Here is a 57,671-nt window from a genome sequence, read left to right as displayed (position 1 = left end):
AGCAAGCAGCGGGCGATAAATCTCTACCCGATCGCCATCCTGCAGCGTATCGCTCAGCTTGACCGGACGGCTGAAAATGCCGACTTTGTTGCTGCTCAGGTCGATATCTTTGCGCAGCGTCAGCAGTCCGGATGCCTGAATCGCCTGCTCAACCGTCGCGCCCTCTTCCAGGCTAACCTCACGCAGATACTGTTTATCCGGTAGCGCATACACCACTTCAACGCTGATATCAGCCACGGTAAACCTCTTTGGCGCGCTGGGTAAACGCCTGAACCATGCTGTTGGCCAGCTCTTTGAAGATGCGGCCAAACGCCATCTCGACCAGCATGTTGGTGAATTCAAAGTCGAGGCTAAGCTCAACCTTGCAGGCATCGTCGCCGAGCGAGATAAATTTCCAGCCACCGGTCAGCTTGCGGAACGGCCCATCGACCAGCTGCATATGAATGCTCTGGTTATCGGTCAGGGTGTTACGCGTGGTAAAGGTTTTACTGATGCCGGCTTTGGAGACATCCACCGCGGCGGTCATCTGGTTACCGCTGTTATCCAGCACGCGGCTGCCGGTACAGCCCGGAAGAAATTCAGGATAAGCATCCACATCATTCACGAGCCGGTACATCTGCTCAGCGCTATACGGGACCAGCGCTGAACGGCTAATCTGGGCCATAATGGTTCCTGTTGGTCACAAAACCGTTGAATTATACCATTTTAAGCTACTAAACAAAAATTCACGCCTTTGCCAGCTGTGCTAAAATAGTGTGTTTTTTACCGCCCCGCAGGACAGGGGATGCGCCCACAGACTGAGTGATGTAGACTACGCCGCACTATGACAAAGAAAAAAGCTCACAAACCCGGTTCAGCCACTATTGCCCTCAACAAACGCGCTCGCCATGAATACTTCATTGAAGAAGAGTTCGAGGCCGGCATGGCGTTGCAAGGATGGGAAGTCAAATCACTGCGCGCCGGTAAAGCCAACATCAGCGACAGCTATATTTTGCTGCGCGATGGCGAAGCCTATCTGTTCGGTTCCACTTTTCAGCCGCTGGCGGTGGCATCAAGCCACGTGGTGTGCGATCCCACGCGCAACCGCAAGCTGCTGTTGAACCAGCGTGAACTGGATTCCCTGTACGGCCGTGTTAATCGCGAAGGTTACACCGTGGTCGCGCTGTCGCTGTACTGGAAAAACGCCTGGGCCAAGCTGAAGATTGGCGTGGCACGCGGTAAGAAAGAACACGACAAGCGCGCGGACATCAAAGATCGCGAGTGGAAGATGGATAAAGCACGAATTATGAAGAATGCCAGCCGTTAACCACTGGAATCTTTTATAATTTTTTGCTAGAGTAAGAAGTCTTGGGGCTGATTCTGGATTCGACGGGATTCGCGAAACCCAAGGTGCATGCCGAGGTGCGGTAGGCCTCGCTAAAAAACCGCAAAAAATAGTCGCAAACGACGAAAACTACGCTTTAGCAGCTTAATAACCTGCTTAGAGCCCTCTCTCCCTAGCCTCCGCTCTTAGGACGGGGATCAAGAGAGGTCAAACCTAAAAGAGATCGCGTGGATGCCCTGCCTGGGGTTGAAGCGTTAAAACTAATCAGGCTAGTTTGTTAGTGGCGTGTCTGTCCGCAGCTGGCAAGCGAATGTAAAGACCAGACTAAGCATGTAGTACCGAGGATGTAGGAATTTCGGACGCGGGTTCAACTCCCGCCAGCTCCACCAAAATTCTCCATCGGTGATTACCAGAGTCATCCGATGAAGTCCTAAGAGCCCGCACGGCGCAAGCCCTGCGGGCTTTTTTGTGCCCTCAATTTGTCCCGCGAAGTCCGAAGAGAACTAATTAAATCCGAACCTTTTAGGCCCATTGATAGGCCCAACGAAAAGCTCTATTGTTTTCGTTGGGCCTAAAAGCATGGAGACTCCCCATGGCAAGAAAAACTAAGCCGTTAACCGATACGGAAATCAAAGCCGCCAAACCTAAAGATGCCGATTACCAGCTATATGACGGCGACGGGCTTACTCTGCTAATCAAGGCCAGCGGTAGTAAGCTCTGGCAGTTCCGTTACTATCGCCCTCTGACCAAGCAGCGAACCAAACAGAGCTTCGGTGCCTACCCTGCCGTCTCACTTTCTGATGCGCGTAAACTCAGAGCTGAATCTCGAGTTTTACTGGCGAAAGACATTGATCCGCAGGAACATCAGAAAGAACAGGTAAGAAATTCTCAAGAGGCCATAACCAACACTTTCCTGTTAGTTGCCGAGCGTTAGTGGAATGTGAAGAAAGCCAGCGTAACAGAGGACTATGCTGACGATATCTGGCGCTCACTTGAGAGAGATGTTTTTCCAGCAATCGGTGATATCAGTGTCACTGAGATTAAGGCTCATACTCTGGTTAAAGCAGTTCAGCCGGTTCAGGCCAGAGGCGCATTAGAGACAGTCCGACGCCTTTGTCAGCGTATTAACGAAGTCATGATTTATGCGCAGAACACAGGTCTGATTGATGCGGTTCCCAGCGTAAACATCGGGAAAGCATTCGAGAAACCGCAAAAGAAAAACATGCCAAGTATCCGCCCGGATCAGCTACCACAATTAATGCAAACGATGCGTACAGCAAGTATAAGTTTGCCCACGCGATGCCTGTTTATGTGGCAGCTTCTAACCATCACTCGCCCTGCAGAAGCCGCTGAAGCTCGATGGGATGAGATCGATTTTGATGCCAACGAATGGAGAATTCCTGCGGCTCGAATGAAAATGAACCGAGATCATACGGTTCCATTATCTGATGGGGCTCTAGCTATTCTGGAAATGATGAAGTCTCTTAGCGGTGGTCGAGAATTTATCTTTCCCAGTCGCATCAAACCAACCCAGCCAATGAACAGCCAAACAGTGAATGCAGCACTCAAGCGTGCTGGCTTAGGAGGCGTACTCGTATCACACGGTTTACGTTCTATCGCTAGTACGGCACTCAATGAGGAAGGATTTCCGCCTGATGTCATTGAAGCAGCACTGGCTCATGTAGACAAGAATGAGGTACGTCGTGCTTATAACCGCAGTGATTACCTTGAGCAACGTCGTCCTATGATGCAGTGGTGGGCAGATTTCGTGATGGCGGCAGAACGTGGAAGTATGATTGACGGCGGGATGAAAGAAATGCGGTTAGTTGGTTGATGTGAATTTCCTAAGACCTAACACGCCCACTAAAACCTATGAAACCTTACTTAATTATGGGGATAGTCCAAAAACTGACATCTCCCTTCTTAGCACATAGATAACACATTAACATAAACAATTAAACTAAGGACTCAATATGAACGTAGCATCTACTTACGATGATGAACTCCGAACTTTTTCAAAGACATTTGATACAACGAGTGAGGACAAAGCGCTAAGTGCTCGTGGACATTTTTTACTGTCTTACCCACTAAAAGAACTTCAAAATATCACTATCGATGAATATGTTATTGGTAAAGGTACTGCTTCATTTTGTGCGTGTGTCGAAGCAAAGACAAAAGCTTGGGCAAATATACAAGGTGCGACAGCGAATAAGTTTGGTATTTACTACGGTAAAACTAAATCTGATCCAACGACCAGATATCGTTATACTAAAAAATTTGGAAATACGAAAAAAGAAGCTTTTGATGGAGTAAAGAGTGCTCTCTTAAAACTCATTCAGGCAGGAAAATCCAAAAAATATCGCGATATAGATGAAAATCCTCTATCTCAAATGTTCAAGGCTAAAATATTAAGTCTCTATTTTCCATCCAGTTACTTAAACATATGTAGCGCCGAACACCTTAAGCAAATTGCATTAGGAATGGGGATTCAGGGGCAACTCTATATTAGCGAGTATCAGCACTTGTTAATCGAGAAAAAAATGGAGAATAAAATCACAAAGAACTGGACCAATCCTAAGTTCATGTCATTTCTTTATAGTAAGTTCATACGTGGAAACCTATCTACAAATTCTTTATGCACCATACAAAAACCTCGAAAAAAATCTAGACGCCCTGTTAATTTTGAGGACATCAATATAAACAGAGATATAATTGGAAAGTTAAGCGAAGAGTATGCCATCGAATGGGAAAGAAAAAGATTGGTTGGTATTGGATATGAAGAACTGGTAAAAAAGATAGAGGATCGCCGTGATATTCCATCTTATGGATATGACTACCTTTCGTTCAATGCACCGGGACATGAGAGGTACATAGAGGTTAAATCAGTTGGCCGAGAAAAAAAAGAAGAATACTATCGATTCTTTCTTTCCGAAAATGAACGTGCTATTTCCATTAAAAAAGAATACAGCAAGGATTATTACTTTTACCTTGTTATCTATGGTAAGAATGGAATGCCGTGCGATATTTTAGTTAAGCATGCCAAAGAACTCTATTCAAACAGTGAGATTACCCCATGTGCTTATGTAGTAAGATTTAATTTAGAAGATCATGAATAATTACACCATTAATTTTAATTTGTATTTTAAATATACAGCCAATTAATAACCACTAAAACTTATCACTCGGGTAATTCAGTGCCAAAACCATCTCATAAAGACAAAAACATACACCAGCACACATTACAAGATATTATTAGGTATAAACCACCCTAAGATCTTAAATATATTACCACTGATAACACTGAATCCGATAATAGAGCTAATGTGCATTTCTTATCAAGACTCAATAGCTTAATTATAAAGTAAAACCTTAAGATATCTTATTGGTGACACTAAGAAATCGCAGCAAAAAACACATCCGTTCGGGTAGAAAAATGATATCGCTAGATAAATATAATCATTTGTAGGATTATGCTAGACATCATAGTCATACTAGAAATCAGCTTATAAGTTGTGCGAGCATGAAGCAATAAGTAGTTATGGTTCTCAACTATGTAGAAAATTCTATAACATTCAAGTATAATGCAATAAACACAACTATAAACTGTCAGGTGCTAACAGAAAAATGATTTCAAATACACAGGCAGTACAACGTTGGTTAAAGCAATTTTCTAAGCCGCATAGAAATATTGCCAAATCGCTATTAGATAGCCTCATTTATATAAAAACATCCACTGTAATTAATGATTTGAAAGAGGAACTTGCTCAAAATATAGGCGTAAATGTGGTTTCAATTTTGCCGATTAGAGAGCTTTCCCCCAATGAAAATGTGTATGATTTGTTAAATAAATCAATACCACCAGTAGTACAAGTTTCATTGGAGCCACTTGGAAGCGAAGCATTTATTAGTAATCTCTACACGCAGCTCAATAGGAGAAATAATCAATACTTCCCTTTACCCCAAACAAATATATCTGGCAGAAGGGTGTCAGCATCCATCTCACTAGATGAAATGCGCATTTTAAATGTTAGAAAATTGATATTAATAGATGATCTAATTGGTTCTGGGGATAGAACTAAAGAATTTATTGAAAGAGTTTATAATCACCCTACAATTAAGAGTCGATTATCGTTTGGAACACTTGAGATAGAAATATTAGCATATATGGCAACACATACTGGCCAATCTGTAATTGAGAAATATATTTCAAATAAAAAGGGGCTAAGCCTAAATGTGCTGTATTCCGCCCCAATAATAGATGAACTTGCTAATCACAAAGAAATAACTACCCTTTGTCATGCATATGCCCATAATAAAGAAAAACACCCTCTAGGGTATAAAGGTAGTGCCGTACGAGTTATATTTACCCATTCAGCCCCCAATAACATCCCATCTATACTCCACCGTACTGTTATTAAGTATAAACCAAAAACCAATGGTATTACTCCAGCCAGTAGATGGGATGCATTATTTCCGAGACGATACATTCCTACGGATTTCACACACGAAATTGAAGAAAAAATCAAAATACAACCTAAGCTCTTAAAAATAAAATCAATTCTTAAGCTTTTGGAAGTAGAATCGTTAAGCCTAAAACAACTAAGTAAAATTTCTGGTTTTCCACAATATGAATTAAAACTTATTTTAAAGAATCTAAATACTGCTGGCTGGGTTCATTACCGGAATCATGAATATGAAATTACTGGTATAGGCCGTGTAGAAGTAGAAATAGGTTCAAAAACAAAAGGCTTTAAAATCATTGCAATAAACCCAGATTTTTATTATCCTCGTAAAAGGTGAACGGACTCTGGTCTATGCGCTAGTGTTAGTCGGTTGGTTTACAATCGACCCTCGTTTACGAGGATCAGACGGTGATGTTTTAACCGTGAGGGTTATGCCCTCAGTTGATGTAATTTGCATCAATTGTGGAAAATGATTCGCTTACATGCGCAATTGACCCCTTCAGCAACCCCGGCTCGTAACCTCGTCCGTCTTTGCTGAAGGGGTAAATCCGCGAACATTTAAGGTAGCCATATGACCATTGTTCCGTCTCACCTATATTACTTAGGAGGAATCAAAGCCAAAAGAATCCCCGCTGTGCTAAGCGCTACAATGGCAAAAGCAGCTAAGTTTCTTATCAATGATGTTGTATATATTCATAACTTGCAACATCTGGTTAAACTTTCTTCAGTCGATAAAGTTTATTTAGACGATATTATTCTTAGAAGAAAAAATGAATATGAACATTATACAGTTGAGAAAAAATCAGGTGGAAGTCGCTTCATTAGCGCTCCCAAAGAAGATTTAAAACAGTTACAAAGATGGATCAATTATTATATTTTGAGAAATCTTAAACCACATCCTTGCTGTTATTCTTATCATAAAAATTCATCTATTTATAGTTGTGCTATGGTTCATTGCTCATCTCAGTGGCTTGTAAAATTAGACGTTGAAAATTTTTTTGACATGACCTCTGAACGGAGTGTATATGAACAATTTATATTAATAGGGTATTCTCCCATTGTTTCTTTTGCTTTAGCTCGAATTTGTACTTATCAACCTACATTCCTGACTAAAAACCATAGTAAGTGGGTATTGTACAAGCGAAAAAACAGAGAGCTTGCTTATTCTAGGGATAATATAAAATATATTGGGAGATTGCCTCAAGGTGCTCCAACAAGCCCTATGCTTTCTAATATGGTTTTTTTCGAGCTGGATAAAATAATTTTTAAGCTAGTACAAAGTCATGGTGGCCTATATACACGCTATGCTGATGATCTATTCATATCTTTTCCAAAAAAAGACATGAATAGATCTGATATTAGTAAAATCATTGGCCGTGTCGTTGATTACTTACGAAAAAAAGGATACTCCTTAAATAAAACAAAAATCAAAGTATCCCCACCAGGTGCAAAAAAAATCGTTTTGGGATTGAATGTAGATAAGCATATTCCTCATTTATCAAAAGAATTTAAGAAGTCGATTGATTCACACTTATATGCTTTAAGCGAGTTTGGACCAGTTGCCCATGCAAGATTTCGAGGTTTTAATAGTGTTTATGGAATGTTAGAACATATAAAAGGAAAGATCTTCTTTGCTAAAACAATATCTCAGGACTACGGTTTAAAATGTATTCAGGAATTCTATGCAGCTCTAGAAAAGCATGGTTTTAATTAGCTATATCACAGCATTCCTATTTCAGTATGTTTTCAGCTATTTTTTCAGTCTTGTTGTTTAAGTTCAGATAAATTTTTTAACCGAAACTCATTTTGTTATGTTCTTCTAACCTATTTATTGAGCCCCTTGGAATAGTTTACCATGAACAATCTAGTTACTTACGCAACATTGGGCTTAAGAATTTTTTAAGATAAAGTTTCCCGCTTTTCATATGCAATTACGGTACAGTTCTAATTCCTAACATATAGATAATGGTTTCTGCTGCTAGTAAAAAAACACAATATCTTTCAAGTGATTTCAAATTACTTCACCCCTCCAATTTAATATCTCTAACTGTTAAGTCAATTAGGATCACTTCAATTGCAGAAACACCAGAGAAATTATAGGCAATAGAATCCCAATAGGACTTAAGTGCATCAATCAGACAAGGAAGAACTACACGTTGCCCCTCAATTTGCCAATGTGCTTGATTAGATCTACCCCGCCAAACCAAAAGCATTATCCCACAGCCTGCTGTTTCCTCTCGTAAATAATCACCTGCAAGTTGATTGCGCAATCGCTCACATAATTCTGGGCCAGACCAGTTTTCGAGTAACTTTAGTTCAATTGGCACAGGTGAGGAGATAAGTGGATTTTGAGTCCAAATATCTGGCCTTTGTCTATTTGGAAGCTCGTTTTCCTGAGCACAACTATAATGGCCTGAAGAATTGTGATTCAACCATCCCGCCACAAGGTTTCGCATTTCGGTTTCACCTTCAACTCTTTGCCAGGTCCTGTATGGGCTATCATTTCCGCCTTCGATCCATGATTTAAGATCAATCAACCGGTTGACTGTAAGATCAAAGAGCTGTCGATGTGTTGTTGGCGTGCTCATTTGGTACCTAGCAAATTCTCGCATTTGCTGTGCCGACCATGGTTCTAAATCTGCATCTTCTTCAGCTCGTTTATAAGCTAACTTACTCATCCAAGCTCGAGATTCAATAACTGGATGTTCTCCTGATAGTTCTATAAGGGCAAAATAGGTCTCTTTACCTGGAATTGCAGCCAACCTATTAAAAAGAGCATTACGACCATCTTGCGCATCATCTCTCAGCCCCGGAGAATACACTCCCATACCAGCCCGTTCTATATCATCCTCTGCTCTGATATACCGATGCATGAGAATATATAACGCTTTAAGCTGTTTGACACTAAAGGAATCACCATTACCATACGCTGTATTGCTAGAAAAACGAGTCCCCATTAATTTTGTTATAAACAACTGTGCTTCTTTTGAAGCCTCTTCTGGCTGAAGGCCTGACAACCAACTATCGACTGCAGGAATCGCTTCTTCCGCATTAAGATCAACCCAAACTGCATACCAAGTTGATAGCTGCTCTTTTACAGAACTTTGCGAAACCTTAAATTTAACTAGTTTTAATATAACGTTAGAATCAACACATTCGTTTAGTACAATACAAATACAGTAACGAAGCATGTCAGAGTTATATATTTCGTTTTGCTCTATCCAGTCAATTAATGCTGGAGCCAAGTAGGGATGCATCCATGGTGCATAAGTCGCAAGTTTATACAAAATATAATGCATAGACTCGTCGACTGCAGTATGCGTCAATTCCCAGTTCAATTCTGTGAGGATTGCTTCCAATACCAATTCAGGAAAAGCATGATGCAATTGTTCCAGCCATTTTGGTAGCCCATTCAACTCCCAGATAGCATACCGAAGTACATGGCGAACTTCAGCTTCAGTCAAACACGCAGGAAAAGCATCATTTTCACTTGCTTCAATTTCCAGGCCAGCTATAGCAAATAATAATTTATAGGAAACGGTGGTTGTGTCACTACCCTCGGATCTAATAGAAGGAACGTATTTCCTCCAATGTGAGATTGCAGCATCCCGATATGCTCTTGCGACATCTTCACCAAATTCAGGGATCAACCGTTTCCAATTTGAACCATCAGAACGATCACCGTTACCTTCAATCTCACATAATAACCAATACTGGTCATTACTGAAATCCCCTGTTTTAAGTCCAGGGGGATTTCTAATAACATCCGGTGTAGCTCTTAAGCGATTAATCCACGCTATCCGGTTGCGATTGCGATCTTCTTTTTCTTTTTCCCGCTCTTCCCGGTGCTGTGCTTCTTGTTCTTCCCTTTCAATAGTTTTTTGAGATCTCTGCGGGTTTAAAAATGTATCTAGGTACTCTTTAACTTCGGCTCGATCTTCTGTTACGCATTTGAGTTTACGTAACAAGCCTTCAGGTTTATCAGCCAAATTATAAAGCCTGAAGGCGAGAGAAACCGCTACAAGTTTGTCATCAAGAAAATCATGCATCGTGATAAAACTCAGCACATCATCGAATCGGTCTAGCCCGAATTTCCAAAAATGCCCGAGCCACTGCACAGAGTAATCATCGATCAGCCGTTCAGATTCCTTTGTTTCAATTCTGCCACGTGCTTCGTCGATACTTTTCCAGAATAGGGCATCGTTCAGTTCCTTCCAAGCTGGAACGATTTCGTGAAGTATATTTTTATACTCATCGAAATCCTCACTTCGCCAGAATCGCACCGCCGGAACTTTTAACATAATCGCAAGTGCATCCAATGAAAGTGCTGCTTCAGAGCGCATAGAAACCAGTCGTTCAACTGCATGTGTTGCCGCACCTAAAAGCCATACGAACTCTTTAGAGACATGGCACTCCCCTCGCTCAATATAAGGTTTTCTTTCAAGAAAACCGTTCAAGCCAATAATTATTGTTTTCAAGGGTTTGAGCGCGGCTGCATCATTTGGGAAGCGATCAATGAAAACATGCAAAGCTTGCTTTAGTCCAGATGTTTCATACTGTTTATAATCTTCAACTTTTTCTAACGACGCTAACAAGAAATTAGCTGAGGTAGTATCAGGGCTGGCATTCCCCAGTACTTCAGCCAGCAATTTTCGAGGTATAATGTCTGGTAAACGGATTAGCTCATTCAATACATGGTTTATTTGCGTTTTCTTTCCACATGTCATTACAGCACGTGTAGCCGCGATATGCGCATAAATACCTCGTCCTGAATCAATTGCAATGCCTGAAAGAACTGGTACACACTCCGTCATACAACCTTGCCAAACTAATCTTCCCAAGAAGAAGATTGCATCATCATTATTTCGATATTTCCCGATCAAATTGAGGGTGTCATTCATTAAATCCGGCTGGGCTATACGGGCAATAGCATTATTATCACGTGCCGAATGATCATCCTTCCCTTCCGCAATACGGTTAACAACATCTGTGAGTATCATTTTCCGTTCAGTTAAAGGTAAGCGAGCTGCATCTCCTCCCTCAAAAACGATCTCAGGTGATATTTTCAATACTTTTTGACGTAATTCATTATCAAATAAAATTAACCAAGGTAATATCGGTCGCAAACGAGGAGTTATAACTAATTGTCCATATTGTTCACGAATAAATAGGGATTCTATTGCTCTACGAGAATGACCATCATTAAGTTGACGACTAAACCATTCTGCTGCGAGGAGCTCTCGCACTTCTCGGTGCCGAAATCGTACCATGCCATATATGACATCATTGAAGATACCACGTTCAAGTAGTGCTCTCACCTCTGGTGGGTTCCAATCACCTAAAACAAGTTCCGCATCAATGCCTTCATCTGGATTCGTGGCATCTGGAATTCGAATTCCAGGTTCACCAGTCATAATAACCGCGGCTGCAAGTAAACGTACACCTGACAATGCATTCTCTCGATTGAGTGGTTGTCGTTGTGAACGACTTGGATCAATCTCGCTTAAACGTAGCTCAATATTGTGCTGTAGTAACTCGAGCCGCCCATCAAGCTTTTGTTCGGTTTTCCACTTAGCCAAAATACTCTCAAGATCAAATGGCCGCGCAGCCATAGTTGTCAGATTTGCACGATGAAGTTCAATAATCAGCGTTTCTACTTGTGGTGTTTCACGATGCTCGGCAAAAATACGAATGCCACACTCGTCCAATGGTTCGAGTATGAATACTTGCAGAGCGCTACTTACTTCAACTACCTGATCATTATCGATTTCATTAGAATTACTTTCTTCAGTGACAGTAGTATTAGCCAACAACTTTTCGAAGGGCAAATATTGCTCTAACAGTTCCCGATCAGTTCGTGCACGCCATGCATATGGGCGACTAGAAACGTAAATGTGTGCACGCTGTTGCGCTGATTTGATCTTCAATGAAAAACGCCTAATTGCTTTCTCAAAAGCTCGAGGGTTTTCAAGACGAGCTTCATCGACCGAGTCAAGGAAAAACCATGCTTTTTCGTGAGATTCAAGCCAATTTTCAAAGGATGCTGCGCAACCAACTTCAAAGGCATTTTCGAAACCATCTTCTATATCTTCTATTCTGATGAAGAATGCTGCTCGACCTGATTGCTGAATATGCTTTGCTCGAGATTCCATCTCGAAGGTTTTTCCTGCTCCTGCTTCCGCCAAAATGACGCAGCGATATTCTTCTTCAAGACTTTGCCACTCAGTGTGTTTATGTGTACCCCAAAGCGAGTGCAATTCGCTTTCATCTGAGTCATCCTTTGACTTAGGTACTAAAGAAAAATATCGAACAAGCGGAACAGGCTGATACATCATTTCAAAACACCTCGAGAGTCTATATTCTGATACGCTCTGATTTTCAGCGAACTCGGCATTAACTCAGCAATGGAATTATCCTTAAGATAAGGTAAGCATATCTATCCTCAGGCGACACTATGGAATGACCTGTATTTCATCTTTAGTAAACCACATGCTCTCCTCGATTCGAGCCATTGCTGCAGCAGGATCGGACGACCAAAGCACTAAAGCTAGCGATTCTTGCGCCCTGCTACAAGTCACGTACAGCAAACGTAAAGTCCGGTCAATTGTTGTCTCCTTACCAGCCTCTGCATTCTTTTTATCTGTTGGACTTAACTGCGTACCACCAAAAATTTTGTCGTACTTGATGAGAGTCCCACCAGCAAGAGCATCATCCATTACAACCATGACGTGATTGAACTCAGAGCCTTTAACTACCTGATGTGTTGCGAGCTCTGAAATCCCAGCAAGGTAATTCCGATAGCACTTAAGTTGTTTCCATGGAGACGCAAACAGTGCACACCATCCACGGCGCATTCTAGTTTGCTTTGACTCATCCTCACCACGTCCAGGAGCTTGCGGGGCTGGTGACTTGTCGACATAAGCCTCTAGGAGTCGATGATCAACCTCGAATAAGTTTGCACTCAAGACTGGCGCTAACACCTCAGCGATCGTTGACTCAGAGTTGGCGCAAGCCATTGCAAATATCGCTATCGCCTCGAGCATTTCATCAGTACGTTCAACTCTTGATTCTGAGTCCTCAGGCATATTGTCTAAACCGCCATAACGTCGAAAAACCTCGGTGGCCTTAAACTCATTAACGATTCCTTCATCACTGACGCAGGCTTCTAAATGCGCCAGCTCATTAAGCAAAATTTGTACTGTTGAAGGCCCCTTATTGTCCCCACTGCCAGATGGTGCTGCAGCGTTGGGATCTAACAGAACCATTGCATCATAGACATCAAGAAACGAGCCACGAGTGGCGACAAGCTTATGCTCAAGCGCAAGCAACTGATATTGCCCTTGATTCCAATCTGCTAAACCACTAATTTCAAACATTCGCTCAGCGCACCAGCGTTCACTAAGCACTTTATCTTCTGGACTTCGTGATGTATCCCCCAAGAAGAGCCGAACCGTTCCACCAGCTTTTTCCGTTCGGGGATGTTGTGCTGAACCCTTTGTTGGTTGTGTCCTGCCTTCAAGTTCTGTTTCCCAGATTTTATTAATCAGTGTGACTATCCGTCGTTGACTGCGATGATTCATTTGTAACTCAGGCGTTGCCCAGCTTTCCGGAACAATGCTTGGAAGATCGGCATGACCATCCATATAAATTCGTTGTCGATGATCTCCCAGCAGACCAAGAGTCAAATCTCTCTCACTTTTTTTGGCAAGCACCATCAAGGAGTCCAGTACACCTTTCATCGTGTCCTGCGACTCATCAATCAGTATGATTGGATGTCGATCTTTGAGAATGGATTGGAGTGTTGGCTTATTTTGAAGCAACCAAGCTGTCGCATCGAGTACGTAATTGTGTGGTAGTGCACCAGGTCCATATGTATTGCGATCGGGATGGTATTTGAATACTTCAGTTGTCCGAAGAACCTCGATTTGATTCGTGATTTCGTCAAGGTCACGCTGTTTTGCTGCAGTAATACCCCTCGGTTTCGCTTGTGCCTCTGCAGTCTCTTTAGCGAGTTGAGCTTCTTTTACTGCTATAAGGGACTCCCGAATGTCATCGTTGAACCCATTAATTAACTCCCAGCAAAACGAATGGATGGTAGACACACTGACTAAATTATTGTCCCCAAGACGTCTGTTGATTACAGAGACAGCATTCTTGGTGTAGGTCACAACTCTAATCGAACGCCCATACATCTTCAGGGACCGTGCTAATTGTCCCCCCTTCTCATGCTCAGTCACACCAGTAAGGCGACGCAAAACTTCTACCAAAGTTCGTGTTTTACCAGAACCAGCCCCTGCAAAAAGGAAGTAGTTACGGGGTGGTATGTCTGTAAGGTAGCCGCAAATCTCTTCAACTACCCCTGCATCGCGATCATTGTCGTCAAGGGCTGATGAGTTAGTCATGGCATCACCTCCTTGCTTGGCTCAAGCTGTGTCTGGAGCCATTCCAATGCATCCTCGATATATTTAGGACAGACTATCGGCTCATCCGCAGCAACCATTTCAAAGATACTTGCGGCAAAGTCTCCTTTATTAAAAGATCCATGCATTAATTTATGCAGAGCTGCGAGCAGTTCTGGAATATTATCATTTTCAGCAACCTGTCTTGCTACTGAGCCCAGTGCTCCCTTCGGCGGTTTGATTTGCTTCCCATCGCCATCGACTTTTTCATCAATAAGTTGCTTAAACCAAGGGATATTTCTCAGAATTAGAGAGTCTTCAAAAGTACTTGGCCATTGACCATCAGCTTCGACTACAGGCAACTGCCATGCAAAACGTACAGAACACTCGGCAATTTCTTTCCAGACAAGATGCTCATTTTTCGGGTTCTTGAAATCCTCAAGCTGTTGCAACTTAGGGTGCCATCCGCGAAGAGTCGGGTTCCCACATTGCAGTCCGGGTTGTCCTGTATTAGCCACAGCAACTAAGGTTGTAGTCGGATCCCCATTTTTTTTAGGCTTACCTGGTCTTTCTTCAACTGGATCGATATCAGTAATAATTACAGTTGGAATACGGAGTCTTTCAACGAGAGCTCTTAGCCGATGAGCATGGCTGCCACCAATATCAAGGAAGGACAGATAGCGACTGTTGAGTGTTGCAAAATCTCTTTCAATGAAAAGAGGTAACAGCATTCGTTCAGCAACCCCCTCGACAAAGATTGCAGCATTGGCAAATAAAAGATCTGTGTGTTGAACGCGAAAATAACGTTCAGCGAATTGACGGGTTGTTTTATCATCACCAAAAACTTGCCCAAGATTAACCACCTCAGTGGTAGGCATGTTTTGTTCTTCACTCTTGGCAACGCGGCGAACATATCGTAGCCGGTCAAAATTCTCAGCATGAGCTAAATGGCTAGAATGAGTACTGATAATCAGTTGGCTTTTAAGACCTGACTCATCGCTACCGTTAGGACTGATGAGCTTATGTGCCTTACCCGAGAAAATACGTTGTACCTGTACGTGCAAATGAGCCTCGGGCTCCTCAATCATAACCAGATGAACAGGTGCGGGAGCGCCCTTTTCAGGATTTAGGCGAGCAGCTTTGAAAGAAACTAGTTGGTAACTAAGGGACTGTAAATTCTGATAACCGAGACCAATGGAATATTCCGGGAGAAGCTCTTCTAGTGAATCCTTCTGCATGCTGTATTGAACAGCTGTCCCATGGTCGAGTAATTCGGCTGTCTGTATGCGCGTGCGGAAACGAATCTCTTGGGGGTCATGCAAGCCGGGGTACCCAAGCTCTTTAACCTCTTCTACCGATGGACCAATAGCCTCATGAATCTTTTTATCTAGTTCCTGCTGGGCATCAGCAACAGCTTTTATGAGGTCAGCTCGGTGCCCATGACCTGTTGCTGCCACATTTAGATGCTGTCGAGCAAATTTGAGAAGCTGATTGGAGAATAAACCTATGCGATGGGTGCCAGAAGCAGACCGGGAATCAGCTTCCTCACTACCAAGGCCACGCTGTGCAGCCACAAAGTCTACTTTTATAAGTTTCTGAAGATGCTTACGATCAATTGGGCTTGAGTCAGCATCCAGTACCTGGCTAACGTAGGTCTTTATCCCGTCCAAAGGGTTGTTATCGGCATCTAACTTGTAGGCCCGAACCTGGCCGAGTTGAGAAGGTTCTCGCAGCCAAAAATCAAGAAGATCAATCGGCCACGCAAGCGAATCCTTTCCCATATCCTTCACAGGTATTCTCGTCAGGTGATACTTCCAAGCCAACTGCTTCAGATCCTCAATGTTCGTAGCAGGTTCCAGACGCAATCGGACACCTACCCCGCCCCCCTTCCAACTGAATTTTGACAAGAACGGGGAGACATAGTGGAACATGCCGGCCTTAGCATCGAACCATAGATCTAGCGTTGGCATCGCCGAAATTAAGGTTTCAAGTTGCTCTTCCCATTCACCTTCGGATGCGCCAGACGTAGACGGGTCTTCTTCTAATGCGTCCCAAGCTCTTCCAAGCTCCCGCAATTTTGGCCATTGAGAAACACTTATATCGAAAGCACCAAATGGCGAGCCATCTGCAAGGAAGTGACGCAGTGCTGCCAGAATTGATGTTTTGCCGCTATTATTAGCACCGACGAGAATAGTAGTCTTAGGATCAATCTCAAGCTGGACCTTACCAAGTCGGCGGAACTGGCAAAGCTCAACAAACCGAAGGGATATCTGCCCAGATAATGATGTAGTGGCGTCTGCTGCTGACATTGTGGCTCCTCTCAATCCGTATAGGGATGCGCCAACCTGTAGCAGCTTAGCGCCACGCCGTAAGCTCGAGTCCTTCCAACTTGATGCTGTTGAGGCACAATTAGAAAGAATTGACACGGCAAGTCATATTACCGCTTCGCTAAAAAATGCCAATCCTTAAATATATTCTAACTGATTCATGTCACAGTGTTTTGGCTCATTAGGTCGTCAATCAACATGGCATATAGGTACGCGGAATGATGTAATCCAACATATTCAAGAACTATTTACAGATATAAATCATTCCCAAGATCCCACTGTGACATCGCTTATTGCGTAGATCCTGAATTTGCCCTATATATCTATACACAGCAAATTCCAGTTTAAGTTTGGTACCACTCCCGAGCGGCTCCCCAGTTTGGATAGTCTCAGACTAAAGCCAGCATGTAACCACTGAATTGCCCCAGTATCAGATAAAACAGTCAATTAGTAGTGACTGCTTTCTCACTCTCTTAATCATCCTTTCCCAGCCCGCTGCGAATTCAGGAGATGTTCGAAACTCAGCGGGGAACGCGAGCGACACTCACTCTAACATTCACGCCATTCTCTGAGACTTTCCCGGCCCCCCTATCAAAAACATTTCCTTCAAATCGACGGAGCGTTTTCATCGCTGGCGCGAAGCGCTGCCAGATCGGCCTGCTGACCAAAAATCCCCCAGTTTGTTTCTTCGATTTCCTGTATCACCACATAGACAGGCGCGACTGAAGTCCCTGACGGACGCCGATCCAGAATTGCGGTTGCTCCCTCGATCAGCTTTTTCTTTGCCTCCTCATCCAGACCACCTTTGATGACATATATCTGAAGGGACACAACCGGCAACCATGCGGGTTCATCTCCCATAAAGACGGCGTCAGAAGAGTATTCGGCAAAGTAGGTCCAGACCGTACTACGAACCAGCGGGGAGTCTGGCAGCGCCTCGCAATCAAGTCCTAACTGCGTCAGATCTCTGGCAACCTGTTGACGCTCAGCCGCATTAAAGGTACCTGCTGGCGCATGAATGATCATTTTAGGCATCAAATATATCTCATTGCATCAGGGGAACAGGATGGATTCCGCACCGGGCGGAATCCATCATCGGGCAACTAAATTGACTGCCCACCGGAGACTTCAATACGCTGACCGGTGACCCAGCGGTTGTCCGGTCCCAGCAGGCTGGCAATCATCGGACCGATGTCATCAGGCAGCCCCACGCGACCCAGCGCGGTCATGCCAGCAAACGCCTGGTTGTAATCGGGGATGTCACGCACCGCGCCACCCAGGAAGTCGGTCTCAATCGCTCCCGGGGCCACGGTATTCACGGTGATGCCGCGGCTGCCCAGTTCTTTCGCCATATACACGGAGAGTATTTCAACGGCGCCCTTGGCAGCCGAGTAGGCCGAGAAACCCGGGAACGACACGCGGGTCAGCCCCGAAGAGAAGTTGACGATGCGTCCGCCATCGACCAGCAGCGGCAGCAGCGACTGCGTCAGAAAAAACACTCCTTTGACGTGTACGTTAAATAACGCGTCGAACTGCTCTTCCGTGGTTGCGCTAAAGTCGGCCATTTCCCCATGCCCGGCGTTGTTGATCAGATGGTCGAACGTTTCGCGTCCCCAGTCATCTTTCAGGATATTGCGCACGGCGGCGACGAAACCAGGGAAAGACGATACGTTGCTAGTGTCCAGTTGCAGCGCAACTGCCTTACGGCCAAGCGCCTGGATTTCATTCACCACGGCATCCGCCGCTTCTTTACCCGTACGATAAGTCACGATGACATCACCACCATGGCGGGCAATGCTCAGTGCGGTATTACGGCCAAGACCCCGGCTGGCGCCAGTAACAAAAGAAAGGGTTGTCATGAAATATCTCCTCAATAGTGGGAGAGTGATTCTAACAATCGACAGACTTACGAGGTTGCCCAATAATTTTTAATTATTGCCTGATTATTTTTATATTTTTATTTGATGCCGTATTTACTAGAATAACTGCACCGTAAATTTTTATTTTATTGCCTGATAATATGAAAAAGCGTGATCACTCGTATGAGGAACGCACTGCACGGGACGATGAATTCAACTCTGCCGGGAGGATGGCGGCTTTGCTGCAGGCGGCAAGCCACTACGCTGATGAACACCACAACGGAGCGGGGGTTGCCGCAACGCCAGTTGATGGGGTGTTCATTCTGCGCGAGACCGCGCCTACCGCGTTGCAATTCGCGATCACTAAACCGTTGATCGCAATGGTGCTGCAAGGCAGTAAACGCGTGACCATGGGCAGCGATCGTTTTGATTTCGGCGCGGGGGAATCCTTGCTGATCACCATGGACGTGCCAACCGTGAGTCAGGTTATCAGCGCCAGTGCCGACACCCCTTATTATTCTCTGGTCGTGGAACTGAATGCGGCGGTGATTAGCGAACTGATGGCAAACATGGTCGGACTGGAGGCTGCCACGGATTTGCCCGTAAGTATTGATCAGATCGAAGAAGATGTGGCAGAAGCCGCTTTGCGCCTGCTGAACATGCTCAGCAGACCGCGCGCGCTCGCCGTGCTGGGCAGCCAGTTGGTGCGGGAGTTACATTACTGGCTATTGTCAGGACGACACGGCAGCGCGCTGCGCGCCCTCGGCAGCACTGACAGCCATGCCCGGCGGATTGCGCGGGCAGTCGCGATCATTCGGGCTAATTATGCGCAACCGCTGCGCATGAAAACCCTCGCTGACGCCGCCGGTATGAGCCTCTCGGTATTTCATACGCATTTCCGCCATGTCACCACGCTCACCCCGCTGCAATTCCAGAAACAACTGCGCCTGCTTGAAGCGCGGAGACTGATGCTGACGGAAGGGACAGCGATCGGTATTGCTGCTAACGCGGTGGGATATGAGAGCGTGACGCAGTTTACCCGTGAATATTCACGGCTGTTTGGTTCACCGCCAGCCCGGAATATTCGGGAAACCCGCGCACTCGAGCGTTCAGTCCTGTCCGGTGAGCCTGCGTGGCGCAGTTAATTTTTCGCACAATGCTGTGTCAACATTCACGGTTAACGACGTCTCAAACAGGCAATAAATTGTTTGAGTCTGTCGTTTCCGAAGAGGGGGTTACAAGAAGGATTTTTAGAAAACACTTCTAATATAGAGATTAACCAGCTTCACTTGGGTGAAGAGTCCTAACTTATTTTTCCTGGCCGTGTAAATGAAATGCACTACGGCAGCAATACCTATCATGCCAAAAAATAATCCTGCACCTTCCGTTTCACCGACAAAACAAAAAGCCGCCGTTAAAAAGATCAGCATATAAAAATAAATAACGACAACTGAAGACACATCATTTGATAATATCGCGATGACTGAACGCAGGTTAAATTCTGAGGTAATTTTCATTGGATAAACCGAAATTATCTCTTTATAACCGGCTCTGAAACTAAGTAACTCAGCCTTGTTAAAATCATCACCTCGAATTTTTGATTGAATTTCCTTCAACTTTTTGTTGATTTTTTCATCCATAATATTTACCTCCCTGGCCTGACTCGCATGGACATTATACTGACCTTGTCTGCTTTATTTGAAGCTTTTAAGTCAATCAACCCACTGCTCAGGGCTTCGGTAATCTCAATCAAAGTCATGCCTGATCGGCTATGGCGTGATTCCAGTTGTCTTTTACGTCTTACTCCAGTACCTGCACAAAAAATCGCACAACCATTTAGGCTTGCGCTGCTGCCCCGCCTTTTCTCTAGCCGACTATTGCACTTAGCTCACATCGTTTACTTATCCTCTGCGCTGCGCCAGCATTGCGCATGGCTGGCCCCTACGGCACACCGTTGCGCATTTATGCCAAAAATGCCCACAGAAACGGTACGATTCACTTACAGTTTATTCCTAATGCCCTGCGTTGCGCTCTGTGCCACTCTTAACTACGCTCATAACACTTATGATGCTTAATGAGGGAATATATTATGAAAAAGACGATTATTGCGTTATCCGCCATTCTTCTGACTTCTACGGCGTTTGCCGCCACACACGCAACCGATGAAACCGTCGCTGACGCCAAAGCGGGCGCCAATACGGCGAAAGAGAAACTGCATCAGGCGCAGCATCAGGGTGAAGAGCAGCAGCTCAAAGCCAAACATGCTGCCGAAGGCAAAAGCGATAGCCTGACCAGCAAAGCGAGCGAAAACTCGCAGAAAGCCTGGAACAGCACCAAAGAAGGCACTGAAAAAGGTTGGGACGCCACCAAAGAAGGCGCGCAGAAAGGCTGGAACAAAACCAAAGAAGGTGCCAGCGATCTGAAGAAGAAAGTCTCTGAGTAATTTCTTCTGATGTAGACATCGATTGCTCTGCATTCATTTGAGTCGAAAACGCCTGGTGCACTGCATCAGGCGTTTTTACATCATAAGCATATTAATCCGCAGCGAACTTAGTTAAATTTCATTCGCAGGAGCTGCTCTCGCGGCATGGCAAATGGGATGGATTTGGCGCTGATGCAAAAAGTTAATGATGTATCTTTGGTTGAGGTGCAACACGCAACGGACCGCGAACAGGCGAAATCAGAGGTATTACTCAGCGGTAGTTCTACCGGCATAATCATCCCCGGAAAAATCCTTGAGGCAGCAGTCAAAGTGACTGATAACCGCTATATCCTGTTTGTCACGGATGACGTGCTCTACGAGGAATCACTAACGATTATGCTGATTGATTCCTCTCAGGGCATTCAGGAAATTGTCACTATTGGCAATGAGTATAACTCCGGCACATTTGAGCAATTGCATATCAGTGACCATTCACTTCAGTTTCGTTTTATCGGTGATTATATCTGGGGCCTGACACTGGAAGATTCACCGAAATTCCAGCTGCCATTTTTCAGCGATCCGAAAGGTGTCTCCCGCAGTAAAGCATTTACCCGATTCATGAACATCACGGCTTTACCCGTGTGATAAACACGAATTCATTATCCCAAAAGGCAGCAATTCGGCCTTTTTTGTGCCTGCCAGCAACCGGATTGATACAAAACGCTGCGATCCCGCTCCTGGATTCGGGCAAATTCCTAATCAGTGATTGATTAATAAGCAGGCTGCGCGAATAGTAAGCGAACCGGCCATCGGGTGCCGGCACAAGGAGAAAGCACATGGGATATTACGTACTGAGAAAAAGTGATACAGCATTGTCGCAGAAATACTGGTTTGTGCTTAAAGCCAGCAACGGCGAAACCATTGCCACCAGCGAGATGTACAGCTCTAAACAGGCGGCGGAAAACGGCATCCGCTCGGTGCAGCAGAACGGTGCATCGACCACCATTCACGACGAGACCTGACCTCGCGCAGCCTGCGCAGTGATGCGCGAAGGTGGGTCATTGACCCTGCAAGCGGCGCAATGTATTACGCGATCAATCGCGCCGCTAAGCATCCCCGGCGAGCGGGTACCACACAGTACCACAGGCCCCCACTCTCAAACGGCACCGGCGCTTTGCATCGGCCGGCCTTTGCCCCTACACTTGCCGCATCGCCCTTAACCATTAATTCACTTTATGTCCGATACATTTCAACGCCAGCCGCTGCCCTTGCCGAATGGCCACAATAAAGTGCTGCTGCACTCCTGCTGCGCTCCCTGCTCGGGAGAAGTGATGGAAGCGATGCTGGCTTCCGGCATCGATTACACCATCTTCTTCTACAACCCGAACATCCATCCGCTGAAAGAGTACGAGCTGCGCAAAGAGGAGAACATCCGCTTTGCCGAGCAGTTTGGCGTGCCTTTTGTTGATGCCGATTACGACAAAGACAACTGGTTCGAGCGCGCGCGTGGCATGGAGTGGGAGCCGGAGCGCGGCGTGCGCTGCACCATGTGTTTCGACATGCGCTTCGAGCGCACCGCGCTGTACGCGCATGAACACGGCTTCCCGGTGATCACCAGTTCACTCGGCATTTCGCGCTGGAAGAATATGCAGCAAATCAACGACTGCGGCGTACGCGCGGCGGCGCGCTATCCGGATATGCTGTACTGGGAGTTTAACTGGCGTAAAGGTGGCGGTTCGTCGCGCATGATTGAGATCAGCAAGCGCGAGCGTTTCTACCAGCAGGAGTATTGCGGCTGCATCTATTCGCTGCGCGATACCAACCGCCACCGCGTAGCAAGCGGTCGCGAACGTATCGAAATCGGCGTGCAGTACTATTCGCAGGATGAGTAAGAAAAAAACCTGCTGGCGCTAACCAGCAGGCTAAGCATTACCAGTTCAGCAGCTGGCCGCGGTAATCCACGTAATGATGGCCGCCACGCCCGCTAAACTGCTGCAACTGCGTGACCATGCCCTGCGCACTCTCGGTGACGGTGATATCCGCGCCCTCACCGCCCATGTCGGTTTTTACCCAGCCCGGATGCAGTGACAGCAAGGTGCTGCCCTGCTGGTGCATCTGCGTCGCCAGCGCGCGGCTCAGCATATTCAGCGCCGCTTTGCTGGCTGAGTAGAACGGCATCGCCGCGTCACGGTTCTCGTTGAGGCTGGCGAGACGCGACGTGGTCAGGCCCAGCACGCTCTGTTTGTCGCGCAGCAGCGGCAGCAGGCTCTCCGCCAGGCGCACCGGCGCCACCGCATTGGTAAAGAACAGCTCGCTGAGCTGCGCATCGTCCACGTCGCGCAGCTGCGATGCGTGCGGACCGAGAATCCCGGCGTTAATCAGGATGCAATCAAAGGGTGCGTCGCCGAGCTGCCGGACCAGCGCGTCACGCTGCGCGCCATCGGTGATATCCAGCGCCAGCCACTGCAGCTGCGGATGCTGAAACGAAACCGCCGTGGAACGGTAGGTGGCGGTCACCTGCCAGCCCGCCTGCAGTAGTTGCTGCACCACGGCCAGGCCAATGCCTTTTGACGCCCCAATAATCAATGCTCGCTGTTGTTGGCTCATCTGTCTCTCGCTGGTTGGTGTGCCACGAAAAAGGGCAGGATACCCTGCCCTGTTGTCCTTACCGGAACACTAACGTTAGCACGACGATGACCACCATAATTATCAGCAGGTGGCACACCGTTTTATCCAGGTTGCGTTGCTTCATCGCGCCTCCTGCACTCAGAACCACTGGCCAAAGCGCTTGATGTACAGCGTTTTCATGCCCTGCGCCACCAGGCAGTAGCCGAGCAGCGTGGCCAGCAGCCACGGGAAATAGCTCCATGGCAGCGGCACCAGGCCGACCATCGCGCCGAGCGGCGAGAACGGCAGCAGAATGCCGGCGATCATTACGCAGGCGGTGGTCAGCAGCACCGGCAGCGCCGCGCGGCTCTGGATAAACGGAATCTTGCGCGTGCGCAGCATGTGCACCACCAGCGTCTGCGACAGCAGCCCTTCCACAAACCAGCCGGACTGGAACAGCGACTGCATCGCTGGGGTATTCGCCGCGAACACGTACCACATTAGCGCAAAGGTGGTGATGTCAAAAATTGACGACGTTGGCCCAATCCACAGCATAAAGCGTTTGATGTTGCGCGCGTCCCATTTGCGTGGTTTGCGCAGGAACTCGCGATCCATTTTGTCCCACGGCAGCGCCAGCTGTGACAGATCGTACATCAGGTTCTGAATCAGCAGGTGAATCGCCAGCATCGGCAGGAACGGAATGAACGCGCTCGCCACCAGCACCGAGAACACATTACCGAAGTTGGAACTGGCGGTCATGTTCAGGTACTTGATGATGTTGCCGAACGTCTCGCGCCCCTTCATCACGCCCTCTTCCAGCACCATTAAATCCTTTTCCAGCAGGATGATGTCAGAAGACTCTTTGGCGATGTCCGCCGCGCTGTCGACCGAGATCCCCACATCGGCGTCACGCAGCGCCGGCGCATCATTGATGCCGTCACCGAGAAAACCCACCGTATGGCCCTGCTGCTGCAGCGCACGCAGAATGCGTGACTTCTGTAGCGGCGTCAGTTTGGCAAACACCGAGCTGCGCGCCGCGGCCTGCGCCAGCTGCTCATCGCTCATCGCAGCAATCGCCTCGCCGGTGAGGATCTCGCCACAGTCGATGCCCACCTGCTGGCAGATGCGCGCCGTCACTACCGGATTATCGCCGGTCAGCACTTTGACCGTTACGCCGTTCTCGTTAAGCGCGGTAATCGCCTTCGCCGCGCTTTCCTTCGGCGGATCGAGGAAGGTCAGCAGCCCTTCAATGGTCAGTCCCTGCTCATCCGCGACGCTGAGCGCCTGTTGCAGGCCCGGCTCCGCCAGCGCGCGGCTGGCCACCAGCAGTACGCGGAAGCCCTGCTGATTGTACTGATGCGCCAGCGCCAGCAGCTCCGCGCGACGGGTTTCATTGAGCGGCTGAATCAGTTTGCCTTCGCGCTCGGCGCTGGCAATGCTCAGCATCTCCTCGACCGCGCCCTTACAGATCAGCATCTGCTGGTTGAGGCGGCGGTCACGCACCACCACTGAAACGCGGCGACGCACAAAATCAAACGGCAGCTCATCCACTTTGCTGTAGTAGTCGCTCATGTCCGCGCTGATGCGTCCTTTGCCGTAGCGCAGGATGGCGCGGTCCATCAGGTTAGGCGTGCCGCTCTGGTAATGGCTGTTGAGCCAGCTCAGCATCAGGACGCGCGAGTTCTCTACCCCGGCACAGTCGAGATGATGCTCGAGGATAATGTTGTCCTGCGTCAGCGTGCCGGTTTTGTCGGTACACAAAATGTTCATGGCGCCGAGGTTCTGGATCGCGTTCAGGCGTTTGACGATCACTTTACGGCGCGACATGGCAATCGCCCCTTTGGCCAGATTCGAGCTGACAATCATCGGCAGCATTTCCGGCGTCAGTCCCACCGCCACCGCCAGCGCGAACAGCGAAGCATCCAGCCAGTCGCCTTTGGTCAGGCCGTTAATCAGCAGCACCACCGGCACCATCACCAGCATGAAGCGAATCAGCAGCCAGCTGACGCTGTTCACGCCGCGATCGAAAGCGGTTTGTGTGCGGTTACCAACAATCGATTTCGCCAGGCTGCCGAAGTAAGTTTCCCCGCCGGTCGCCACCACCACCGCTTTGGCGCTGCCGCTGGAGACGTTAGTGCCCATCAGGCATACGCTGCCCAGTTCCAGCAGCGATGCATCTTTGTCGCTGGCGCTGGCCTGTTTACTGGCCACGTGGCCGGTGACGTCATATTTCTCCACCGGCAGCGATTCGCCGGTCAGAATTGCCTGGCTGATAAACAGATCGCGTGAGTCGAGCAGCCGCACATCGGCCGGTACCAGATCGCCCGCTGAGAGATAAATGATGTCGCCGGGCACCAGGCTGGTGATGTCCACTTCCTGTTTCTGCGGCGCCTGCTGTACCGATTCCCGGCGCAGCACGGTGGCGGTGGTGCGCACCATCGATTTCAGCGCCTGTGCCGCTTTGTTGGTGCGAAACTCCTGCCAGAAGCGCAGCAAACCGCTGAGCGTTACCATCGTCACAATGATGATGACACCGGTCAGATCGGTCTCCTCGCCATGGCGCAGCGGCATCCAGTAGTCGGTGAAAAAGCTCACCAGCGCCAGCGCCAGCAGCACATAGATGAACGGATTATTGAAAGCCTGAATCAGCTGCACCAGCGCTGGTGGCGCTTTATCATGCTCCACCTGATTGCGACCATAAATCTGCAGCCGCGCTTCCGCTTCGCGTTCGACCAGCCCCAGCGCATCGCTGCGCAGGCGCAGCAGCGTTTCGTCGGCGGTAAAAGCGGCTTCATCTTCAATCAGATAGCGTGCGGTTTTCTGACGTGCCGGACGCACGGTGTTCCAGGCTTTTTTTTCCTGGTTGAGTTTCATGTCAGTCATGATGACACTCCTCGTTTATTTTTTTACGGCAATAACGATCCCTGCGCGCCAGGCGCACAAGTCGAAAACATTAATTGTCACGGCGTGACCGGATTAAATTAAAAATAACCTGTCGGGAATTTCCATATTACCTCCCGGAAATAATGGGCGAAGAAAGTCGCTCGCTGAATAACGAGTGAAATAACATAATCCTGGATAACGCTGCGCGCAGCAGCAGCCTGAAGCGGCTTAACGCGCAGGGAAGCTCAGCACGCTGAAGATCAGCGCGCGCATCGAGGCGGAGGAAAAAGTGCGTTTAAAATCATGTGCATGATGCTATTCCCACGGGCTTCAGCCCGCTGTGGTGTCATTATCAGGGAACAATCATCAGAAACAGGTGAGGATTGCTGCCCGCCATGTTGGCAAGCAGCGACAAAAGAATTCGCGCGTCAGCTTGCCTTGTATTGCCATCGATAAGGGTGACTGTCCAACTGAATTCTCCTGTGTGAAGTTGCGGCTATTATAGGAGGGCGAAAAGCGAAGTAAAGTTAATTATTCCGGGGTTCAGGTTGATTTAATTTTCGTTGCGATTTGGTTGATAATGCGTGCGGATATAAGGTGCGCCAGAATAATCCGATCGCGTTACGCCCCCTTGCTTATAACTGAAGCGCACCGCTTAGAACCTTACGGCATATGCATAGCCATAAATTGACTATTCTTCACTGTAGCGCTCTCGTAAACTCGCGTTACTTTTTTAAGGCAAGGAAACAACATGAAAAAAATTATTCCCTCACTGCTGGCGCTGTCGCTGGTAGCCGCCTTCTCCGCGCAGGCCGCCACGCCGAAAGATACGCTGGTGATTGCGCAGTCTACGGATGATGCGGACAGCTTTGATCCGGCCCAGGGCTTTGAACTGACCACGGTGCAAGCGTTCACTAACATTTATCAGCGCCTGGTGCAGTCCGATCCGGCCAATCCAACCGATCTTAAGCCAACGCTGGCCACGTCATGGCAGCCGGGCAGTGATAACCGCAGCCTGACGTTTGCGCTGCGCAAAGACGCGAAATTCGCCAGCGGTAACCCGCTGCGCCCGGAAGATGTCATCTTCTCGCTGGGCCGCGTGGTGAAACTCAACCTCGATCCGTCCTTTATTCTGACCCAGCTCGGCTGGAACAAAGACAACGTCGATAGCTTCCTGAAAAAGGTCGATGAAGACCACGTGCAGATTAGCTGGAGCGCCAACGTCAGCCCGGCCTATGTGCTGAGCCTGCTGTCCGCGCCGGTCTCCTCGATCGTTGATGAAAAAACCGCGCAGGCCAACGCCAAAAACGGTGATTTCGGCCACGCGTGGCTCGGCACCCACTCGGCCGGCAGCGGCCCGTTCCAGATTCGCAAAGTGGTGCTGCATGAAGCGATACTGCTCAGCGCCAACCCGACCTCACCGGCCGGTGCACCGAAGCTGAAAAACATTCTGATCAAAAACGTGCCGGAGCCGGCAGCGCGCCGTCTGCTGCTGGAACAGGGCGATGTCGATATCGCGCGTAACCTCGGTGCTGACCAGATCGCTGCGCTGAAGGGCAAAGCCGGCGTGAAGACCGAAGCGATTCCGATGGCGTCGCTCTACTACATTCAGTTCAACGTCGGTGCCAATCCGGTACTGAAGAACCCGGCGCTGTGGGAAGCGGCACGCTACCTGTTCGACTATAAAGGTATCGCCAATGACCTGCTGAAAGGCCAGTTTGAAGTGCACCAGACCTTCCTGCCGAAGGGTTTCCTCGGTGCGCTGAACGACACGCCTTACAGCTACGATCCGGAGAAAGCCAAAGCGATTCTGCAGAAGGCCGGCCTGACCAACGTCAGCTTTAAGCTCTCCACCAGCAATCAGCCTCCGTACCTTGATATCGCGCAGGCGCTGCAGGGCAGCTTCGCCAAAGGCGGCGTGAAGGTGGAAGTGCAGCCGGGCTTAAGCTCTGAAGTGTCTACCCGCGTGAAGGCGCATCAGTATGAAGCTACGCTCAACGCCTGGGGCGCGGATTATTTCGACCCGAACACCAACGCTGCGTCCTTCGCTTACAACCCGGAAGATGGCAGCAAAACCATTGCTTACCGTTCAGACTGGCACATCCCGGAGCTGAGCAAACAGACGCTGGCGGCGACGGCCGAAGCCGACAGCAACAAGCGCGTTGCGCTTTATCAGGCGATGCAGCGCGAAGTGCTGAAGAACTCGCCGTACGTGATTGGCCTGCAGGCGCGTAACCTGATTGCGCTGCGCGACAATCTGCAGGGCTATGTGCAGGGGATCAACCCGGACATGGTGTATTACGCGCAGGTTTCGAAGTAATGGCAGCGTCAGCATCATCGGCCGGGTTCGCCCGGCCACTCTGGCAGCGCTTCAGCCGCCTCGTCACCAGCCTGCTGTCGCTGCTGGTGACGCTGGTGGGTTTGTTAGCGTTTACTTTCATGCTGTCGCACCTGTCGCCAGTCGACCCGGTGCAGCAAATCGCCGGCGATCACGCCAGCGAAGCCACCTATGCTCAGGTGCGTCACGATCTTGGGCTGGATCAGCCGGTACTGGTACAGTTCTGGCGCTATATCAGCCATCTGGCGCAGGGCAATCTCGGCCTGTCGCACCTGACCAATCAGCCGGTCAGCGCCGACCTGATGCGCACCTTCCCCGCCACGCTTGAGCTGGCGACCTGTTCGATGATTTTCGCTGCGGTGTTCGGCGTGACGCTCGCACTGCTGGCGGCGTGGAAACCGGGCAGCGTCATCGATAATGTGGCGCGCTTTATCTCGCTGCTGGGCTACTCGGTGCCGGTGTTCTGGCTCGGCCTGCTGGGCCTGCTGCTGTTCTACGCCGTGCTGCACTGGTCCGCCGGTCCGGGCCAGCTGGATGATATCTGGATTTATACCCTTGAACCGAAGACCGGCTTTGTACTGATTGATAGCTGGCTCTCCGGCGATGCGGAAATGTTTCGCAACGCGATTGCCCATCTGTGGCTGCCGGTGGTGATTCTCGGCTTGCTGGCGATGGCGGGCATTACGCGTTTACTGCGCGCGGCGCTGCTGGAAGAGAGCAGCAAAGAGTATGTGGTGCTGGCGCGCGCGAAAGGCGCTGGCCGGGCGCGCATTCTGCTGCGTCATATTTTCCCCAACGTGCTGGGCACGCTAATCACCGTTATCGCCCTCTCCTACGCTACGCTGCTGGAAGGGTCCGTGCTGACGGAAACCGTATTCGCCTGGCCGGGCGTCGGTCGCTACATGACCAACGCGCTGTTTTCCGCGGATGTTCCGGCGATTCTCGGCGCTACGTTGCTGATTGGCAGCTGCTTTATCCTGCTCAATGCCGTGGCCGACGCCCTCACCTGGTTAACCGATCCGAGAACCCGATGACTCAACAACTTCATGAACTGGAAACCGTGCGCCCGCGCCGGCGCCGGGCGCGTATCACTTCGCTGACCATCGGCCTGACGCTGGTGATCGTGCTGGTGGCCATGGCGCTGCTGGCGCCGCTGCTGGCGCCGTTTGATCCTAACGCGCAGGTGATTGAACAGCGTCTGCTGGCACCGTCGGCGCTGCACTGGTTCGGCACCGACGGCTTCGGGCGCGATTTATTGTCGCGCGTGATTTACGGCGCACGTCCGACGCTGCTGCTGGTGTCGCTGATCCTGGTGCTGACTATCCCGGTTGGCCTGTTAGTCGGCATCACCGCCGGCTACGTCGGCGGCTGGACCGAACGCGTGCTGATGCGCATCACCGATATTTTTCTGTCGCTGCCCAACCTGGTGATTGCGCTGGCGCTGGTGGCAATGCTGGGTCCGGGCCTGATGAACGGCGCACTGGCGCTGGCGCTCACCAGCTGGCCGCCGTTTGCCCGGCAGGCACGCGCGGAAACCCTGGCATTGCGCCGCAGCGATTACCTCGCCGCCGCGCGCATGCAGGGCATTACCGGCCTGCGCCTGATGTTTGGCCACATTCTGCCGCTCTGCCTGCCGACCGCCGTGGTGCGTGCCGCGCTGAGCCTCGGCGGGATTATTCTTTCTGCCGCCGGGCTGGGCTTCCTCGGCATGGGCGTGCAGCCGCCAACCGCCGAATGGGGCTCGATGGTAGCAGAAGGCAGTAAAGTGATTTTCGACCAATGGTGGGTGGCGGCAGCGCCCGGCGCAGCCATTCTGTTCGCCAGCCTGGCGTTTAACCTGACAGGCGACGGCCTGCGTGACCGACTGGATACCCGCCATGCCAAATGATCTGTTGATTGATGCGCAGGGGCTGACGATTCGCAGCCACGACGCGCTGCTGGTGGATAACATCAGCTTTACCCTTGGCCGCGAACGCGTGGCGCTGGTCGGCGAATCCGGCTCGGGCAAATCCCTGACCGCGCGTGCGCTGATGGGCCTGCTGTCGCCCGCGCTGCAGTTGCAGGCTGACCGGCTACAGGTGGCGGGCGCAGACGCCCTGCATCTGCGCGAGCGCGACTGGATCGGCCTGCGCGGCGGCAAAGTGGCGATGGTCATGCAGGATCCGAAATACGCGCTCAACCCGACGCGCACCATTGGCTGGCAGGTTGAAGAGCCGCTGGTGCTGCACCGCAAGCTGAGCCGCGCCGAGCGCAAAGAGAAAGTGTGCGAGATGCTGGACGCGGTGGGCCTGCCCGATCCGCGCCAGCTGATGAAGCGCTATCCGCATCAGCTCTCCGGCGGCATGGGCCAGCGCGTGATGCTGGCGATCGCGCTGATTACCGATCCCGATCTGCTGATTGCCGATGAGCCCACCTCGGCGCTCGATCACGCCATGCGCGATCAGGTGCTGGCGCTGATTCGTCGCCTGGTGGAGCAGCGCAATATGGGCCTGCTGCTGATCAGTCACGATCTGCAACAGGTCTCCGAGCACTGTCAGCGGGTGATGGTGATGTACAAAGGCCGCCTGCTGGACACGCTGCCGGCGGCGCAGCTGTCAGACGCCAGCCATCCTTATACCCGCACGCTGTGGGCCTGCCGTCCGGGGAAAGCGACGCACGGCGAACGCCTGCCGGTGCTGGATCGCGCGGCGCTGGAGAAGATGCATGATTGAATTAGCCAACCTGAGCGTCTCGCACAAACAGGGTTATGAACTGCGCACCGTGGTGCACGATGTGAACCTGCAGGTGGCGGCCGGCGAATGTTTCGGCCTCGTAGGGCCTTCCGGCTGCGGTAAATCGTCGCTGCTGTGGGTGATGGCCGGACTGAATCCCCACTGGCGCGGCCAGATGACGCTGGCGAATACCGCCGTGCAGCCGGGCAAACCCTTTACCGGCCAGCTGCGGCGCGATGTGCAGATGGTGTTTCAGGATCCCTACGCTTCGCTGCATCCGCGCCACCGGCTGCGCCGCACGCTGGCGGAACCGCTTAAGCTGCTGCGACGCGATAACATCGACGATCGCATCAACGCGGGCTTTCGCCATGTCGGGCTGGATCCGGCGCTGGCGGATCGCTATCCGCATCAGCTGTCCGGCGGACAGCGTCAGCGCGTGGCCATTGTGCGCGCCCTGCTGCTGGAGCCTAAGATCCTGCTGCTGGATGAGCCGATGTCGGCGCTGGATATGTCTGTACAGGCCGAGATCCTGAACCTGCTTAACGATCTCAAACAGAATGATGGCCTGACGATGGTGCTGGTCAGCCACGATCCTGACGTGATCGATCATATGTGCGATCGCGCCGCGCGCATGGCGCAGGGCCGGATTGTTGGTTAGCATGGCATGAGCGCAACGCGGCGCAGTTTATCCTGAAGGTCGATTGCGCCGCTGCCCAACAGCCATTCAGTCATCTAAAGGAACACCGTATGACGGTAAAATTACGTCCGCTGGAGCGGGAAGATCTGCACTTTGTTCATCAGCTGGATAACAATGCCAGCGTGATGCGCTACTGGTTTGAAGAGCCGTACGAAGCGTTTGTGGAGCTTTCTGACCTGTATGACAAGCACATCCACGATCAGACCGAGCGGCGCTTTGTGGTGGAACACGACGGGCAAAAAGCCGGGCTGGTCGAGCTGGTGGAGATCAACCACGTGCATCGCCGGGCGGAGTTTCAGATCATCATCGACCCGGCGCATCAGGGCAAGGGCTTAGCCAGCAGAGCGGCAAAGCTGGCGATGGATTACGGCTTTTCGGTGCTCAATCTCTACAAGCTGTATCTGATTGTCGATCAGGAGAACGAGAAGGCGATTCATATCTACACCAAGCTCGGTTTCGAGGTGGAAGGCGTGCTGAAGCACGAGTTTTTCATCAACGGCGAGTACCGCAACACCATCCGCATGTGCATTTTCCAGCAGCAGTACCTGGCGCAGCATAAATCCGGTAATGCGATGGTGAAACCTACCGCGCAATAATAACCATCGGCACGAACCGTAGCGGCGCAATTTATTGCGCGTATTTAACTAAGCGCGATAAATCGCGCCGCTACGCATCCGTGCAAATTAACCGCCGCGCGCGCCGACCACGTTGAGATGCGGCTGCGGGTGTGCTGGCTTCAAGTCATACATGCCGCCATAAAACGGATCGACCACCAGCCAGCCGGGGAAACCGAGCAGCGGAATATTACCCAGCACGTACCACAGGTTGGCACTTGCTTCGATGGGCAGCGTCAGCGGTACATAGCCCGGACTCTCCAGCATCACCTGATAATGTTTCTTACCGAAATAGGTGCCATTGGATTTCGCCAGATCCACCGTCTGCGGCGTATAGCCCTGCGCCACCGCGCGGCCGGTTTCATCCTGCACGGTGAAACGCGCGCCCTGCGGCACAGAGTCAATTTTTACCGGTTGCGTTTCGGTGCCGACAATGGTGGCACAGCCGCTCAGCAGCAGCGCACAGGCGGGAAGAAGATGTCGCAGGTTCATAGCAGGTCCGCTTCAGAATCAGAAAGGACAGTCTAAACTGCCCTCTCTGCCTTTTCACCCGCCTCAATCGCGCTATCAGTGGCGCTTTTCTGCGCTTTATTACGGTTGACAACAGGCGGCAATCGCCGCGATATCCTGTGGCGTGGTGCGACAGCAGCCACCAATCAGCCGGGCGCCCGCCTGTTGCCACTCGGGGAACTTATCGTGCAGCGTGCAGCCAGACGGCGCTGAGTGCCAGCTTTTGCTGACAGCATCATACTGCTCGCCGGAGTTAGGATAGACCAGCAGCGGCTTGTCCGTCAGCGCCTGTAGCGTTTGCAGCGCCGGCGTCACGCTCTCCAGCGCCACGCAGTTGAGGCCGACAGCGACCACCTGCGGCGCGGCATTGATGACTTCCGCCACCTTGCTCAGCGGCGTGCCGTCACTCAGGTGTTGCGCATCGCGCAGCGTGAAGGAGAACCACGCGCTGCTGTGCGGAAACTCCGCCAGCAGGCTAATCAGCGCCTGAATTTCACCAAACGACGGCAGCGTTTCACACGCCAGCAAATCCACGCCCGCCTCCAGCAGCGCCGCCACGCGCGGACGGTGGAAATCTTTCATTTCAGCAGCCGGTAAGGCGTAGTCGCCGCGATATTCCGCGCCGTTGGCCAGATAAGCGCCATAAGGACCGACCGATCCGGCCACCAGCAGTGGTGCCTCGCTGCCAGAGGCGGCACGGTAATCGTCGCGTGCCCGCTGGGCCAGCGCCACGCTCTGGCGGATCAGTGCGCTGGCCTGGCCGCTATCCAGTCCGCGGGCGGCAAAGCCCAGCGGCGTCGCCTGATAGCTGGCGGTGATCGCCACGTTAGCGCCGGCGGCGAAGTAGTCATAGTGCACCTGATAAATCAGCTCGGGATTTTCCATCAGCACTTTGGCTGACCACAGCGTATCGGCCAGATCACAGCCGCGCGCCTCCAGCTCTGTCGCCAGCGCGCCATCCAGAATCAGGGTATCAGTGTGGGTCAGGGCCGCAGCGATGGGGTTACGCGACATCATCGGTCTCCTTAGCGTTGAAAGCGTGTTGGCGTTTTTGCGTCAGATAATAAGCAGCGTAGCAGAACAGTACAAAAGGAATGCCGCACCATAGCGCGATGCGCTGTGACGGGTCAAAGGCCAGCCCGATGCACGCCAGCAGACACAGGGTAAATCCGAGGATCGGCACCAGCGGATAGAACGGCGCGCGGTACGCCAACTGCTGCGGCGCATTGCCCGCCTGCAGATAGCGGCGACGGAACATGTAGTGTGAGGCGCAAATGCTCAGCCACACCGCCACCACGGCAAAGCCGGAAATCGCTGACAGCGCCACAAACACCGTATCCGGGGCGATCACGCTGGAAAACAGCGCCAGCAGGCCGCCGAGCATACTCACGGTGATGGCCAGCTGCGGAATGCCGCGCCGGTTGACCCGGGCAAAGCAACGCGGCAGCGTGTTTTCATTGGCCAGCGACCACAGCATCCGTCCCGAGGCGTACAGTCCGGAGTTCGCCGCTGACAGGATCGCGGTAAGGATCACGAAGTTGAAAATATCCGCCGCGTACGGGATGCCGATCTTTTCGAACACCAGTACGAACGGACTTTTAACGATGCCCGCCTGATCCATCGGGATCAGCGCGGCCAGCACAAAGACCGTGCCGATAAAGAAGATGATCAGACGCGCCACGGTGGTGCGAATCGCCAGCGGCAGCGCTTTCTGCGGCTGCTCGGTTTCACCCGCCGCAATGCCGATGAGCTCGGTCCCGGAGAAGGCAAAATTCACCGCCACCATGGTCATCAGAATCGGCAGCGTGCCGTGCGGCAGCCAGCCGGAAGCGGTCAGGTTATGTAATCCCGGCGCCGCGCTGCCGTCCTTCATCGGGATGAACCCCAGCATCGCCGCCGCGCCCAGCACGATAAAGGCAATGATGGTGATCACTTTGATGATGGAGAACCAGAACTCTCCTTCGGCAAAGAAGCGCGTCGAGACACTATTCAGCAGATAGATGGCGACACAGAACACCAGGCACCACAGCCACACCGGCACCGTCGGGAACCAGTACTGCATGCAGAAACCGGCGGCGGTGAGGCTGGAGCCGAGCGCCACCGTCCAGGTGAGCCAGTAGAGCCAGGCCACGGTGTAACCGGTCGCCGGACTGAGGTAGCGCGCGGCGTAGACGTGAAACGCGCCGGTTTCCGGCATCGCTACCGCCAGTTCGCCAAGACACACCATCACCAGCCATACCACCAGCGCACCAATCAGATAGGCCAGCAGCGTGCCCGCTGCGCCGGTGGTGGAGATGATGTAGCCGGTGTTGAAAAACAGCCCGGTGCCAATCACGCCGCCGAGCGACAGCATCACCAGATGCCGCACCTTCATGCTGCGCTTGAAGTTTGCCTGCGAAGGCGTCGGTTCAGTTTGCATTCTTTATATCCATATGGACGTCTAAACTTCTATATGGACACAGAGTTATACGCATCCGCGCGGCAATTTGCAACGTGGGAAAAGGTAAGGATTGGGAAAGCGTGTGCGGCCCCGCCGCGACGGGGCACACCAGTCAGGCGCCGAAGACGCCCTGCAGATAACGCTCAAGCGCCATGCGCGAGCTAAAACCGTGGGGAATACCGTAGTGCTCCTGCGAATCTCCCATCAGGTAGAGAGGGAACTGCGTGTAGTGGTCGCAGGTTTTCATCTCTGATGCGGGTTCAGCGAAATGCTGACTTTTTTCTTTCAGGGTGGGATGAATGATCAACGCTGTGCGCCCCATGCGGGCTTCGCGATTCACATAGACGTAGTTTTCGCCACGGCGATAACCATAAGTTTTGGGTGTCAGGACGTCCATTTCGAATCCTGCTTTTTCCAGTACGCGCGCTACCTCATCCGGACGTAAATACATGCTTGCTCCTCTCTTCTCACAGCCCCGCAACCTTACATCAGCACGACAGCACAGGACATTCGGAATTTCCCTAAAGCCTGGCACACGGCTGCGTTTAGTCACGTTTCGTCTACACTTAGTATTACGTTTTAAGTCAAAGGGAGCGAAAAATGTTTAATCGAACCAGCAAAAACGATGACATTGATATCAATCAGGATGTAAACGAACTGGCCGATTCGCTTGAAGCCTTACTGAAATCTTACGGCAGCGAAGCCAAAGATGAAGTGGATAGCGCACGCAGCCAGGCGCAGGCCCTGCTGAAACAGACGCGCGCTAAACTCAACGGCAGTGGCAACCGCGTGACTCAGGCCGCGCGCGATGCGGGTTATCAGGTGGATGCCTACGTGCATGACAAACCGTGGTACGGCGTGGGCGTCGGTGCCGCCGTCGGTCTGGTGCTGGGCGCACTGCTGATGACACGCCGCTAAATCGCTAAAAATCATCAGGAGCCTCGCGCATGCGGGGCTTTTTTTTTGCGCGTCACTCCGCATTAGCGCGCCGGTGCGGCGGCTGTCAGCTGGTTAAAATTGCCGCAAAACCCTTTACAAAAATTTTTTCCCTGCGCCAGGGCGCATCATCGCTGGCATTCGCCCTAATCTGACTGCTTAAATCACAAAACCCTATATCTGGTGGGCTTGACCACCAATACCACTACATCTAGTATTCAACACATCAACTCGCTACCAGATGTCAGCAGGGACGACGTTCGCAGCAAAAGGGTTTTTGCTTCGTATCTCGCAACCTGACCACAACCAGAGGGAAATACGAATCATGCGCATTATTATTTACACTAAGAGCCAGTGTGTCCAGTGTGACGCGACCAAAAATGCCATGGATCGCAGTGGCATCGACTACCAGCTGATTAACCTCGATACCCAACCGGAAGCCATCGATCAGCTCAAATCGCTTGGCTATCGCCAGGTGCCCGTGGTGATGACGCACAACGACCACTGGAGCGGCTTCCGTCCCGACAAAATCGCCGGCCTGCGCCAGCTCGCTGCCGTCGGGGGATAAAGCGATGTTTCCACTGGTCTATTTTTCCAGCCAGTCGGAAAACACGCACCGGTTTATCACCCGTCTCGGCCTGCCTGCGCGGCGTATTCCGCTCGACGCCACGCAGCGCCTGCACATTGACCAGCCCTACATTTTAGTGGTGCCGAGCTACGGCGGCGGCAGCGCGCGTGGCGCAGTGCCGAAACAGGTGATTCAGTTCCTTAATGATGACGCCAACCGGCGCGGTATTCGCGGTGTGATTGCTGCGGGTAATCGCAACTTTGGCGCGGGCTTCTGCCTGGCGGGCGACATCATTGCGCAGAAATGTCAGGTTCCCTATCTCTACCGCTTTGAGCTGATGGGAACCGCCGACGATATTGCCCATGTTAAAGCGGGAGTGACCCAATTTTGGCAACGACAGACACCCTGAACAGCACACAGCTGGACTACCACGCGCTCAACGCGATGCTGAACCTGTATGACGCCGAAGGCCGCATTCAGTTCAGCAAAGATCATGAAGCCACACGCCAGTTTTTCCTGCAGCACGTCCAGCCCAACAGCGTGCCATTCGACTCGCACGGCGAGCGTCTGCGCTATCTGGTGGCCGAAGGCTATTATGAAGCCGGGGTGCTGAACCAGTACGATTTCGCCTTCCTGTGCCAGCTGCACGAAGAGGCTGACGCCTGGGGCTTCCGTTTTCACACCTTCCTCGGTGCGTGGAAATTTTATACCAGCTACACGCTGAAAACCTTCGACGGCAAACGCTATCTGGAAACCTTTGAGCAGCGCGCCTGTATGGTGGCGCTGACGCTGGCGCGCGGTAATGAAACGCTGGCGCGGGAACTGCTGGCCGAGATGCTGAGCGGTCGCTTCCAGCCGGCTACGCCCACCTTCCTCAACTGCGGTAAACAGCAGCGCGGCGAGCTGGTCTCCTGTTTTCTGCTGCGCATTGAAGACAATATGGAGTCGATTGGCCGCGCGGTGAACTCGGCGCTGCAGCTGTCGAAGCGTGGTGGCGGCGTGGCGTTTCTGCTCTCCAACCTGCGTGAATCCGGCGCGCCGATTAAGCGCATTGAAAATCAGTCGTCCGGCGTAATTCCGGTGATGAAGATGCTGGAAGATGCGTTCTCCTACGCCAATCAGCTTGGTGCGCGTCAGGGCGCGGGCGCGGTGTGGCTGAATGCGCACCATCCGGATATCCTGCGCTTCCTCGATACCAAACGTGAAAACGCTGACGAGAAGATCCGTATCAAAACGCTGTCGCTCGGCGTGGTGATTCCGGATATCACCTTCCAGCTGGCCAAAGAGAACCGCGATATGGCGCTGTTTTCGCCTTACGATGTTGAGCGTATTTATGGCAAGGCGTTTGCTGATATCAGCATCAGCGAGTACTACGAGGCGATGCTGGCCGACGATCGCATCCGTAAAACCTTCATCAAGCCGCGCGACTTCTTCCAGACGCTGGCGGAAATTCAGTTTGAGTCCGGCTATCCCTACATCATGTATGAGGACAGCGTGAACCGCAGCAACCCGATTGCCGGTCGCATCAACATGAGTAACCTGTGTTCAGAGATCCTGCAGGTTAACAGCGCCAGCGAGTATCACGACGACCTGAGCTATCGCCGCGTCGGCAAAGATATCTCCTGTAACCTCGGCTCCCTGAATATCGCCCACGCCATGGATTCGCGTAATCTGGCGCAAACCGTGGAAGTGGCGGTGCGCGCGCTGACGGCGGTTTCCGAGATGAGTGACATCACCTCCGTGCCGTCGGTGGCGGAAGGCAATCGCCGTTCGCACGCTATCGGTCTCGGGCAGATGAACCTGCACGGCTATCTGGCGCGTGAAGGCATGGCTTACGGTTCGCCAGAGGCGCTGGATTTCACCAACCTCTATTTCTACTGCGTGACGTATCACGCCCTGCGCACCTCTAACCTGCTGGCGCAGGAGCGCGGCGCGAGCTTTGACGGCTTTGCGCAGTCGCAGTACGCCAGCGGCGCCTATTTCGACAAATATACCCAACACAGCTGGCAGCCGCGTACTGCCCGGGTGGCGCAGATTTTTGCCGATGCCGGCATCGCCCTGCCCGACCAGGCGGACTGGCAGGCGCTGCGTGCGTCGGTGATGCAGCACGGTTTGTATAACCAGAACCTGCAGGCGATTCCGCCGACCGGTTCCATCTCTTACATCAACCACGCCACGTCGAGCATCCACCCGATTGTGTCGCGCATTGAGATCCGTAAAGAGGGCAAAACCGGCCGCGTGTATTACCCGGCTCCGTTTATGACCAATGACAACCTTGAGCTGTATCAGGATGCCTACCAGATTGGTCCCGAAGCGATTATTGATACTTACGCCGAAGCCACCCGGCACGTCGATCAGGGCCTGTCGCTGACGCTGTTTTTCCGCGATGACGTCACGACGCGCGATATCAACAAAGCGCAGATCTACGCCTGGAAGAAAGGCATCAAAACCCTCTATTACATTCGACTGCGTCAGATGGCGCTACAAGGCACGGAGGTACAGGGCTGCGTTTCCTGTGCACTGTGATGATGACTATGCAACTTAAACAGATTCAGGCGATTAACTGGAACCGCATCCAGGACGAGAAAGATCTCGAAGTGTGGAACCGTCTTACCAGCAACTTCTGGCTGCCGGAGAAGGTGCCGCTGTCCAACGATCTGCCGGCATGGCAGTCGCTCGACCCGCAGCAGCAGCAGCTGACGATTCGGGTGTTTACCGGTCTGACGCTGCTCGACACCATTCAGAACGTCATTGGCGCACCGGGGCTGATGGAAGATGCGCTGACGCCGCATGAAGAGGCGGTGCTGTCGAACATCAGCTTTATGGAAGCGGTTCACGCGCGCTCTTACAGTTCGATCTTCTCCACGCTGTGTAACACCGCCGACGTGGATGCCGCCTACCGCTGGAGTGAGGAGAATGCCGCCCTGCAGAACAAGGCGAAAATCGTGCTGGATCACTACCGCGCCAGCGATCCGCTGAAGAAGAAAATCGCCAGCGTCTTTCTGGAGTCGTTCCTGTTTTACTCCGGCTTCTGGCTGCCGATGTACTGGTCAAGCCGCGGCAAGCTGACCAATACCGCCGATCTGATTCGGCTGATTATCCGCGATGAAGCGGTACACGGTTATTACATCGGCTATAAGTACCAGAAAGCGCTGGAAACCGTTGACGACGCGCGCCGCGCTGAGCTGCAGCAGTTCGCCATCGATTTACTGCTGGCGCTGTATGAAAACGAGGTGGTGTACACCGAAGCGCTGTATGCCGACGTGGGCTGGGCCGAAGAGGTGAAAACCTTCCTGCATTACAATGCCAACAAGGCGCTGATGAACCTGGGTTACGAAGCGCTATTCCCGGCTGAGCTGACGGCGGTGAATCCGGCGATTCTGTCGGCGCTGTCGCCCAACGCCGACGAAAACCACGATTTCTTTTCGGGTTCCGGTTCATCCTATGTGATGGGCAAAGCGGTTGAAACCGAAGACGAGGACTGGAATTTTTAGTCGCGTGCGGTGCACGGTAAGGGGTGCACATTGCACCGTAAGCGGTGCGCATCAATGCGCACCCTACGGTTGGGTTAATCATGCCCTACGGCAGTTATGTTGATGCATCTGTAGGGTCGGCATTGATGCCGACCGGAACGCGCCCCAGCGGTAATATTGATGCATCTGTGGGTCGGCATTGATGCCGATCAGGTTAATTTCATGCCGATTCCACTACGATCTGATCATTCATTTTCCTCTCCTGCATTCTCGCCATCCCCCCGAAATAACGTTAATTCCGCGCGTGATTATTTTACCTATTTAGCGCCATTCATCGCCGGAATATTTTGCCTGACTAAACGTGATTTATCCGCCTTCCGGCAATAATTCTGGCCGAAACCGGTTTAATTTCACAAAAAATTCAGAAAAAATTTATCCCGTCTCATCCCTTGCAGGCACTGGAATTAGCCACTGTCGCGCCATACGTGTCACGCCAGATATTTCCGTCAAGGGTTGTCAGATAATCTCACTATGCTACGGTATAGGCGCTTAAATTTACGCAGGGTACAACAAGAAATAGTCAGACATTTAACCAGGAATTTCATTACTGCATGGCAATTAAACTCGAAGTAAAGAATTTATATAAGGTATTTGGCGATCATACCGAAAAGGCATTTAAGCTGATTGAAAAAGGCGAGAGTAAAGAGAGTATTCTGGCGAAAACCGGCCTCTCACTCGGCGTCAAAAATGCCAGTCTGGCCATTGAAGAAGGCGAGATCTTTGTCATCATGGGACTGTCCGGCTCCGGCAAGTCCACTATGGTTCGCCTTCTCAATCGTCTGATCGAGCCGACACGCGGCCAGGTGATTATTGATGGCGTCGATATTGCCAAAATATCCGACGCAGAATTGCGTGATGTGCGCAGAAATAAAATCAGCATGGTATTCCAGTCATTCGCACTGATGCCGCACATGACGGTGCTAAATAATACCGCGTTCGGCATGGAATTAGCTGGCGTGGCGCTGCAGGAGCGGCAGGAAAAAGCGCTCGACGCGCTGCGTCAGGTCGGGCTGGAAAATTATGCTCACGCCTGGCCCGATGAACTCTCCGGCGGAATGCGTCAGCGTGTTGGATTAGCCCGCGCACTGGCGATTAATCCGGATATATTGCTAATGGACGAAGCCTTTTCCGCACTTGATCCATTAATTCGCACGGAAATGCAGGATGAACTGGTAAAACTGCAGGCGAAACATCAGCGCACCATCGTCTTTATTTCCCACGATCTGGATGAAGCGATGCGTATTGGCGACCGCATCGCCATCATGCAGGGCGGCGAAGTGGTGCAGGTCGGCACGCCGGATGAAATCCTCAATAATCCGGCCAACGATTATGTGCGCACCTTCTTCCGCGGCGTGGATATCAGTCACGTCTTCAGCGCCAAAGATATCGCCCGCCGCAGCGCCGGCGCGCTGATTCGTAAGGCCGCCGGTTTCGGTCCGCGTTCGGCGATCAAACTGCTGCAGGATGAAGACCGCGAATATGGCTACGTGCTGGAGAAACAGAAATTCATCGGCGTCGTCTCCACTGACTCGCTGAAAGCGGCACTCGCCGCCGGTGAAGGGCTGGATAACGCGCTGCTCGACGCACCGCTGGCGGTTCCTGCCGATACCTCGCTCAACGATTTGCTCTCTCACGTCGCGCAGGCACCCTGTGCGGTGCCGGTGATCGGCGAAGATCAGCAGTACGTCGGTATCATTTCCAAAAGCACGCTGTTACGCGCTTTAGATCGTGAAGGAGCCCAGCCATGAGTGCACAAAACGCCAATCCATGGGAAAGCGCCAGCCAGACCAGCGCACCACCCGCCACCAGCAACGCCGCCGCCGCCAGCAGCGATCCGTGGTCCGCGACAGGCAGCAGCACACCGGCTGACAGCAGCGCCAGCGCCGCCGATGCCTGGGGCAACGCCGCCGGCAGTACATCGGATGCCGTCAGCAGTGGTGGACACGATGCCGTCAGCAGCGCCGCCAGCAGCAGCGACTGGCTGAGCAGTGCACCGGCCGCGGCGCCGGAGCACTTCAGCCTGCTGGATCCGTTCCACACCACGCTGATTCCGCTGGATCGCTGGGTCACCGAAGGCATTGACTGGGTGGTAACCCACTTCCGCCCGCTGTTTCAGGGCATTCGCGTGCCGGTGGATTATATCCTCAGCGCCTTCCAGCAACTGCTGATGGGTCTGCCTGCACCAGTGGCGATCGTGGTGTTTGCGCTGATTGCCTGGCAGATTGCCAGCCCGGCGATGGGCCTCGCCACGCTAATATCGCTGGTGCTGATTGGCATGATCGGCGCCTGGTCCCAGGCGATGGTGACGCTGGCGCTGGTGCTCACCGCCCTGCTGTTCTGCGTACTGATTGGCCTGCCGCTTGGCATCTGGCTGGCGCGCAGTGAGCGCGCGGCGCGCATCGTGCGGCCCCTGCTGGATGCGATGCAAACCACGCCGGCGTTCGTCTATCTGGTGCCCATCGTCATGCTGTTTGGTATCGGCAACGTGCCGGGCGTGGTGGTGACGATTATTTTTGCCCTGCCGCCGGTGGTACGTCTCACCATACTCGGTATTAAGCAGGTGCCGGCTGACCTGATCGAAGCCAGTGAATCTTTCGGTGCCAGCCCGCGCCAGATGCTGTTCAAGGTCCAGCTGCCGCTGGCGATGCCGACCATCATGGCCGGTGTCAATCAGACGCTGATGCTGGCGCTGTCGATGGTGGTCATCGCCTCGATGATTGCCGTTGGCGGTCTGGGCCAGATGGTGCTGCGCGGTATTGGCCGTCTCGATATGGGGCTCGCCAGCGTGGGCGGCGTCGGTATCGTGATCCTCGCCATCATTCTCGACCGCCTGACACAGTCAGTAGGTCGCGACAGCCGCAGCCGTGGCAGCCGCCACTGGTACAGCAGCGGGCCGCTGGGTTTGTTGCTGCGTCCATTCAGTAAAAAAGCCTGATTTCTTTGGGCGGCCCGCTGCGGTCGCCCGTCTCCGACGTCACACGTAAAATAAGGAATGACTATGCGCAAGACAGCTCTATTCGCCGCCGTCCTGACCACGGTTGCCGCGACGCACGTGTCCGCCGCCGACCTTCCGGGCAAAGGCATTACCGTTAAACCGGCTCAGAGTACCATTTCCGAAGAGACCTTCCAGACGCTGCTGGTGAGCCGCGCGTTGGAAAAGCTCGGCTACACCGTTGAGAAGCCGAGTGAAGTGGATTACAACGTGGCTTACACCACCATTGCCGGCGGTGATGCCACGTTTATCGCCACCAACTGGCAACCGCTGCATGACGACATGTACAAAGCCGCCGGCGGTGATAATAAATTTTATCGCCAGGGCACCTACGTCAGCGGTGCCGCGCAGGGTTACCTGATCGACAAGAAAACCGCCGACCAGTACCACATCACCAACATCGAGCAGCTGAAAGAGCCGAAGCTGGCCAGACTGTTTGATACTAATGGCGATGGCAAAGCAGACCTGACCGGCTGTACGCCTGGCTGGGGCTGTGAGGCGGTGATTAACCATCAGATTGAGGCCTACAAACTGAGCGATACCGTGGTACACAACCAGGGTAACTACTCGGCGATGATTGCCGACACCATTACGCGCTTCAAACAGGGTAAACCGATTCTCTATTATACCTGGACGCCATACTGGGTCAGCGACGTGCTGAAGCCAGGCAAAGATGTGGTGTGGTTACAGGTACCGTTCTCCTCACTGCCAGGCGCGCAGAGCAAAGTGGATACCAGACTGGCCAACGGCGCCAACTATGGCTTCCCGGTGAACACCATGCATATCGTGGCCAACAAAGCCTGGGCGGAGAAGAATCCGGCGGCGGCAAAACTGTTTGCTGAAATGAAGCTGCCGATTGGCGACATCAATGCCGAGAACGCCGCGATGCATGCCGGTCACGCCTCAGAAGCGGACATCAACGGCCACGTTGACGGCTGGATCAAAGCTCATCAGGCGGAATTTGATAAATGGGTCAGCGACGCCATGGCGGCGGCGAAATAAGCCCACGCGGCACCTCGTCTCAGCCACGTGGTGCCGCCATTTTCCGCCCTCCCGCCCCGTCAGTAAGCGAAGCGTGCGCTATAGCGCACTGGTACGTCCTGTTAATTAACACAACATTGAAATAATTTTTTGGGTTACTATTACCCACATATGATTATTTACCCGCTTTTCCCACCAGCTATGTCTCCTTTCCGCCGCCCGCATCGGGTCTGTCGCGCCAGGATGAGTCTGCGTTATCGATGGCATTCACCCTGCCACGTGCCGGTTATACGGCAGACGACGAACGGAATTCATCACGCCGCTGATGCTGGCGCGTTACCCGGACTAACCGGTGCCTTGTCGATTAACCCATTGATTTACTCCAGCAAAGCTGGCCGGAAAAAGTGTTTAGAAAACGTAAAGATCAATGCAAAGTGGTGAGCGATACTGTTCATTAATGATTGGCTTTGTTATGGTTAGCCTCACAGTTATTCACCTAAGTTATTTTTACTCGCGAAATTATTCAATCCACTGAAGGTTTCGCTTAGCGAATTGATGACGATGGCGGCTTTGTCTGCAAAGCGGCTGGTCAGGGCGCAGAGCCCAGGGTTATGGACCGACCTGGAACGCCAGGTGCTGACAGTGTGACGGTGCAAACAATCACAGGCGGAAAATATGACTACGCTTAATCTGTCACCCTCATTATTATATTTGTTGCAACTAAGAGGTTTTTAATGGAAAGCTCGTTTACTCCCATTGAGCAGATGCTAAACATCCGTGCTAATCGCCACAAAGATTTTCCGCTGCAGGAGATCATCCTGACCCGTCTGTGCATGCACATGCAGGGTAAACTGCTGGATAATCGCAACAAAATGTTGAAGGCGCAGGGAATTAACGAAACTTTATTCATGGCGCTGATTACGCTGGACGCGCAGGAAAACCAGAGCATTCAGCCTTCTGAGCTGAGCTCGGCGCTGGGTTCTTCCCGCACCAACGCGACGCGCATCGCTGATGAACTGGAAAAGCGCGGCTGGATCGAGCGTCGTGAGAGCGACAACGATCGCCGTTGCCTGCACCTGCACCTGACGGAAAAAGGTAACGAATTCTTACGTCAGCTGCTGCCACCACAGCATCAGAGCCTGCAGTATCTGTGGTCCTCACTGACTGATACCGAGCAGGAGCAGCTGGAAGCCATCACGCGTAAGTTGCTTAACCGTCTCGATAAAATGGACGAAGATCAGGTTATCGCTTCCCTGTCGCGTTAATAGCAAGAACTGCGACACAATCACCCACCGAAATCGCTATTTTAATCCCCTTTTATCCGGCCAGCGTTGCAAACGCTGGCTTTTTCGACTCGGGCGACCGTGTTGATGGATCAACACATCCCGACTAAATGGCAAACGTGGAGAACGACATGAGTGCGACAGCGGAAGCTCAAAGCCCGCAACAGCCCGCGAACAAAAAGAAGAAGCGCAAAGGTGCGCTGATCCTGCTGGCTATCGTGTTTATCGTGATTGGTGTGGGTTATCTGGCTTACTGGTATCTGGTGCTGCGCCACTTCCAGGAAACCGATGACGCCTACGTGGCAGGCAACCAGGTGCAGGTGATGGCCCAGGTTTCCGGCAGCGTGAATAAAGTGTGGTTCGAGGATACGGATCGGGTGAAAAAAGGCGACATTCTGGTGTCGCTGGATAAAACCGATGCGCAGCAGGCATTCGAGAAAGCGCAGACCGCGCTGGCCACCAGCGTGCGCCAGACGCACCAGCTGATGATCAACGGCAAACAGTATCAGGCTACCATCAAGCTGCAACAGACCGCGCTGGATCAGGCCGAATCCGACCTGAAACGTCGCGAGCCGCTCGGTGCCGCCAATCTGATTGGTCGCGAAGAGCTGCAGCACGCGCGTGATGCCGTGGCCACGGCGAAAGCTCAGCTGGACGTGGCGATTCAGCAGTACAACGCGAACCAGGCAATGATCCTGAATACCGACCTCGAAAATCAGCCGGCGGTAAAACAGAGCGCTGCTGAGCTGCGCGATGCCTGGCTGGCGCTGCAGCGCACCGACATCCGCAGCCCGATGGACGGCTATGTCTCGCGTCGCAGCGTGCAGGTCGGTTCACAGATCTCCACCAGCACACCGCTGCTGGCGGTGGTGCCGGCCACCAACCTGTGGGTTGACGCCAACTTTAAAGAGACGCAGCTGGCAGGCGTGCGCATCGGTCAGCCCGCCACGGTCATCAGTGATATCTACGGCGATGATGTGGAGTATCACGGCAAAGTGGTTGGTCTGGATATGGGCACCGGTAGCGCCTTCTCGCTGCTGCCAGCGCAGAACGCCACCGGTAACTGGATCAAAGTGGTACAGCGCCTGCCGGTGCGTATCGAACTCGATCCGCAGCAAGTGGCGCAACATCCGCTGCGTATCGGCCTGTCCACGCTGGTGAAAGTAGATACCCAGAACAAAGATGGCGCCGCGCTGGCCAGCAATGTCCGCACCCAGGCCGCGTATGAAAGTAACGCGCTGGCAATCGACCTTGCGCCGGTTAACCAGCTGATCGCTGACATTGTCCGTGCCAACGCGCAATAACCTCGCGGGAGGCTGTTATGGCACAAAAGCCGCTTGAAGGTGCGCCGTTAGTTCTGATGACCATCGCCCTGTCGCTGGCGACGTTCATGCAGGTACTCGACTCCACCATCGCTAACGTGGCGATCCCAACCATCGCCGGTAACCTCGGGGCGTCCAACTCGCAGGGCACCTGGGTGATCACCTCGTTCGGGGTGGCGAATGCCATCTCGATCCCGATCACCGGCTGGCTGGCAAAGCGCGTTGGTGAAGTGAAGCTGTTCACCTGGTCGACCATTCTGTTCGCGCTGGCCTCATGGGCGTGCGGCATGTCCGAAAGCCTGGAGATGCTGATCTTCTTCCGCGTGATTCAGGGCGTGGTGGCCGGTCCGCTGATTCCGCTGTCGCAAAGTTTGCTACTGAACAACTACCCGCCGGCCAAGCGCAGCGTGGCGCTGTCGCTGTGGGCGATGACGGTGATCGTTGCGCCGATCTGCGGTCCGATTCTTGGCGGCTGGATCAGCGATAACTATCACTGGGGCTGGATCTTCTTCATCAACGTGCCAATTGGCGTGGTGGTGGTGATGCTGACGCTGCAAACCCTGCGCGGGCGCGAAACCAAAACTGAGATCCGCCCGATCGATATGGTCGGTCTGGTGCTGCTGGTGGTGGGGATTGGTTCTCTGCAGGTGATGCTTGACCGCGGTAAAGAACTCGACTGGTTTGGCTCAACCGAAATCATCGTGCTGACGGTGGTCGCGGTGGTGTCGCTAGCCGTGCTGCTGGTGTGGGAGCTGACCGACGATCACCCGATTGTCGATTTGTCGCTGTTTAAGAAGCGAAATTTCACCATCGGCTGTCTGTCGATCAGTCTGGCTTACATGCTGTACTTCGGCTCGATCGTCCTGCTGCCGCAACTGCTCCAGGAGGTATACGGCTATACCGCCACCTGGGCAGGGCTGGCATCGGCGCCGGTGGGGATCATTCCGGTGATTCTGTCGCCGATCATTGGTCGCTTCGCCCATAAGCTCGATATGCGGCGGCTGGTAACCTTTAGTTTTATCATGTACGCGGTGTGCTTCTACTGGCGTGCGTATACGTTTGAGCCGGGGATGGATTTCGGTGCCTCCGCGTGGCCGCAGTTTATCCAGGGGTTCGCGGTGGCCTGCTTCTTTATGCCACTGACCACCATTACGCTGTCCGGCTTGCCGCCAGAGCGTATGGCGGCGGCCTCCAGCCTGTCGAACTTTGTGCGTACGCTGGCGGGTTCAATCGGAACGTCGATCACCACCACCATGTGGACAGACCGCGAATCGATGCACCACAGCTACCTGTCGGAATCGGTTAATCCATTCAATCCGAATTCGCAGCAAATGTATGACCAGCTGCAAAGCATGGGCATGACGCAGCAGCAGGCGTCGGCTTATATCGCCCAACAAATTACTAATCAGGGCCTGATTATCTCGGCTAACGAGATCTTCTGGGCATCGGCGGGGGTGTTTTTGGTCCTGCTGGTTCTGGTGTGGTTTGCCCGTCCGCCGTTTGGCGCAGGCGGTGGCGGCGGTGGCGCGCACTGAGTGACAGAAACAAAAACGGGCCACAGCGGCCCGTTTTTTTATTTATGCGTTCTGACGCCACCACTCGGCGAGCAGGATACCGGTCGCGACCGAAACGTTGAGGCTTTCAACGTTGCCGGTACCGCCAATCGACAGGCTGATATCGCCCTGCTGGAATGCGCTGTCTGACAGACCTTCACGCTCCTGACCCAGCACCAGTACCATTTTGGCTGGCAGCGCCGCCTGCGCCAGTGGCGTACCGGCGTGGCTGGATGTGGTCACGATGGTGTAACCGGCTTTGCGGAATGCTTCCAGACCCGCAGCAAAGCTTTCGCCGCTGATCGCCTGGACGTGCTCTGCACCACCTTCGGCCGTGCGGACTGCGGCACCCGACTCCAGCAGCGAGGCATCATTGACCAGCAAACCTTTGACGCCAAAGTGCGCGCAGCTGCGCATGATACCCCCAAGGTTGTGCGGGTTGCTGACATCTTCCAGCGCCAGTACGCAGTCTTTGCTCTGCGCCTGCTGCAGCCATTCCGCCACCGGCATGCCCATGCGCTTCTTAATAATGAAGCACACGCCGCCGTGGTGTTCAGTCCCGGACGCTTTCGCCAGCTCGGCGTCGTCCACCACGTGATAGGCTTTGCGGTTTGCTGCCAGCCAGCGCAGGGTTTCGCGGAAGCGCGGCGTGACGCTTTGCACAAACCACGCACGGACGATGCTTTCGGGACGGCTCTGGAACAGCGCCTGGCAGGCGTTTTCGCCGTATACGCGCGTCTCTTCCTGACGCTGACGGCGAATCAGTTCCGGGTCGATAACAGGCTTGCTGCTGGCCGCTTCGTCACCCGCATCCGCTTCAGCGGCGACAGGCGGACGTGACACGGTGCGCCACGGTGAATCACTGAAGCCGCGATCGTCCCGATCGCTGCGACGACCGCGCGCGCTATCGTCACGCGGACCGCGCGAACGGCCAGCATCGTCACGTGGTCCACGCGAACGCCCGGCATCATCGCCACGGGCGGTGCGCGGACGACCGCTCTCTTCATTATTACGGGTGCTGCGAGGACCAGAGCGACGATTCTCTTCCTGGCGCGCAGCAGGACGGCCGCCTTTGCCGGTACGGGGATTTGGCTTCTGACCGCCCTCCTCATCACGTACGTACATCACTTTTACCTTGCCGCTTTTGCCTTTAAATTCGTCGTTCATCTGTTCCTCCAGCATTGAGAGCGCGAAGATTACCTGATGTATCGGCGCTTAGCTATCAACTATTGAACCTATTGCTTAATCCAGATTGAGCATAGCATTCAACCTTTTCATAATGTTCACCAATCCTAAGATTTACAGGTCCGGTTTGAGGTGACGATGAATACTGTATGTGCCTCCTGTCAGGCAACTAACCGCGTTCCCGAGGAACGTCTGGCCGACGGAGCCAAATGCGGTCGCTGCGGCGATGCGCTGTTTAGCGGTGAAGTGGTGAATGCCACGGCGGCCACGCTGGATAAATACCTGCAGGACGATCTGCCGGTCGTGGTCGACTTCTGGGCGCCATGGTGCGGCCCGTGCGTGAACTTCGCGCCGGTGTTTAAAGACGTCGCTGACGAGCGGCGCGGCAAAGTGCGCTTCGTGAAAGTGAACACTGAGGCGGAACCTGCGCTCAGCACGCGTTTTCGCATCCGCAGCATCCCAACCATTATGCTGTTCAAAAACGGTGAGATGGTGGACATGCTGAACGGTGCGATGCCGAAAGCGCCATTCAACGAATGGCTCGACGAATCACTCTGATCCCCCAGGGCCAGCCACGCGCTGGCCTTGTTTTTGCCCTTCTATTACACTGGCGTTTTTCCCTGTCCGCGATGCTATGTCTGAAAATGCCGTCCTGCGCCTGCGTGCGCAGCGTTTAGCGCGTGCCACGCGCCCGTTTCTCGCCCGAGGCAACCGCGTGCTGCGCTGTCAGCGCTGCCTGCTGCCGCATAAAAACTGTCTGTGCGCGACCCTGCAGCCGCAGCAGGCGCGCAGCCGGTTTTGCCTGGTGATGTTTGATACTGAACCAATGAAACCCAGTAATACCGGCCGGCTGATTGCCGACATTCTGCCGGAAACCCAGGCCTTTGGCTGGTCGCGCACCGAGCCCGACGCCGCGCTGCTGGCGGCGGTGCAGACGGCCGATTATCAGCCGATGGTGGTGTTTCCCGGTGCCTACGCCGATGCCGATCGCCAGGTGCTGACCACGCCACCCACCGGCGGTAAGCCCCCGCTGTTTATCATGCTCGACGGCACCTGGACCGAAGCGCGCAAAATGTTCCGCAAAAGTCCGTGGCTGGATAGCTTTCCGGTGATGTCACTGAATGTGGCGACACCGTCGCGCTACACGCTGCGCGAAGCCCACGCGCCGGGCCAGCACTGCACCGCCGAGGTGGCCGCCGCGCTGCTGGAACAGGCAGGTGATGTCCCGGCGGCTCAGGCGTTGCAGCAACACTTTGAACGCTTCCGTCAGGCCTATCTGGCTGGCAAACCCCACCATCCGATACACGCGCAAACAGACAATTTCTGAAGCTGGCTCGCAGCCTGACATCGACAAATCGGCAACCGGCGTAAAAGCGTTTACAATCATGCCAATCCCGAGAGCAGGAGCGAATGATGAGCCAACGTGGACTGGAAGCGCTGTTACGACCGAAATCAATTGCGGTGCTGGGTGCGTCGATAAAACCGGGCCGCGCTGGCTATCTGATGATGCGCAACCTGCTGGCGGGCGGCTTTGGCGGTCCGGTGTTGCCGGTCACGCCCAAATACAAAGCGGTCAGTGGCGTTCTGGCCTGGCCGGACGTGGCCAGCCTGCCCTTCGCCCCCGACCTGGCGATTATCTGCACCCACGCCAGACGCAACCTGGAACTGTTACAGCAGCTGGGAGAAAAAGGCTGTAAAGCCTGTATTATTCTCTCCGCGCCGGCCAGCCAGCTGGAGGCGCTGAAAGCCTGTGCCAGCCAGTGGCAGATGCGCCTGCTGGGCCCCAACAGTCTGGGCCTGTTAGCCCCCTGGCAGGGGCTGAATGCCAGCTTCTCACCGGTACCGATTGCGAAAGGACGCATCGCCTTTATTTCGCAATCGGCGGCGGTGTCCAACACCATTCTCGACTGGGCGCAACAGCGCAACCTGGGCTTTTCGTGGTTTATCGCCTTAGGCGACAGCCTGGATATTGATGTCGACGACCTGCTGGATTTTCTTGCACGCGATGGCAAAACCAGCGCCATTTTGCTCTACCTGGAACACCTGAGCGACGCCCGGCGCTTCGTTTCTGCCTCGCGTAGCGCAGCACGTAATAAACCGATTCTGGTGATCAAAAGCGGTCGCAGCCATCAGGCACAGGCGATGATCGGCACCGCCAGCGGACTGGATGCTGCCTGGGATGCCGCCATTCAGCGCGCCGGTCTGCTGCGCGTGCAGGACACGCATGAGCTGTTTTCCGCCGTGGAGTCGCTCAGCCACATGCGCCCGCTGCGCGGTGAGCGCCTGATGATTATCAGCAACGGCGCCGCCCCGGCAGCGCTGGCGCTGGATGAACTCTATGCGCGTAACGGCAAGCTGGCGACGCTGGATGAGCCCACGCTGCAGGCGCTGGCGGCCCTGCTGCCGGAGGGCATCGGGCGCGGTAATCCGCTGGATTTGAAAGATCATGCGACGCCCGCGCTGTACGTGGCCTGCGTAACACAGCTGCTCGACAGCCATGAACTGGATGCGCTGATGATCATCCATTCACCCAGCGCCGTCTCTCCGGCCAGTGAAACCGCTGCGCAGATTATTGCGGCGGTGGCCGCGCATCCGCGGGGTAAGCAGGTGACGCTGCTGACCAACTGGTGCGGCGAACACTCTTCGCAGGAAGCCCGCCGCGCATTCACCCAGGCCGGCATTCCGACCTGGCGCACGCCAGAAGGCACGGTGACGGCATTTATGCATCAGGTTGAGTATCGGCGTAACCAGAAACAGCTACGCGAAACGCCAGCGCTGCCGCTGGGCCTGACGCAAAACAGCGCCGAGGCACATCAGCTGCTGCAACAGGCACTGGATAGCGGCATTACCACGCTGGATACGCACGAGGTGCAGCCCATACTGCAGGCTTACGGGCTGGCAACGCTGCCAACGTGGATCGCCAGCGACAGCCAGTCTGCCGCTAAGATTGCCGACCAGATTGGTTATCCGGTGGCGCTCAAGCTGCGCTCGCCGGATATTGCACATAAGTCGGATGTACAGGGCGTAATGCTCTATCTGCGCAGCGCGGCAGAAGTTGAACAGGCGGCAGACGCCATCTTCGATCGCGTGCGTGAAACGCATCCGCAGGCGCGCATTGACGGCCTGCTGGTGCAAAGTATGGCGAACCGCGCCGGTGCGCAGGAGCTGCGGGTGGTGGTTGAGCATGACCCGCTGTTTGGCCCGATCATCATGCTGGGCGAAGGCGGTGTGGAGTGGCAACCGGACAAGCAGGCCGCCGTAGCGTTGCCGCCGTTGAATATGACGCTGGCGCGCTATCTGGTGATTCAGGCACTGAAGAGCGGCAAAGTGCGCAGCCGCAGTGCACTGCGCCCGCTGGACATCACCGGTCTCAGTCAGCTGCTGGTGCAGGTATCAAACCTGGTGGTCGACTGTCCGGAGATTCAGCGGCTGGATATTCATCCGCTGCTGGCATCCGCCAATACCTTTACCCTGCTGGACGTGACGCTGCAGCTGGCTCCGTTTCATGGCGACAGTGAGGCGCGGCTGGCGATTCGTCCCTATCCGCACCATCTGGAAGAGCAGGTACAGCTTAAAGATGGCCAGCGCTGCCTGTTTAGACCAATTCTGCCGGAGGATGAACCGCAGCTACGCGCCTTCATCGCCCAGGTCACCAAAGAAGACCTTTACTATCGCTACTTCAGTGAGATCAATGAGTTTACCCACGACGATTTGGCGAACATGACGCAGATCGATTACGACCGGGAGATGGCGATTGTCGCAGTACGCCAGCATAACGGTGCCGATGAGATCATCGGCGTGACGCGCGCCATCTCCGATGCTGACAATATCGACGCAGAATTTTCGGTATTGGTGCGTTCCGACCTGAAGGGTCTGGGCATGGGCCGGCGGCTGCTGGAAAAGATGATCCGCTATACGCGCGATCACGGCCTGCAACAATTGAACGGTATCACCATGCCGCACAATACCGGCATGATTACCCTGGCGCGAAAACTCAATTTTCGTGTGAATATTCAACTGGATGATGGCATTGTCAGCCTGAATTTACCGCTGGCTGACACCGGTGACCTGGCTGTAGAGAAAGGTAAAAATCCTCCTTAACCGGCCGGTTGATGTTATTATTTACCGTTAGGATCATGATTTGATGGCAAAAGGCCATACAATGAACAGAGAAGAAGTGCACTGTGATGTTGTCTAAATTCAAACGCAATAAACACCAACAACACCTCGCACAGCTGCCTAAACTGTCACAGTCCGTGTCGGATGTGACCACGCTTTACTCGCCCGCCGAGTTTCGTGAAACCCTGCTGACGAAAATCGCCACGGCAGAAAAACGCATCTGCATCGCCGCGCTGTATCTGGAAAATGATGACGGCGGACGCAGCATCATGCAGGCGCTGTATGCAGCGCGTCAGGCGCGCCCGGAACTGGATGTCAGCATTCTGGTGGACTGGCATCGTGCGCAGCGCGGCCGTATCGGTGCCGCGCGCGGCCTGACGAACGCCGACTGGTATTGCGAAATGGCGGCGCAGCATCCCGATATCGCGATTCCGGTGTATGGCATTCCGGTGAACACCCGCGAAGCGCTCGGTGTGCTGCATCTGAAAGGCTTTATCATTGACGATACGCTGCTCTACAGCGGTGCCAGCCTGAACGATGTTTATCTGCATCAGCATGACAAATACCGTTATGACCGTTATCAGCTGATCCGTAATCCGCAGCTGGCGGACACCATGTTTCAGTGGATTGGTGAGAATCTCAAACATTCTGAGGCCGTTAACCGTCTCGACCAGGCCGAACGTCCCTCCAGCCCGGAAATCAAGAATGAAACCCGCCAGTTTCGTCAGGAGCTGCGCAGCTTCAACTATCAGTTTACCGGTGATGCCGGCAACGAATCACTGGCCGTCACGCCGCTGGTCGGGCTGGGTAAACGTAGCCTGCTGAACAAAACCATCTTCCATTTAATGCCCTGCGCCGAGCGTAAGCTCACGCTGTGCACGCCGTACTTTAACCTGCCGGCCATTCTGGTGCGCAATCTGATCCAGCTGCTGCGTCAGGGCAAAGAGGTCGAGATCATCGTCGGCGATAAAACCGCCAACGATTTCTACATTCCGCCACACGAGCCGTTCAAGATTATCGGTGCGCTGCCCTATCTGTATGAAATCAACCTGCGTCGCTTCCTCAGCCGGTTGCAGTATTACGTTAATAACGGCCAGCTGACGGTACGTTTGTGGAAAGATGGCGACAACAGCTATCACCTGAAAGGCATCTGGGTTGATGACGAGTGGATGATGATCACTGGTAATAACCTCAATCCGCGCGCCTGGCGACTCGATCTGGAAAATGCGGTGCTGATTCACGATCCGCTCAACCAGCTGGCAGAGCAGCGCGATAAGGAACTGGCGCTGATCCGTCAGCACACCACGGTGGTGAAACATTTCCGCGAGCTGGAAAGCATCTCTGATTACCCTGCAAAGGTGCGTAAGCTGATTCGCCGTCTGCGTCGCATCCGTATCGATCGCCTTATTAGCCGTTTGCTGTAGCCGATGCGTGCGCTCATCCTCTGTGCGGTATTACTGTGTAGCGGATGTGCGCATGTGGCGCAGGACAGCTGGACCGGCCAGGATAAAACACAACACTTTTTCTCCTCTGCCGCTCTGGCTGCCGCGGGCAGTGAGATCTCTCAGCATCAACATCAGGGCCGCGGGCAAAATCTGCGCTTCGGCCTGCTCTTTTCGCTAAGCTTCGGCGTGGCCAAAGAAGCCTGGGACAGCCGCCCTGCCGGGAGCGGCTGGAGCTGGAAAGATCTTAGCTGGGATGTCGCCGGTGCGGCCAGCGGCATTGCCTTATGGAACCTGAGCCAGTAATCACAGCGCAATCCCCTTGCCTTTGCGGTGCAGCATCAGCGATACCAGAAATGCCAGCGCGCCCATTGCCGAGACATACCAGAAGAAGGTGGTTTCGATGCCGTGCTTCTTCAGTAATAGCGCCACGTACTCGGCCGAACCGCCAAAGATAGCATTAGCTACCGCATAGGAAAGCCCCACGCCAAGCGCCCGCACTTCCGGCGGGAACATCTCCGCTTTAAGGATGCCGCTGATGGCGGTGTAGAAACTGGTAATAATCAGCGCCAGCATCACCAGCACGAACGCCAGCCCGCTACTTTGCACATTCTGCAGTAACATCAAAATCGGCACGGTACAGATAGCCGCGCCAGCGCCAAAGATCATCATTGATGCCCGCCGGCCAATCTTATCTGACAGCGCGCCCACAATTGGCTGAATCAGCATGAATACCAGCAGCGCGCCGGTCATCAACGCACTGGCGCTGCGCGCATCCATACCCGCCGTGTTCACCAGATATTTCTGCATGTAGGTTGTGAAGGTATAGAAGCTCAGCGATCCGCCAGCGGTAAAGCCAAGCACCATCAGGAAGGCGCGCGAATGGTTACGCAGCAGGCCAAGGATGCTGCCGGCATCGCGATGTTCCCGGTGCTTTTTCTCGGAGGTTTCATTCAGTGAGCGACGCAACCACAGAGCGACCACTGCCAGAACCGCGCCAAGAAAGAACGGGATACGCCAGCCCCAGCTGCGCAGCGCTTCATCACTGAGGATTTGTTGCAGTACCACGACTGTCAGCACGGCTAACAGCTGACCGCCAATCAGGGTGACGTACTGGAACGACGCGTAGAAGCCTTTGCGCCCTTCCAGTGCCACCTCACTCATGTAGGTAGCGCTGGTACCATATTCACCGCCCACCGATAAGCCCTGAAACATGCGTGCCAGTAGCAAAATCACCGGCGCCGCAATGCCGATTTCGCCGTAGCCGGGTAAACAGGCAATGACCAGCGAACCAAAACACATCATGCATACCGAGATCAGCATCGAACTTTTTCGGCCGTGACGGTCCGCGATGTAGCCGAATAGCCAGCCACCGATAGGACGCATTAAGAAGCCCGCCGCAAACACGCCGGCCGTTTGCAGCAGCTGGGTAGTGGTGTCGCCGGCCGGGAAAAATACATGGGCAAAATAGAGCGAAAAGAACGAGTAGACGTAGAAATCAAACCATTCGACCAGATTGCCGGACGACGCGCCGACAATGGCCCAGATGCGTTGTTTACTGACGGCTGCCGCTTCCGGCTGGGCCGATTTTTGTTGTAAGTCTGTCATCTTTTACCTCATTTCCTTGCGAAGAACATCGCTAAAGCAATGAGTAAAGCAGCTGTAGGCCGTACGGGGGAATCAGAGCCCGTTCAGGATGACAAAATGTGACAGAGCTGGAGTTTTAGGGAGAGATTTTGCAGGGGGTGAAGTGGATTTAGCGATCGCCAGACGTAAAAAAGCCCCGGACTCTCGTTCGGGGCTTTTTTACTTATTTGATGCCTGGCAGTTCCCTACTCTCGCATGGGGAGGCCCCACACTACCATCGGCGCTACGGCGTTTCACTTCTGAGTGCGGCATGGGGTCAGGTGGGACCACCGCGCTGTTGCCGCCAGGCAAATTCTGTTTTCGTCCGCGTCTTTCGCGCTCTGACTGCGTTGCCCCGCTCGCGCCGCTCAGTCACATACTTCTGTATGCTCCTTCCCGTCGTCTCGCGTGCCGCCTTGTCACAGCACAAAATCCACTGGACGTAATCCGGTGAACAAAGCTGAAAATTCTTCTGTCTCTCAGACCAAAACGCCTCTGGCGTTGTAAGGTTAAGCCTCACGGGTCATTAGTACCGGT

General features: G+C 53.1%; 47 protein-coding genes, 1 rRNA gene, 1 other RNA gene and 1 pseudogene (1 of these 50 running past the window's edge). 33 read left to right on the top strand and 17 right to left on the bottom strand.

The genetic code is table 11. The features are described 5' to 3' along the window. Together H7K56_RS10325 and H7K56_RS10320 are read right to left on the bottom strand one after the other, a co-directional pair. On the bottom strand, window positions 1–237 hold the 5' portion of the coding sequence (locus H7K56_RS10325) for an RnfH family protein (protein ID WP_150360882.1). The gene continues 54 nt to the left of window position 1, outside the view; the window shows 237 of its 291 coding nt (coding positions 1–237); it begins with the start codon at window positions 235–237; its stop codon lies off the left edge, out of view. Beyond that, entirely contained in the window at window positions 230–664 is a 435-nt protein-coding gene (locus tag H7K56_RS10320; protein WP_021506507.1) for a type II toxin-antitoxin system RatA family toxin, read from the bottom strand. Before H7K56_RS10320 ends, H7K56_RS10325 begins: the two co-directional genes overlap by 8 nt. A gap of 159 nt (window positions 665–823) precedes the next feature. Between H7K56_RS10320 and smpB the strand changes: the two genes are divergently transcribed. The 6 genes and pseudogenes from smpB to H7K56_RS10290 all read left to right on the top strand — a co-directional run bounded on the left by smpB (window position 824) and on the right by H7K56_RS10290 (window position 7,501). Next, window positions 824–1,306: an SsrA-binding protein SmpB gene (gene smpB, locus H7K56_RS10315; RefSeq protein ID WP_021506506.1), complete on the top strand. Its 483-nt coding sequence runs from the start codon at window positions 824–826 to the stop codon at window positions 1,304–1,306. A 43-nt stretch (window positions 1,307–1,349) separates the two neighbouring features. Continuing rightward, window positions 1,350–1,713, top strand: a transfer-messenger RNA (tmRNA) gene (gene ssrA, locus H7K56_RS10310). A gap of 203 nt (window positions 1,714–1,916) precedes the next feature. Beyond that, window positions 1,917–3,158 (top strand): annotated as a pseudogene (locus H7K56_RS10305) (integrase). Between the two features lie 139 nt (window positions 3,159–3,297). Continuing rightward, a complete protein-coding gene (locus H7K56_RS10300; RefSeq protein ID WP_045616271.1) occupies window positions 3,298–4,440 on the top strand; it encodes a protein NO VEIN domain-containing protein in 1,143 nt (380 codons plus the stop codon). Between the two features lie 508 nt (window positions 4,441–4,948). Beyond that, the gene (locus tag H7K56_RS10295; RefSeq protein WP_089625526.1) at window positions 4,949–6,124 is read left to right on the top strand and encodes a phosphoribosyltransferase-like protein; all 1,176 of its coding nucleotides are present in this window, start codon (window positions 4,949–4,951) and stop codon (window positions 6,122–6,124) included. A 234-nt stretch (window positions 6,125–6,358) separates the two neighbouring features. After that, window positions 6,359–7,501 carry a reverse transcriptase family protein gene (locus tag H7K56_RS10290; protein ID WP_045616270.1) on the top strand — a complete coding sequence of 381 codons (1,143 nt, stop codon included), beginning with the start codon at window positions 6,359–6,361 and terminating at the stop codon, window positions 7,499–7,501. 307 nt (window positions 7,502–7,808) lie between these two features. On the opposite strand, the gene hyoA is transcribed toward H7K56_RS10290, so the two are convergent. The 5 genes from hyoA to H7K56_RS10265 all read right to left on the bottom strand — a co-directional run bounded on the left by hyoA (window position 7,809) and on the right by H7K56_RS10265 (window position 18,372). Then, window positions 7,809–12,122 carry an NACHT domain-containing antiphage protein HyoA gene (gene hyoA, locus H7K56_RS10285; RefSeq protein ID WP_150360883.1) on the bottom strand — a complete coding sequence of 1,438 codons (4,314 nt, stop codon included), beginning with the start codon at window positions 12,120–12,122 and terminating at the stop codon, window positions 7,809–7,811. Window positions 12,123–12,239: 117 nt separating this feature from the next. After that, entirely contained in the window at window positions 12,240–14,189 is a 1,950-nt protein-coding gene (locus H7K56_RS10280; RefSeq protein ID WP_150360884.1) for a UvrD-helicase domain-containing protein, read from the bottom strand. Further along, window positions 14,186–16,495, bottom strand: a complete 2,310-nt coding sequence (locus H7K56_RS10275; protein ID WP_150360885.1) for an AAA family ATPase — start codon at window positions 16,493–16,495, stop codon at window positions 14,186–14,188. Before H7K56_RS10275 ends, H7K56_RS10280 begins: the two co-directional genes overlap by 4 nt. 624 nt (window positions 16,496–17,119) lie before the next feature. After that, on the bottom strand, window positions 17,120–17,548 hold the full coding sequence (locus H7K56_RS10270; protein WP_104094055.1) for a tautomerase family protein: 429 nt from the start codon (window positions 17,546–17,548) through the stop codon (window positions 17,120–17,122). A gap of 68 nt (window positions 17,549–17,616) precedes the next feature. Next, entirely contained in the window at window positions 17,617–18,372 is a 756-nt protein-coding gene (locus tag H7K56_RS10265; protein ID WP_150360886.1) for an SDR family NAD(P)-dependent oxidoreductase, read from the bottom strand. A 230-nt stretch (window positions 18,373–18,602) separates the two neighbouring features. Between H7K56_RS10265 and H7K56_RS10260 the strand changes: the two genes are divergently transcribed. Continuing rightward, on the top strand, window positions 18,603–19,517 hold the full coding sequence (locus H7K56_RS10260; protein ID WP_150360894.1) for an AraC family transcriptional regulator: 915 nt from the start codon (window positions 18,603–18,605) through the stop codon (window positions 19,515–19,517). A gap of 105 nt (window positions 19,518–19,622) precedes the next feature. On the opposite strand, the gene H7K56_RS10255 is transcribed toward H7K56_RS10260, so the two are convergent. Continuing rightward, on the bottom strand, window positions 19,623–20,012 hold the full coding sequence (locus tag H7K56_RS10255; RefSeq protein WP_150360887.1) for a hypothetical protein: 390 nt from the start codon (window positions 20,010–20,012) through the stop codon (window positions 19,623–19,625). Window positions 20,013–20,461: 449 nt separating this feature from the next. Between H7K56_RS10255 and H7K56_RS10250 the strand changes: the two genes are divergently transcribed. The 4 genes from H7K56_RS10250 (at window position 20,462) to H7K56_RS10235 (ending at window position 22,686) form a co-directional block, all read left to right on the top strand. Further along, window positions 20,462–20,815, top strand: a complete 354-nt coding sequence (locus H7K56_RS10250; RefSeq protein WP_021506488.1) for a KPN_00521 family repetitive protein — start codon at window positions 20,462–20,464, stop codon at window positions 20,813–20,815. A 144-nt stretch (window positions 20,816–20,959) separates the two neighbouring features. Then, on the top strand, window positions 20,960–21,439 hold the full coding sequence (locus H7K56_RS10245; protein WP_249042723.1) for a hypothetical protein: 480 nt from the start codon (window positions 20,960–20,962) through the stop codon (window positions 21,437–21,439). Window positions 21,440–21,630: 191 nt separating this feature from the next. Next, window positions 21,631–21,816 carry a YegP family protein gene (locus tag H7K56_RS10240; protein WP_021506487.1) on the top strand — a complete coding sequence of 62 codons (186 nt, stop codon included), beginning with the start codon at window positions 21,631–21,633 and terminating at the stop codon, window positions 21,814–21,816. A 213-nt stretch (window positions 21,817–22,029) separates the two neighbouring features. Beyond that, the gene (locus H7K56_RS10235) at window positions 22,030–22,686 is read left to right on the top strand and encodes an epoxyqueuosine reductase QueH (RefSeq protein ID WP_150360888.1); all 657 of its coding nucleotides are present in this window, start codon (window positions 22,030–22,032) and stop codon (window positions 22,684–22,686) included. Window positions 22,687–22,723: 37 nt separating this feature from the next. On the opposite strand, the gene H7K56_RS10230 is transcribed toward H7K56_RS10235, so the two are convergent. Both H7K56_RS10230 and mgtA read right to left on the bottom strand, forming a co-directional pair. After that, window positions 22,724–23,401 carry an SDR family oxidoreductase gene (locus H7K56_RS10230; protein WP_058781696.1) on the bottom strand — a complete coding sequence of 226 codons (678 nt, stop codon included), beginning with the start codon at window positions 23,399–23,401 and terminating at the stop codon, window positions 22,724–22,726. Window positions 23,402–23,560: 159 nt separating this feature from the next. Then, window positions 23,561–26,284, bottom strand: coding sequence for a magnesium-translocating P-type ATPase (mgtA, locus tag H7K56_RS10225; protein ID WP_150360889.1), 2,724 nt, complete (start codon window positions 26,282–26,284; stop codon window positions 23,561–23,563). Window positions 26,285–27,035: 751 nt separating this feature from the next. Here mgtA and H7K56_RS10220 point away from each other — a divergent pair. The 6 genes from H7K56_RS10220 (at window position 27,036) to speG (ending at window position 32,626) form a co-directional block, all read left to right on the top strand. Further along, complete coding sequence (locus H7K56_RS10220) at window positions 27,036–28,604, top strand: ABC transporter substrate-binding protein (RefSeq protein WP_058776471.1); 1,569 nt, start codon at window positions 27,036–27,038, stop codon at window positions 28,602–28,604. After that, window positions 28,604–29,656, top strand: coding sequence for an ABC transporter permease (locus tag H7K56_RS10215; RefSeq protein ID WP_021506482.1), 1,053 nt, complete (start codon window positions 28,604–28,606; stop codon window positions 29,654–29,656). The genes H7K56_RS10220 and H7K56_RS10215 overlap by 1 nt, the downstream gene beginning before the upstream one ends. Next, a complete protein-coding gene (locus tag H7K56_RS10210; RefSeq protein WP_031279350.1) occupies window positions 29,653–30,510 on the top strand; it encodes an ABC transporter permease in 858 nt (285 codons plus the stop codon). The genes H7K56_RS10215 and H7K56_RS10210 overlap by 4 nt, the downstream gene beginning before the upstream one ends. Then, window positions 30,500–31,333 carry an ABC transporter ATP-binding protein gene (locus tag H7K56_RS10205; RefSeq protein WP_058781693.1) on the top strand — a complete coding sequence of 278 codons (834 nt, stop codon included), beginning with the start codon at window positions 30,500–30,502 and terminating at the stop codon, window positions 31,331–31,333. The genes H7K56_RS10210 and H7K56_RS10205 overlap by 11 nt, the downstream gene beginning before the upstream one ends. After that, a complete protein-coding gene (locus H7K56_RS10200; RefSeq protein WP_150360890.1) occupies window positions 31,326–31,991 on the top strand; it encodes an ABC transporter ATP-binding protein in 666 nt (221 codons plus the stop codon). Before H7K56_RS10205 ends, H7K56_RS10200 begins: the two co-directional genes overlap by 8 nt. An 89-nt stretch (window positions 31,992–32,080) precedes the next feature. Beyond that, entirely contained in the window at window positions 32,081–32,626 is a 546-nt protein-coding gene (gene speG, locus H7K56_RS10195; protein WP_021506478.1) for a spermidine N1-acetyltransferase, read from the top strand. Between the two features lie 87 nt (window positions 32,627–32,713). Here speG and H7K56_RS10190 read toward each other — a convergent pair whose 3' ends face one another. The 4 genes from H7K56_RS10190 to H7K56_RS10175 form a co-directional block, all read right to left on the bottom strand. Further along, entirely contained in the window at window positions 32,714–33,136 is a 423-nt protein-coding gene (locus H7K56_RS10190) for a hypothetical protein (protein ID WP_058758247.1), read from the bottom strand. A 99-nt stretch (window positions 33,137–33,235) separates the two neighbouring features. Beyond that, window positions 33,236–34,168, bottom strand: coding sequence for a homocysteine S-methyltransferase (mmuM, locus tag H7K56_RS10185; RefSeq protein ID WP_150360896.1), 933 nt, complete (start codon window positions 34,166–34,168; stop codon window positions 33,236–33,238). Further along, window positions 34,158–35,573, bottom strand: a complete 1,416-nt coding sequence (gene mmuP, locus H7K56_RS10180; protein WP_058776476.1) for an S-methylmethionine permease — start codon at window positions 35,571–35,573, stop codon at window positions 34,158–34,160. Before mmuP ends, mmuM begins: the two co-directional genes overlap by 11 nt. Window positions 35,574–35,706: 133 nt before the next feature. Then, window positions 35,707–36,045: a DUF2002 family protein gene (locus tag H7K56_RS10175; protein ID WP_021506475.1), complete on the bottom strand. Its 339-nt coding sequence runs from the start codon at window positions 36,043–36,045 to the stop codon at window positions 35,707–35,709. 149 nt (window positions 36,046–36,194) lie between these two features. On the opposite strand from H7K56_RS10175, the gene H7K56_RS10170 reads away from it, so the two are divergent. The 11 genes from H7K56_RS10170 (at window position 36,195) to emrB (ending at window position 48,744) form a co-directional block, all read left to right on the top strand. Then, entirely contained in the window at window positions 36,195–36,512 is a 318-nt protein-coding gene (locus H7K56_RS10170) for a DUF883 family protein (RefSeq protein WP_150360891.1), read from the top strand. A 343-nt stretch (window positions 36,513–36,855) separates the two neighbouring features. Then, the gene (nrdH, locus tag H7K56_RS10165; RefSeq protein ID WP_058758244.1) at window positions 36,856–37,098 is read left to right on the top strand and encodes a glutaredoxin-like protein NrdH; all 243 of its coding nucleotides are present in this window, start codon (window positions 36,856–36,858) and stop codon (window positions 37,096–37,098) included. A 4-nt stretch (window positions 37,099–37,102) separates the two neighbouring features. Next, the gene (gene nrdI / locus H7K56_RS10160) at window positions 37,103–37,507 is read left to right on the top strand and encodes a class Ib ribonucleoside-diphosphate reductase assembly flavoprotein NrdI (RefSeq protein WP_021506472.1); all 405 of its coding nucleotides are present in this window, start codon (window positions 37,103–37,105) and stop codon (window positions 37,505–37,507) included. Next, window positions 37,486–39,624, top strand: coding sequence for a class 1b ribonucleoside-diphosphate reductase subunit alpha (gene nrdE, locus H7K56_RS10155; protein WP_104188771.1), 2,139 nt, complete (start codon window positions 37,486–37,488; stop codon window positions 39,622–39,624). Before nrdI ends, nrdE begins: the two co-directional genes overlap by 22 nt. 8 nt (window positions 39,625–39,632) lie before the next feature. After that, entirely contained in the window at window positions 39,633–40,592 is a 960-nt protein-coding gene (gene nrdF, locus H7K56_RS10150) for a class 1b ribonucleoside-diphosphate reductase subunit beta (RefSeq protein ID WP_031279347.1), read from the top strand. Between the two features lie 590 nt (window positions 40,593–41,182). Next, window positions 41,183–42,379, top strand: a complete 1,197-nt coding sequence (gene proV / locus H7K56_RS10145) for a glycine betaine/L-proline ABC transporter ATP-binding protein ProV (RefSeq protein ID WP_150360892.1) — start codon at window positions 41,183–41,185, stop codon at window positions 42,377–42,379. Continuing rightward, window positions 42,376–43,566 (top strand): glycine betaine/L-proline ABC transporter permease ProW, encoded by a 1,191-nt coding sequence (gene proW / locus H7K56_RS10140; protein WP_182689005.1) that lies wholly within the window; start codon window positions 42,376–42,378, stop codon window positions 43,564–43,566. Before proV ends, proW begins: the two co-directional genes overlap by 4 nt. A 63-nt stretch (window positions 43,567–43,629) precedes the next feature. Then, window positions 43,630–44,625: a glycine betaine/L-proline ABC transporter substrate-binding protein ProX gene (proX, locus tag H7K56_RS10135; RefSeq protein ID WP_058758240.1), complete on the top strand. Its 996-nt coding sequence runs from the start codon at window positions 43,630–43,632 to the stop codon at window positions 44,623–44,625. A 713-nt stretch (window positions 44,626–45,338) separates the two neighbouring features. Then, window positions 45,339–45,869, top strand: a complete 531-nt coding sequence (gene mprA / locus H7K56_RS10130; RefSeq protein ID WP_021506466.1) for a transcriptional repressor MprA — start codon at window positions 45,339–45,341, stop codon at window positions 45,867–45,869. A gap of 149 nt (window positions 45,870–46,018) precedes the next feature. Then, a complete protein-coding gene (gene emrA, locus H7K56_RS10125) occupies window positions 46,019–47,191 on the top strand; it encodes a multidrug efflux MFS transporter periplasmic adaptor subunit EmrA (RefSeq protein ID WP_058770894.1) in 1,173 nt (390 codons plus the stop codon). 17 nt (window positions 47,192–47,208) lie between these two features. Further along, entirely contained in the window at window positions 47,209–48,744 is a 1,536-nt protein-coding gene (emrB, locus tag H7K56_RS10120; protein ID WP_021506464.1) for a multidrug efflux MFS transporter permease subunit EmrB, read from the top strand. Between the two features lie 42 nt (window positions 48,745–48,786). Here the strand turns inward: emrB and H7K56_RS10115 are convergent, their stop codons facing one another. Further along, a complete protein-coding gene (locus H7K56_RS10115; RefSeq protein ID WP_021506463.1) occupies window positions 48,787–49,929 on the bottom strand; it encodes a tRNA/rRNA methyltransferase in 1,143 nt (380 codons plus the stop codon). Between the two features lie 156 nt (window positions 49,930–50,085). Here H7K56_RS10115 and trxC point away from each other — a divergent pair, with 156 nt between their 5' ends. The 5 genes from trxC (at window position 50,086) to H7K56_RS10090 (ending at window position 55,814) form a co-directional block, all read left to right on the top strand. Then, the gene (gene trxC / locus H7K56_RS10110; RefSeq protein ID WP_021313847.1) at window positions 50,086–50,505 is read left to right on the top strand and encodes a thioredoxin TrxC; all 420 of its coding nucleotides are present in this window, start codon (window positions 50,086–50,088) and stop codon (window positions 50,503–50,505) included. 76 nt (window positions 50,506–50,581) lie between these two features. Continuing rightward, window positions 50,582–51,274, top strand: coding sequence for a tRNA-uridine aminocarboxypropyltransferase (locus H7K56_RS10105; protein ID WP_058758237.1), 693 nt, complete (start codon window positions 50,582–50,584; stop codon window positions 51,272–51,274). An 86-nt stretch (window positions 51,275–51,360) separates the two neighbouring features. Then, window positions 51,361–54,048 (top strand): bifunctional acetate--CoA ligase family protein/GNAT family N-acetyltransferase, encoded by a 2,688-nt coding sequence (locus tag H7K56_RS10100; RefSeq protein ID WP_127834791.1) that lies wholly within the window; start codon window positions 51,361–51,363, stop codon window positions 54,046–54,048. Window positions 54,049–54,131: 83 nt separating this feature from the next. Next, a complete protein-coding gene (gene pssA, locus H7K56_RS10095) occupies window positions 54,132–55,490 on the top strand; it encodes a CDP-diacylglycerol--serine O-phosphatidyltransferase (RefSeq protein WP_176428114.1) in 1,359 nt (452 codons plus the stop codon). Between the two features lie 3 nt (window positions 55,491–55,493). Continuing rightward, on the top strand, window positions 55,494–55,814 hold the full coding sequence (locus H7K56_RS10090; RefSeq protein WP_150361890.1) for a YfiM family lipoprotein: 321 nt from the start codon (window positions 55,494–55,496) through the stop codon (window positions 55,812–55,814). On the opposite strand, the gene H7K56_RS10085 is transcribed toward H7K56_RS10090, so the two are convergent. Further along, window positions 55,815–57,116, bottom strand: coding sequence for an MFS family transporter (locus tag H7K56_RS10085; protein ID WP_021506458.1), 1,302 nt, complete (start codon window positions 57,114–57,116; stop codon window positions 55,815–55,817). 211 nt (window positions 57,117–57,327) lie between these two features. Beyond that, window positions 57,328–57,443: ribosomal RNA gene (gene rrf, locus H7K56_RS10080) — 5S ribosomal RNA — on the bottom strand. Window positions 57,444–57,671: the final 228 nt, after the last annotated feature.

Origin of the sequence: Pantoea dispersa, assembly GCF_014155765.1 — a bacterium.
Classification (GTDB): Bacteria; Pseudomonadota; Gammaproteobacteria; order Enterobacterales; family Enterobacteriaceae; genus Pantoea; species Pantoea dispersa.
The sequence above is the reverse complement of the archived record's forward strand: the minus strand, read 5'-3'. Positions and strand labels throughout refer to the sequence as shown.

Coding starts and splice junctions, on each gene's coding strand:
- H7K56_RS10320 (WP_021506507.1), bottom strand. CDS start 664: ATGGCCCAGATTAGCCGTTCAGCGCTGGTCCCGTATAGCGCTGAGCAG.
- H7K56_RS10205 (WP_058781693.1), top strand. CDS start 30,500: ATGCCAAATGATCTGTTGATTGATGCGCAGGGGCTGACGATTCGCAGC.
- H7K56_RS10260 (WP_150360894.1), top strand. CDS start 18,603: ATGGCGGCTTTGCTGCAGGCGGCAAGCCACTACGCTGATGAACACCAC.
- speG (WP_021506478.1), top strand. CDS start 32,081: ATGACGGTAAAATTACGTCCGCTGGAGCGGGAAGATCTGCACTTTGTT.
- H7K56_RS10220 (WP_058776471.1), top strand. CDS start 27,036: ATGAAAAAAATTATTCCCTCACTGCTGGCGCTGTCGCTGGTAGCCGCC.
- proX (WP_058758240.1), top strand. CDS start 43,630: ATGCGCAAGACAGCTCTATTCGCCGCCGTCCTGACCACGGTTGCCGCG.
- H7K56_RS10085 (WP_021506458.1), bottom strand. CDS start 57,116: ATGACAGACTTACAACAAAAATCGGCCCAGCCGGAAGCGGCAGCCGTC.
- H7K56_RS10215 (WP_021506482.1), top strand. CDS start 28,604: ATGGCAGCGTCAGCATCATCGGCCGGGTTCGCCCGGCCACTCTGGCAG.
- H7K56_RS10280 (WP_150360884.1), bottom strand. CDS start 14,189: ATGACTAACTCATCAGCCCTTGACGACAATGATCGCGATGCAGGGGTA.
- H7K56_RS10290 (WP_045616270.1), top strand. CDS start 6,359: ATGACCATTGTTCCGTCTCACCTATATTACTTAGGAGGAATCAAAGCC.
- nrdH (WP_058758244.1), top strand. CDS start 36,856: ATGCGCATTATTATTTACACTAAGAGCCAGTGTGTCCAGTGTGACGCG.
- H7K56_RS10210 (WP_031279350.1), top strand. CDS start 29,653: ATGACTCAACAACTTCATGAACTGGAAACCGTGCGCCCGCGCCGGCGC.
- emrB (WP_021506464.1), top strand. CDS start 47,209: ATGGCACAAAAGCCGCTTGAAGGTGCGCCGTTAGTTCTGATGACCATC.
- mmuP (WP_058776476.1), bottom strand. CDS start 35,573: ATGCAAACTGAACCGACGCCTTCGCAGGCAAACTTCAAGCGCAGCATG.
- H7K56_RS10190 (WP_058758247.1), bottom strand. CDS start 33,136: ATGAACCTGCGACATCTTCTTCCCGCCTGTGCGCTGCTGCTGAGCGGC.
- H7K56_RS10270 (WP_104094055.1), bottom strand. CDS start 17,548: ATGCCTAAAATGATCATTCATGCGCCAGCAGGTACCTTTAATGCGGCT.
- mgtA (WP_150360889.1), bottom strand. CDS start 26,284: ATGACTGACATGAAACTCAACCAGGAAAAAAAAGCCTGGAACACCGTG.
- proW (WP_182689005.1), top strand. CDS start 42,376: ATGAGTGCACAAAACGCCAATCCATGGGAAAGCGCCAGCCAGACCAGC.
- H7K56_RS10245 (WP_249042723.1), top strand. CDS start 20,960: ATGGCAAATGGGATGGATTTGGCGCTGATGCAAAAAGTTAATGATGTA.
- mmuM (WP_150360896.1), bottom strand. CDS start 34,168: ATGTCGCGTAACCCCATCGCTGCGGCCCTGACCCACACTGATACCCTG.
- hyoA (WP_150360883.1), bottom strand. CDS start 12,122: ATGATGTATCAGCCTGTTCCGCTTGTTCGATATTTTTCTTTAGTACCT.
- H7K56_RS10115 (WP_021506463.1), bottom strand. CDS start 49,929: ATGAACGACGAATTTAAAGGCAAAAGCGGCAAGGTAAAAGTGATGTAC.
- emrA (WP_058770894.1), top strand. CDS start 46,019: ATGAGTGCGACAGCGGAAGCTCAAAGCCCGCAACAGCCCGCGAACAAA.
- H7K56_RS10275 (WP_150360885.1), bottom strand. CDS start 16,495: ATGTCAGCAGCAGACGCCACTACATCATTATCTGGGCAGATATCCCTT.
- trxC (WP_021313847.1), top strand. CDS start 50,086: ATGAATACTGTATGTGCCTCCTGTCAGGCAACTAACCGCGTTCCCGAG.
- nrdF (WP_031279347.1), top strand. CDS start 39,633: ATGCAACTTAAACAGATTCAGGCGATTAACTGGAACCGCATCCAGGAC.
- H7K56_RS10250 (WP_021506488.1), top strand. CDS start 20,462: ATGAAAAAGACGATTATTGCGTTATCCGCCATTCTTCTGACTTCTACG.
- nrdI (WP_021506472.1), top strand. CDS start 37,103: ATGTTTCCACTGGTCTATTTTTCCAGCCAGTCGGAAAACACGCACCGG.
- smpB (WP_021506506.1), top strand. CDS start 824: ATGACAAAGAAAAAAGCTCACAAACCCGGTTCAGCCACTATTGCCCTC.
- H7K56_RS10105 (WP_058758237.1), top strand. CDS start 50,582: ATGTCTGAAAATGCCGTCCTGCGCCTGCGTGCGCAGCGTTTAGCGCGT.
- H7K56_RS10255 (WP_150360887.1), bottom strand. CDS start 20,012: ATGGATGAAAAAATCAACAAAAAGTTGAAGGAAATTCAATCAAAAATT.
- H7K56_RS10295 (WP_089625526.1), top strand. CDS start 4,949: ATGATTTCAAATACACAGGCAGTACAACGTTGGTTAAAGCAATTTTCT.
- mprA (WP_021506466.1), top strand. CDS start 45,339: ATGGAAAGCTCGTTTACTCCCATTGAGCAGATGCTAAACATCCGTGCT.
- H7K56_RS10175 (WP_021506475.1), bottom strand. CDS start 36,045: ATGTATTTACGTCCGGATGAGGTAGCGCGCGTACTGGAAAAAGCAGGA.
- H7K56_RS10170 (WP_150360891.1), top strand. CDS start 36,195: ATGTTTAATCGAACCAGCAAAAACGATGACATTGATATCAATCAGGAT.
- H7K56_RS10200 (WP_150360890.1), top strand. CDS start 31,326: ATGATTGAATTAGCCAACCTGAGCGTCTCGCACAAACAGGGTTATGAA.
- H7K56_RS10090 (WP_150361890.1), top strand. CDS start 55,494: ATGCGTGCGCTCATCCTCTGTGCGGTATTACTGTGTAGCGGATGTGCG.
- proV (WP_150360892.1), top strand. CDS start 41,183: ATGGCAATTAAACTCGAAGTAAAGAATTTATATAAGGTATTTGGCGAT.
- H7K56_RS10100 (WP_127834791.1), top strand. CDS start 51,361: ATGAGCCAACGTGGACTGGAAGCGCTGTTACGACCGAAATCAATTGCG.
- H7K56_RS10265 (WP_150360886.1), bottom strand. CDS start 18,372: ATGACAACCCTTTCTTTTGTTACTGGCGCCAGCCGGGGTCTTGGCCGT.
- H7K56_RS10300 (WP_045616271.1), top strand. CDS start 3,298: ATGAACGTAGCATCTACTTACGATGATGAACTCCGAACTTTTTCAAAG.
- H7K56_RS10240 (WP_021506487.1), top strand. CDS start 21,631: ATGGGATATTACGTACTGAGAAAAAGTGATACAGCATTGTCGCAGAAA.
- H7K56_RS10235 (WP_150360888.1), top strand. CDS start 22,030: ATGTCCGATACATTTCAACGCCAGCCGCTGCCCTTGCCGAATGGCCAC.
- H7K56_RS10230 (WP_058781696.1), bottom strand. CDS start 23,401: ATGAGCCAACAACAGCGAGCATTGATTATTGGGGCGTCAAAAGGCATT.